The sequence below is a fragment of the Thermomonas flagellata genome, from assembly GCF_022419185.1.
GTDB classification, from domain to species: domain Bacteria; phylum Pseudomonadota; class Gammaproteobacteria; order Xanthomonadales; family Xanthomonadaceae; genus Thermomonas; species Thermomonas flagellata.
Genome location: NZ_JAJOZK010000012.1, coordinates 1 through 53270 on the forward strand (window position 1 = coordinate 1; position 53270 = coordinate 53270).

General features: G+C 74.2%; 58 protein-coding genes and 3 pseudogenes. 24 read left to right on the plus strand and 37 right to left on the minus strand.

The genetic code is table 11. The annotated features are described in order from the left end of the window. Nucleotides 1–116 precede the first annotated feature (116 nt). Both ML340_RS10870 and ML340_RS10875 read right to left on the minus strand, forming a co-directional pair. Complete coding sequence (locus tag ML340_RS10870; protein WP_240099546.1) at nucleotides 117–560, minus strand: SUF system Fe-S cluster assembly regulator; 444 nt, start codon at nucleotides 558–560, stop codon at nucleotides 117–119. Nucleotides 561–638: 78 nt separating this feature from the next. After that, complete coding sequence (locus ML340_RS10875; protein ID WP_240099548.1) at nucleotides 639–1094, minus strand: DUF3429 domain-containing protein; 456 nt, start codon at nucleotides 1092–1094, stop codon at nucleotides 639–641. 109 nt (nucleotides 1095–1203) lie between these two features. On the opposite strand from ML340_RS10875, the gene ML340_RS10880 reads away from it, so the two are divergent. Further along, nucleotides 1204–1572 (plus strand): thiol-disulfide oxidoreductase DCC family protein, encoded by a 369-nt coding sequence (locus ML340_RS10880; protein WP_240099550.1) that lies wholly within the window; start codon nucleotides 1204–1206, stop codon nucleotides 1570–1572. 19 nt (nucleotides 1573–1591) lie between these two features. On the opposite strand, the gene ML340_RS10885 is transcribed toward ML340_RS10880, so the two are convergent. Next, entirely contained in the window at nucleotides 1592–2509 is a 918-nt protein-coding gene (locus tag ML340_RS10885) for an alpha/beta hydrolase (protein WP_240099552.1), read from the minus strand. A gap of 168 nt (nucleotides 2510–2677) precedes the next feature. Here ML340_RS10885 and ML340_RS10890 point away from each other — a divergent pair, with 168 nt between their 5' ends. After that, the gene (locus ML340_RS10890) at nucleotides 2678–2959 is read left to right on the plus strand and encodes a hypothetical protein (RefSeq protein ID WP_240099554.1); all 282 of its coding nucleotides are present in this window, start codon (nucleotides 2678–2680) and stop codon (nucleotides 2957–2959) included. 13 nt (nucleotides 2960–2972) lie between these two features. Here the strand turns inward: ML340_RS10890 and ML340_RS10895 are convergent, their stop codons facing one another. Next, a complete protein-coding gene (locus ML340_RS10895) occupies nucleotides 2973–3473 on the minus strand; it encodes a cytochrome C (RefSeq protein WP_240099555.1) in 501 nt (166 codons plus the stop codon). A gap of 163 nt (nucleotides 3474–3636) precedes the next feature. On the opposite strand from ML340_RS10895, the gene ML340_RS10900 reads away from it, so the two are divergent. Continuing rightward, a complete protein-coding gene (locus ML340_RS10900; RefSeq protein WP_240099557.1) occupies nucleotides 3637–4107 on the plus strand; it encodes an SET domain-containing protein in 471 nt (156 codons plus the stop codon). A 12-nt stretch (nucleotides 4108–4119) separates the two neighbouring features. Here ML340_RS10900 and ML340_RS10905 read toward each other — a convergent pair whose 3' ends face one another. Continuing rightward, the gene (locus ML340_RS10905) at nucleotides 4120–4827 is read right to left on the minus strand and encodes a hypothetical protein (RefSeq protein WP_240099559.1); all 708 of its coding nucleotides are present in this window, start codon (nucleotides 4825–4827) and stop codon (nucleotides 4120–4122) included. A 4-nt stretch (nucleotides 4828–4831) separates the two neighbouring features. Then, a complete protein-coding gene (locus tag ML340_RS10910) occupies nucleotides 4832–5362 on the minus strand; it encodes a DUF1439 domain-containing protein (protein WP_240099561.1) in 531 nt (176 codons plus the stop codon). A gap of 147 nt (nucleotides 5363–5509) precedes the next feature. On the opposite strand from ML340_RS10910, the gene ML340_RS10915 reads away from it, so the two are divergent. Beyond that, entirely contained in the window at nucleotides 5510–6397 is an 888-nt protein-coding gene (locus ML340_RS10915; RefSeq protein ID WP_240099563.1) for a sulfite exporter TauE/SafE family protein, read from the plus strand. A gap of 13 nt (nucleotides 6398–6410) precedes the next feature. Here the strand turns inward: ML340_RS10915 and fusA are convergent, their stop codons facing one another. After that, a complete protein-coding gene (gene fusA, locus ML340_RS10920) occupies nucleotides 6411–8459 on the minus strand; it encodes an elongation factor G (protein ID WP_240099565.1) in 2049 nt (682 codons plus the stop codon). 293 nt (nucleotides 8460–8752) lie between these two features. On the opposite strand from fusA, the gene ML340_RS10925 reads away from it, so the two are divergent. Then, the gene (locus tag ML340_RS10925; RefSeq protein ID WP_240099567.1) at nucleotides 8753–9445 is read left to right on the plus strand and encodes a glycine zipper 2TM domain-containing protein; all 693 of its coding nucleotides are present in this window, start codon (nucleotides 8753–8755) and stop codon (nucleotides 9443–9445) included. 80 nt (nucleotides 9446–9525) lie between these two features. On the opposite strand, the gene ML340_RS10930 is transcribed toward ML340_RS10925, so the two are convergent. Together ML340_RS10930 and ML340_RS10935 are read right to left on the minus strand one after the other, a co-directional pair. Then, the gene (locus ML340_RS10930) at nucleotides 9526–10410 is read right to left on the minus strand and encodes a PhzF family phenazine biosynthesis protein (protein ID WP_240099569.1); all 885 of its coding nucleotides are present in this window, start codon (nucleotides 10408–10410) and stop codon (nucleotides 9526–9528) included. A gap of 32 nt (nucleotides 10411–10442) precedes the next feature. Then, nucleotides 10443–11315 (minus strand): PhzF family phenazine biosynthesis protein, encoded by an 873-nt coding sequence (locus ML340_RS10935; protein WP_240099570.1) that lies wholly within the window; start codon nucleotides 11313–11315, stop codon nucleotides 10443–10445. Between the two features lie 89 nt (nucleotides 11316–11404). On the opposite strand from ML340_RS10935, the gene ML340_RS10940 reads away from it, so the two are divergent. The 4 genes from ML340_RS10940 to ML340_RS10955 all read left to right on the plus strand — a co-directional run bounded on the left by ML340_RS10940 (nucleotide 11405) and on the right by ML340_RS10955 (nucleotide 17622). Further along, a complete protein-coding gene (locus tag ML340_RS10940; RefSeq protein ID WP_240099572.1) occupies nucleotides 11405–14014 on the plus strand; it encodes a bifunctional aspartate kinase/diaminopimelate decarboxylase in 2610 nt (869 codons plus the stop codon). Beyond that, on the plus strand, nucleotides 14011–15369 hold the full coding sequence (murL, locus tag ML340_RS10945) for a UDP-N-acetyl-alpha-D-muramoyl-L-alanyl-L-glutamate epimerase (RefSeq protein WP_240099574.1): 1359 nt from the start codon (nucleotides 14011–14013) through the stop codon (nucleotides 15367–15369). The genes ML340_RS10940 and murL overlap by 4 nt, the downstream gene beginning before the upstream one ends. Nucleotides 15370–15373: 4 nt before the next feature. After that, a complete protein-coding gene (murD, locus tag ML340_RS10950) occupies nucleotides 15374–16771 on the plus strand; it encodes a UDP-N-acetylmuramoyl-L-alanine--D-glutamate ligase (RefSeq protein ID WP_240099576.1) in 1398 nt (465 codons plus the stop codon). Between the two features lie 68 nt (nucleotides 16772–16839). Next, entirely contained in the window at nucleotides 16840–17622 is a 783-nt protein-coding gene (locus ML340_RS10955; protein WP_240099578.1) for a dienelactone hydrolase family protein, read from the plus strand. Between the two features lie 9 nt (nucleotides 17623–17631). Here ML340_RS10955 and ML340_RS10960 read toward each other — a convergent pair whose 3' ends face one another. Then, complete coding sequence (locus ML340_RS10960) at nucleotides 17632–18633, minus strand: polyprenyl synthetase family protein (protein ID WP_240099580.1); 1002 nt, start codon at nucleotides 18631–18633, stop codon at nucleotides 17632–17634. Between the two features lie 162 nt (nucleotides 18634–18795). Here ML340_RS10960 and ssb point away from each other — a divergent pair, with 162 nt between their 5' ends. Genes ssb through rfbD form a run of 5 tightly spaced genes read left to right on the plus strand, consistent with a single transcriptional unit; the run spans nucleotide 18796 to nucleotide 22718 of the window. Continuing rightward, nucleotides 18796–19287, plus strand: a complete 492-nt coding sequence (gene ssb, locus ML340_RS10965; protein WP_240099582.1) for a single-stranded DNA-binding protein — start codon at nucleotides 18796–18798, stop codon at nucleotides 19285–19287. Nucleotides 19288–19310: 23 nt separating this feature from the next. Then, entirely contained in the window at nucleotides 19311–20369 is a 1059-nt protein-coding gene (rfbB, locus tag ML340_RS10970; protein WP_240099584.1) for a dTDP-glucose 4,6-dehydratase, read from the plus strand. Between the two features lie 20 nt (nucleotides 20370–20389). Continuing rightward, the gene (gene rfbA / locus ML340_RS10975; protein WP_240099677.1) at nucleotides 20390–21274 is read left to right on the plus strand and encodes a glucose-1-phosphate thymidylyltransferase RfbA; all 885 of its coding nucleotides are present in this window, start codon (nucleotides 20390–20392) and stop codon (nucleotides 21272–21274) included. Continuing rightward, nucleotides 21271–21834 carry a dTDP-4-dehydrorhamnose 3,5-epimerase gene (rfbC, locus tag ML340_RS10980; RefSeq protein ID WP_240099586.1) on the plus strand — a complete coding sequence of 188 codons (564 nt, stop codon included), beginning with the start codon at nucleotides 21271–21273 and terminating at the stop codon, nucleotides 21832–21834. The genes rfbA and rfbC overlap by 4 nt, the downstream gene beginning before the upstream one ends. Beyond that, nucleotides 21831–22718 carry a dTDP-4-dehydrorhamnose reductase gene (gene rfbD, locus ML340_RS10985; RefSeq protein WP_240099588.1) on the plus strand — a complete coding sequence of 296 codons (888 nt, stop codon included), beginning with the start codon at nucleotides 21831–21833 and terminating at the stop codon, nucleotides 22716–22718. The genes rfbC and rfbD overlap by 4 nt, the downstream gene beginning before the upstream one ends. A 3-nt stretch (nucleotides 22719–22721) precedes the next feature. On the opposite strand, the gene ML340_RS10990 is transcribed toward rfbD, so the two are convergent. Continuing rightward, nucleotides 22722–23786 carry an acyltransferase family protein gene (locus tag ML340_RS10990; RefSeq protein ID WP_240099590.1) on the minus strand — a complete coding sequence of 355 codons (1065 nt, stop codon included), beginning with the start codon at nucleotides 23784–23786 and terminating at the stop codon, nucleotides 22722–22724. Between the two features lie 162 nt (nucleotides 23787–23948). Between ML340_RS10990 and ML340_RS10995 the strand changes: the two genes are divergently transcribed. Further along, entirely contained in the window at nucleotides 23949–24431 is a 483-nt protein-coding gene (locus ML340_RS10995) for a CZB domain-containing protein (RefSeq protein WP_240099592.1), read from the plus strand. On the opposite strand, the gene ML340_RS11000 is transcribed toward ML340_RS10995, so the two are convergent. The 6 genes from ML340_RS11000 to ML340_RS11025 form a co-directional block, all read right to left on the minus strand. Beyond that, complete coding sequence (locus tag ML340_RS11000; RefSeq protein ID WP_240099594.1) at nucleotides 24404–25234, minus strand: M15 family metallopeptidase; 831 nt, start codon at nucleotides 25232–25234, stop codon at nucleotides 24404–24406. The genes ML340_RS10995 and ML340_RS11000 overlap by 28 nt on opposite strands. Next, on the minus strand, nucleotides 25231–25791 hold the full coding sequence (locus ML340_RS11005; RefSeq protein ID WP_240099596.1) for a hypothetical protein: 561 nt from the start codon (nucleotides 25789–25791) through the stop codon (nucleotides 25231–25233). Before ML340_RS11005 ends, ML340_RS11000 begins: the two co-directional genes overlap by 4 nt. Nucleotides 25792–25846: 55 nt before the next feature. After that, nucleotides 25847–26029, minus strand: coding sequence for a type II toxin-antitoxin system antitoxin (locus tag ML340_RS11010; RefSeq protein ID WP_240099598.1), 183 nt, complete (start codon nucleotides 26027–26029; stop codon nucleotides 25847–25849). Between the two features lie 18 nt (nucleotides 26030–26047). After that, nucleotides 26048–26911 (minus strand): SPFH domain-containing protein, encoded by an 864-nt coding sequence (locus ML340_RS11015; RefSeq protein WP_240099600.1) that lies wholly within the window; start codon nucleotides 26909–26911, stop codon nucleotides 26048–26050. Nucleotides 26912–26992: 81 nt separating this feature from the next. Further along, nucleotides 26993–27928: an SdiA-regulated/phytase-like domain-containing protein gene (locus ML340_RS11020; RefSeq protein ID WP_240099602.1), complete on the minus strand. Its 936-nt coding sequence runs from the start codon at nucleotides 27926–27928 to the stop codon at nucleotides 26993–26995. 40 nt (nucleotides 27929–27968) lie between these two features. Beyond that, the gene (locus tag ML340_RS11025; RefSeq protein ID WP_240099604.1) at nucleotides 27969–28706 is read right to left on the minus strand and encodes an arginyltransferase; all 738 of its coding nucleotides are present in this window, start codon (nucleotides 28704–28706) and stop codon (nucleotides 27969–27971) included. A gap of 118 nt (nucleotides 28707–28824) precedes the next feature. Between ML340_RS11025 and ML340_RS11030 the strand changes: the two are divergent. Next, nucleotides 28825–29331: pseudogene (locus tag ML340_RS11030) on the plus strand (EF-hand domain-containing protein); the annotation flags it as partial. A gap of 108 nt (nucleotides 29332–29439) precedes the next feature. Then, a pseudogene (locus ML340_RS11035) lies at nucleotides 29440–29559 on the plus strand (hypothetical protein); the annotation flags it as partial. Between the two features lie 62 nt (nucleotides 29560–29621). Here ML340_RS11035 and ML340_RS11040 read toward each other — a convergent pair. The 4 genes from ML340_RS11040 to ML340_RS11055 form a co-directional block, all read right to left on the minus strand. Then, nucleotides 29622–30443 (minus strand): hypothetical protein, encoded by an 822-nt coding sequence (locus ML340_RS11040; protein WP_240099606.1) that lies wholly within the window; start codon nucleotides 30441–30443, stop codon nucleotides 29622–29624. A 10-nt stretch (nucleotides 30444–30453) separates the two neighbouring features. Continuing rightward, complete coding sequence (locus ML340_RS11045; RefSeq protein ID WP_240099608.1) at nucleotides 30454–31353, minus strand: acyl-CoA thioesterase; 900 nt, start codon at nucleotides 31351–31353, stop codon at nucleotides 30454–30456. Nucleotides 31354–31411: 58 nt separating this feature from the next. Next, entirely contained in the window at nucleotides 31412–31924 is a 513-nt protein-coding gene (locus ML340_RS11050) for an SCP2 sterol-binding domain-containing protein (RefSeq protein ID WP_240099610.1), read from the minus strand. Nucleotides 31925–32019: 95 nt separating this feature from the next. Next, the gene (locus tag ML340_RS11055) at nucleotides 32020–32601 is read right to left on the minus strand and encodes an N-acetylmuramoyl-L-alanine amidase (protein WP_240099612.1); all 582 of its coding nucleotides are present in this window, start codon (nucleotides 32599–32601) and stop codon (nucleotides 32020–32022) included. 22 nt (nucleotides 32602–32623) lie between these two features. Here ML340_RS11055 and ML340_RS11060 point away from each other — a divergent pair, with 22 nt between their 5' ends. From ML340_RS11060 to rlmKL, 3 genes and pseudogenes are all read left to right on the plus strand, one after another. After that, entirely contained in the window at nucleotides 32624–33118 is a 495-nt protein-coding gene (locus tag ML340_RS11060) for an MOSC domain-containing protein (protein ID WP_240099614.1), read from the plus strand. After that, nucleotides 33115–33636, plus strand: a pseudogene (locus tag ML340_RS11065) (alpha/beta family hydrolase); the annotation flags it as partial. The gene ML340_RS11060 and the pseudogene ML340_RS11065, both read left to right, overlap by 4 nt. A gap of 163 nt (nucleotides 33637–33799) precedes the next feature. Continuing rightward, entirely contained in the window at nucleotides 33800–35932 is a 2133-nt protein-coding gene (gene rlmKL / locus ML340_RS11070) for a bifunctional 23S rRNA (guanine(2069)-N(7))-methyltransferase RlmK/23S rRNA (guanine(2445)-N(2))-methyltransferase RlmL (protein ID WP_240099616.1), read from the plus strand. 21 nt (nucleotides 35933–35953) lie between these two features. Here rlmKL and ML340_RS11075 read toward each other — a convergent pair whose 3' ends face one another. The 13 genes from ML340_RS11075 to ML340_RS11135 all read right to left on the minus strand — a co-directional run bounded on the left by ML340_RS11075 (nucleotide 35954) and on the right by ML340_RS11135 (nucleotide 47993). Next, on the minus strand, nucleotides 35954–36985 hold the full coding sequence (locus tag ML340_RS11075) for a hypothetical protein (RefSeq protein WP_240099618.1): 1032 nt from the start codon (nucleotides 36983–36985) through the stop codon (nucleotides 35954–35956). Nucleotides 36986–37145: 160 nt separating this feature from the next. Then, nucleotides 37146–37805 (minus strand): HNH endonuclease, encoded by a 660-nt coding sequence (locus tag ML340_RS11080; protein WP_240099620.1) that lies wholly within the window; start codon nucleotides 37803–37805, stop codon nucleotides 37146–37148. Between the two features lie 99 nt (nucleotides 37806–37904). Beyond that, entirely contained in the window at nucleotides 37905–39698 is a 1794-nt protein-coding gene (locus ML340_RS11085) for an acyl-CoA dehydrogenase C-terminal domain-containing protein (protein WP_240099623.1), read from the minus strand. Between the two features lie 115 nt (nucleotides 39699–39813). Then, a complete protein-coding gene (locus ML340_RS11090; RefSeq protein ID WP_240099625.1) occupies nucleotides 39814–40281 on the minus strand; it encodes a hypothetical protein in 468 nt (155 codons plus the stop codon). A 2-nt stretch (nucleotides 40282–40283) separates the two neighbouring features. Further along, complete coding sequence (locus tag ML340_RS11095; RefSeq protein WP_240099627.1) at nucleotides 40284–40472, minus strand: hypothetical protein; 189 nt, start codon at nucleotides 40470–40472, stop codon at nucleotides 40284–40286. Between the two features lie 123 nt (nucleotides 40473–40595). Beyond that, the gene (locus ML340_RS11100) at nucleotides 40596–41879 is read right to left on the minus strand and encodes an APC family permease (RefSeq protein WP_240099629.1); all 1284 of its coding nucleotides are present in this window, start codon (nucleotides 41877–41879) and stop codon (nucleotides 40596–40598) included. After that, the gene (locus tag ML340_RS11105; RefSeq protein WP_240099631.1) at nucleotides 41876–42946 is read right to left on the minus strand and encodes an aromatic ring-hydroxylating oxygenase subunit alpha; all 1071 of its coding nucleotides are present in this window, start codon (nucleotides 42944–42946) and stop codon (nucleotides 41876–41878) included. Before ML340_RS11105 ends, ML340_RS11100 begins: the two co-directional genes overlap by 4 nt. A gap of 28 nt (nucleotides 42947–42974) precedes the next feature. Further along, nucleotides 42975–44966, minus strand: a complete 1992-nt coding sequence (locus ML340_RS11110) for a M2 family metallopeptidase (RefSeq protein WP_240099633.1) — start codon at nucleotides 44964–44966, stop codon at nucleotides 42975–42977. A gap of 71 nt (nucleotides 44967–45037) precedes the next feature. Then, entirely contained in the window at nucleotides 45038–45547 is a 510-nt protein-coding gene (locus tag ML340_RS11115) for a hypothetical protein (protein WP_240099635.1), read from the minus strand. Further along, nucleotides 45528–45788 carry a cell division topological specificity factor MinE gene (gene minE / locus ML340_RS11120; RefSeq protein ID WP_240099637.1) on the minus strand — a complete coding sequence of 87 codons (261 nt, stop codon included), beginning with the start codon at nucleotides 45786–45788 and terminating at the stop codon, nucleotides 45528–45530. Before minE ends, ML340_RS11115 begins: the two co-directional genes overlap by 20 nt. Nucleotides 45789–45791: 3 nt before the next feature. After that, nucleotides 45792–46604, minus strand: coding sequence for a septum site-determining protein MinD (minD, locus tag ML340_RS11125; protein ID WP_240099639.1), 813 nt, complete (start codon nucleotides 46602–46604; stop codon nucleotides 45792–45794). A gap of 28 nt (nucleotides 46605–46632) precedes the next feature. Beyond that, a complete protein-coding gene (minC, locus tag ML340_RS11130) occupies nucleotides 46633–47385 on the minus strand; it encodes a septum site-determining protein MinC (RefSeq protein WP_240099641.1) in 753 nt (250 codons plus the stop codon). Further along, nucleotides 47382–47993 carry a GNAT family N-acetyltransferase gene (locus ML340_RS11135; protein WP_240099643.1) on the minus strand — a complete coding sequence of 204 codons (612 nt, stop codon included), beginning with the start codon at nucleotides 47991–47993 and terminating at the stop codon, nucleotides 47382–47384. Before ML340_RS11135 ends, minC begins: the two co-directional genes overlap by 4 nt. Before the next feature lie 131 nt (nucleotides 47994–48124). Between ML340_RS11135 and ML340_RS11140 the strand changes: the two genes are divergently transcribed. The 4 genes from ML340_RS11140 (at nucleotide 48125) to ML340_RS11155 (ending at nucleotide 51999) form a co-directional block, all read left to right on the plus strand. Next, nucleotides 48125–49327, plus strand: a complete 1203-nt coding sequence (locus ML340_RS11140; protein ID WP_240099645.1) for a sensor histidine kinase — start codon at nucleotides 48125–48127, stop codon at nucleotides 49325–49327. Then, nucleotides 49324–49965, plus strand: coding sequence for a response regulator (locus tag ML340_RS11145; protein WP_240099647.1), 642 nt, complete (start codon nucleotides 49324–49326; stop codon nucleotides 49963–49965). The genes ML340_RS11140 and ML340_RS11145 overlap by 4 nt, the downstream gene beginning before the upstream one ends. A gap of 221 nt (nucleotides 49966–50186) precedes the next feature. Next, the gene (locus ML340_RS11150; protein ID WP_240099649.1) at nucleotides 50187–51266 is read left to right on the plus strand and encodes an SRPBCC family protein; all 1080 of its coding nucleotides are present in this window, start codon (nucleotides 50187–50189) and stop codon (nucleotides 51264–51266) included. 76 nt (nucleotides 51267–51342) lie between these two features. Then, entirely contained in the window at nucleotides 51343–51999 is a 657-nt protein-coding gene (locus tag ML340_RS11155; RefSeq protein WP_240099651.1) for a DNA-3-methyladenine glycosylase family protein, read from the plus strand. Between the two features lie 12 nt (nucleotides 52000–52011). Here ML340_RS11155 and ML340_RS11160 read toward each other — a convergent pair whose 3' ends face one another. From ML340_RS11160 to ML340_RS11170, 3 genes are read right to left on the minus strand one after another with little or no spacing between them, the layout of a single operon-like run. After that, complete coding sequence (locus tag ML340_RS11160) at nucleotides 52012–52485, minus strand: TlpA family protein disulfide reductase (protein WP_240099653.1); 474 nt, start codon at nucleotides 52483–52485, stop codon at nucleotides 52012–52014. Nucleotides 52486–52516: 31 nt separating this feature from the next. Next, nucleotides 52517–52861 carry a hypothetical protein gene (locus ML340_RS11165; RefSeq protein WP_240099655.1) on the minus strand — a complete coding sequence of 115 codons (345 nt, stop codon included), beginning with the start codon at nucleotides 52859–52861 and terminating at the stop codon, nucleotides 52517–52519. Next, the gene (locus tag ML340_RS11170) at nucleotides 52861–53217 is read right to left on the minus strand and encodes a DUF488 domain-containing protein (RefSeq protein ID WP_240099657.1); all 357 of its coding nucleotides are present in this window, start codon (nucleotides 53215–53217) and stop codon (nucleotides 52861–52863) included. Before ML340_RS11170 ends, ML340_RS11165 begins: the two co-directional genes overlap by 1 nt. Nucleotides 53218–53270 lie beyond the last annotated feature (53 nt).

Here is a 53270-nt window from a genome sequence, read left to right on the forward strand (position 1 = left end):
GAAGGTTGCCCTCGTGGCTTGCATGCGCAAGCTGCTGACCGTGCTCAATGCCATTGCAAGGCACCGCTCCAGCTGGGACTTGACTCTTCATCACGCTTGACTGCCAAGACGGTTGCTCAGGTGGTGGCCAGCTGCACCGCGATCGCGCGGCGGCCGGCGGGGGCGGGCAGCATCTGGGCGAGGGTGACCGCGCGCAGCGCGTCGGCGACCAGCGCGTTGATCCGCTGCCAGTTCGGGCGGATCCCACAGGAGTCCTCGATCCCGCACTGGCCGGCATGGATGCTGCACTCGGTCATCGCCAGCGGGCCTTCCATCGCCTCCACGATCTCGACCAGGTTGATGGCGTCCGCCGGCCGCGCCAGGCGGTAGCCGCCGTTGGCGCCGCGGAAGCTCTCCACCAGGCCGGCCGCGGCCAGCGGCTTGAGCACCTTGGCCACGGTCGGCAGCTCCAGCCGCGCCTGCTCGGCCAGCTCCGGCGCGCTGAGCACCACTTCCGGCCGCGCGGCGAGCGCGGTCAGCACCACGGTGGCGTAGTCGGTGAGCTTGGTGATGCGCAGCATGGCGGCCGTCGCGGCGACGGGGGAATGTGGACCGGAATTGTACGATTTCGGCCGAGCGCGGCCAAGCGCGGGCGCGGTTCAGCCGGCGCCGGACCAGGCCAGCGCGACCAGGCAGGCGCTGGCGACCGCAGTCAGGCGCCCGCGCAGCGGCAGGTACCAGGCCGGCAGCGGCAGCCGCGCGGCCAGCGCATGGTCGGCCACCAAATGCAGGAGGAAGCCTGCGACCAGCAGCAGCGCGGCGGGCCCCGGCGCCAGTTGCAGTGCGCCCCAGGCAACCAGGGCGGGCACCACGCTCCAGGCGTAGGCCTGCGCGCGCCGGCGCGGCGCGAGCGCATCCGCCTGCATCGCCAGGGCCCAGTGCAGGGCACCGACGAACGCGAGGATCAGCGCGCCATAGTCCAGCAGTGCGCCCGCCCAGCGGGCCTGCCGCGCCGGATCGAGCCAGGCCAGCGCGGCGAGGGCCAGGAACGGGAGCAGGCCGCCGTAGCCGAGCATGGCGACGAGGCGGGGCGGAGTGCGCGGGCGGGTGGGCATGGGGCGCTCGTGGGGACGTGGCGGGGAACCGAGATCTGGATACGGGCCGGATGCCGCCATGGTTGCGCGCCGCCCGCATCCACGCCCGCGGCGGCTGCGTATCCCGGGCATGAAACCGGCCGCGCGCCCCAAACCCACGCTCTACTACGACGGCGCCTGCCCGCTGTGTGCGCGCGAGATTGCGCTGTACCGCCGCCAGCCCGGCGCGGATGGGGTGGAATGGGTGGACGTGGCCCGGTGCGATCCCGCGCGCCTCGGCCCCGGCCTCACCCGCGAGGCCGCGCTGGCGCGCCTGCACCTGCGCCTGCCCGACGGCCGCCTGCTCGACGGCGCCGCCGCCTTCGCCGCGCTGTGGCAGGTGCTGCCGCGCTGGGCCTGGCTGGGGCGGCTGTTGGGATCGGGGCGGCGCCTGCGCCTGCTGGACGTGGCGTACCGCGGATTCCTGCGCCTGCGCCGCGGCTGGCGGCGGCCAGGTTAGCCGGCCGCCACCGCGGGCCTCAGCGCAGGCGCTGGTCGATCCAGCCGGCCACCGCATCGGTATAGGCCGAGGGCAGGCCGAGCTGGTCGTTGATCTCCGCGTGCGAGCGCGCCTCCGGCTGCACCTGCATGGCGACACCGAGCGTGCGCCCGTGCGCGGCCAGCTTGTCTGCCTCTGCGCACGGCGAGGTCGGGAACGTGCGCGTGCTGGAGCACACCAGCAGCATCGGCAGGGCGTCGCGCTGCAGCTGCTGCTGCGGCGAGACCGCCGCCCAGTACGCCGGATCGCGGCCGAAGGCATCGCGGTACAGGCGCGGCAGCCAGCGCTGCTGCATCAGCGCCGGTACGTCCAGCGCGCCGCTGTCGAGCACGACCACGCCGAGCGGGCGCTGCGCCCCGGCCTGGCGCAGCCGCGCCGGATCGCTGCCGAGCAGCGCCACCAGATGGCCGCCGGCGGAGTGGCCCATCAGCAGGGTCTTGCCCGGATCCGCCCGCCACTGGCGCGCCTGCCGCTGCACCGCGGCCACCGCGGCGGCCACGTCGCGCGCCTGCAGCGACGGGTCGGCGTCCGGCAGCAGCCGGGTGTTGAGCGAGACGAACACCCCGCCGCGCGCCAGCCACCACGCGGCCTTGTGCGCGACCACGCTGGCCAGCGCCTTGTCGCCGGTGCGCCAGCCGCCGCCATGCACCATCACCAGGATCGGCGCGTCGGTGGCCGGGCGCGCCGGCAGGTAGACGTCGTAGCGCTGCTTGGGGTCGGCTCCGTAGGCGAGGTCGCGCTCGACCCGGGCGGCGGGCGGCAGGGCCATGCGGACCTGCTGCTCGCTGCGTTCGATCAGGCGTTCGCGCAGCGCTTGCGGCGCCGGTGCGGCCTGGCCGCCAGCGGCCAGCAGGGCGGCAGCAAGCAGGGCGATCGGGGCGACGTGGCGCAGGCGCATGGTGGATGTGTCCCGTGCGGTGGTGCTCCTGCCAACGCGGCAGCCGCCACCGGGTTGACGCGCGCGGCGGATGACGGCTGTCAGCGCCGTCGGCTGCTATCCGTGGCTGGGCGCGCCGGTGCCGCCGCGGAGAATGCGCGGCGTCCATTGCGGATACGGGAGATCGCCATGCAGACCCAGCCCACGCCACAGCGCCAGGCCCGGGCAACCGATCCGCTGTTCTCCGCGCTGGCCACGCCGCTGCAGGCCAAGGTGGGCGAACTGATGGAGCGCGCGGTGGCCGCCGCGCCGGGCGCGGAGCGTTCGCGCCTGCTGCGCTGGCTGCTGGTCGCAGCCGCGGTGTTCCTGCTGTGGCGGGTGGGCCGCGGCCTGCGCAAGCTGTTCTGGGCGCTGATCGGGATCGGCATGGCGTTGTGGTGGAGCGGCGCGGCCGGGTGGCTGCACCGCTGAACGCCGCCATGCGTCAGGGTGCGGCCGGCGACGCCGGCGGCAGCACCAGCTGCAGGTAGGGCGGCGGTGGCATCCGGCCGGGCGGCAGGTAGGCGGGCGCGGCCTGGCCCGCCGGGCCCAGCGCACGGATGAAGCGGTAGATGGCGCGCCGGTCGTGGGCATCCATCGCCCGCAGGTTGAAGTCCGGCATCGGCGGGCGCGTGCGCAGACGGGCCGAGTACTGCATCCAGGTCGCCTCGTCCATGCTGGCCAGCTTCAGCCGCAGATTGGCGGCATAGGTGGTGCCCCACGGGCCGACGAAGCCGAGCGGCACGCCGACCAGCCACTCCCGCCTGGGGACGTCGCCGGCGCGCTCGGGGAAGTTCGGGGTGTGGCAGTCGTTGCAGCCGGCGATCCGGACCAGGTATTCGCCGCGCGCCAGCAGCGCCTGGTCCGCGGTGACGGCGGGGGGAGCGGAGATGGCCTGGCAGCCGGCCAGCAGCACCAGGGCGGGGAGTGCGAGCGCGGCGGACATGCGGCGCATGGGCATGGTGGCGCTCCGGCGTCGGTAGGTCCCGAGGCCAACGCGCGCGCGGGCGCCGGACGGCCACGGGACGCGCGCACCGGGCGGGATCGGAGCGGGCTGGACAAGCCCGGGTCCTCGGCGACAATGCGGCTCCCGTCCGCGCGCCCTGCCCATGCCGAGCAAGATCGTCACCCGCAAGTCCGCCATCCACGGCAACGGCGTGTTCGCCACGCGCCCGATCGCCCCGGGCGAGCGGGTGATCGAGTACAAGGGCCGCCGCCGCACCCATGCCGAGGTGGACGCCGGCGACAGCGGCGATGTCGAGAGCGGCCACACCTTCCTGTTCACCCTCGACGAGCAATGGGTGATCGACGCCAATTTCGAGGGCAATGCCGCGCGCTGGATCAACCACAGCTGCAATCCCAACTGCGAGGCGGTGCTGGTGGAGGACGCCGACGACCCCAGGCGCTCGCGCGTGTTCATCGAGGCGCTGCGGGCGATCGCACCCGGCGAGGAGCTGACCTACGACTATGGCATCACCCTGGCCCAGCGCCACACCCCGCGCCTGAAGCGCATCTGGGCCTGCCGCTGCGGCGCCGCCAACTGCACCGGCACCATGCTCAAGCCCAAGCGTCGGCGCTGAACCGCACGGGGTTCAGTGCCCTTCTTCCGGCCAGCTGATCGCGAACTCGACCACCACCAGCGCCTCGTCCAGTCCCGGCCAGCGCGGATCGTCGCTGCGGAACAGGCCGTCGCCCTGCGGCAGCGCACGCGGCGGCAGGCCGGGCCGCGGCCCCAGCACCACCCGCCGGAACAGCGGGCCGCCTTCGGCATTGGCCAGGCGGCCGCCGTGCCAGTCCTGCACGGTGCCGCCATAGTCCCAGCCGAGGCCGTAGAAGCTCACGGGCGCGCCGTTGAGGGCGACCAATGCGCGCAGCGGCAGGCCAACGCGCACGCCGCCGGCGTCGTGCCAGCGCGCGCCGGGCGTGGCCACCCGCAGTTCCTGGATCGGCGCGTCCGGATTGTCCGCGTCCAGCACCAGCTCGAGCCGCCGCGCGGGATCGTCGGGATACAGCACCAGCGCGCGCCGCCGTCCGATCCCCTCGGCGCCGTCGGTGAGTTCCTCGCGCAGGTTGGCCTTGCCATAGCGCGCCTCCAGTTCGGACTGGGGGGTCAGCGGCCCGAACCGGCCCGGCAGCCGCCAGGCGGTCTCCGCATCGGGAGCGGGAGGCGTGAGGCGGGTCGCGCTGGCATCGCTGGCGGCGGCGGTGGGCGCGGCGGCAGGAGCGGCCGGCGGTGGTGCCGGCGCGCGTCCGCACGCGGCCAGCAGCAGGCACAGCGCGGGCAGGGCGGCGCGCGGCATGGCGTCAGTCCATGCGCAACACGATCACGCCGGGATCAAGGTCCACCCGTTCGATCCGGCGCGCTGCGATCCGGCTGGCGAGGCTGTCGTCGAGGCGGTACACCGGCTCGTCGCGCGCGTACTCCAGCAGCCAGCCGTTGAGCAGGGCGCGCGCGCCGTCGTCGAGCAGCCCGCCCAGCGCCGGCACGTCGACCGCCACGATCCGCGGATCCTCGAGGAACAGCGCGCGCCGGGCCGGGTCGTAGCGCAGCCCGCTCTCCACCCGGAAATGGCCGGACGCGGCGCGCGGCGCGGCGCCGGGCCCGCCGAGCGCGAGGTCGAAGTCCAGCTGCAGGCGGCCGCCGCCCGGCAGCGCCAGCTGCGGGTGCAGCACGCTCAGCGTGACCAGGCCGCCGAGCTTGCGGTAGTCGCGCGGGAACTTGCGGTCCAGCTGCGCCTGCAGCTGCGGGGCGGTGAAGCGCACGTCGCGCCCGAGCAGGGCGGAGGCGCCGAGGCTGGAGCAGGCGGCCAGCAGCAGGCCCAGCAGCAGGGCCAAAACAGGACGCGCGCAGCGGAGCAGGGGGGCGGGGACGGGCATGGCGGAGCGCGGGAAGCGGGACCGGCCGGCAGTATGGCGCAGCGCCGCACACGCCGGGTGCACGCGCGGCGCCTACCATCGCGCAGGCACCGAGGAGGACCGTGCATGCCCGACCTGTGGAACCCGAGCCACCTGGACCCCGCCGCCGCCCTGGTCACCGCGCTGCTGCTGGGGCTGGTGCACGGCATCACCCCGGACGAACACACCTGGCCGATCACCTTCAGCTATGCGATCGGCGGCTATTCCACCCGCGCCGGGCTGCGCGCGGGGCTGCTGTTCTCGGCGAGCTTCACCGTGCAGCGCGCGCTGGCCAGCCAGCTGGCGTGGTTCGGCCTCGCCGGCTGGATGGGCCTGGCCGGGCTCGACCAGTGGCTGTACATCCTGGTCGGGCTGCTGATGGCGCTGGGCGGGCGCCTGCTCGCGCGCGGACGCGCGCTGCCGCACCTGCATCTGGGCGGACGCTGCCATGCCGACGACCCCGGCTTCCCGGCGCAGGCGGCGCATGGCCGCGCCGCGCGCTGGATGCCGGCGGTGCACGGCTTCGTCGCCGGCTGGGGCTTCGGTGGCTTCGCGCTGATCCTGTATGCCACCCTCGCGCCGGCCATGCCCTCGGCCTGGCTCGGCTGGCTGCCGGGCGCGCTGTTCGGGCTCGGCACTGCGCTGGTGCAGGTCGCGGCCGGCGGCCTGTTCGGGCGGATGGCGGCGCGCCGCCACCTGCCGCCGGAGGCGATCCGCGCGATCGCGCTGACCACCGCCTACCGCACCCTGGTCTGGGGCGGGCTGGCCTACGTGCTGGCCGGCATCGCCGGGCTGCTGTGGCCGCGCCTGGCCGAGGCCGGCCTGCACACCGGCCTGCACGTGCACAACCTGGCGACCCTCGGGCTGCCGTTCGTGCTCGCGGTCGGGGTGGTGCTCGGGGTCGGGCTCGGCAGCTTCATGCAGCAGCTGCGCGCGTGGCGGCGCCTAGCGGCGGAGGCGGCACCCTCGCGCTGAGCACGGCCCGCGATCAGTCCTCGTCGCCGCGCGGGCGGAACGCGGCGGCCAGCTTCTGCTGCACCGGCGCCGGCACCGGCTCGTAGTGGCTGAAGTCGAGCGCGTGGCGGCCGCGCCCGGCGGTGACCGACTTCAGCTCGGCGGCATAGCCTTCCAGTTCCGACAGCGGCACCTGCGCGCGCACCACGACCTCGCCGCCGCGCAGGCTGTCGCTGCCCTGGATGCGCGCGCGCTTCGCCGCCAGCCCGCCGCTGATGTCGCCCATGTGCTGCTCCGGCGCGGTGACCTCCAGGCTCACGATCGGCTCCAGCACCAGCGGCCGCGCCTTGCCGACCGCATCCAGGAAGGCCTTGCGCCCGGCGGTCACGAACGCGACCTCCTTGCTGTCGACCGGATGGTGCTTGCCGTCGTACACCGTGACCCGGATGTCCTGCATCGGGTAGCCGGCCACCGCCCCGGCCGCCATCGCCTGGCGCACGCCTTTCTCCACCGCGGGGATGAACTGGCCGGGGATGGTGCCGCCCTTGACTGCGTCCACGAACTCGAACCCGGCCCCGCGCGGCAGCGGCTCCACCCGCAGGAACACCTCGCCGAACTGGCCGGCGCCGCCGGTCTGCTTCTTGTGCCGGTGGTGGCCCTCGGCCGGCGCGCCGATCGTCTCGCGGTAGGCGATCCGCGGCGGATGGGTCTGCACCTCGACCCCGTAGCGCTCGCGCAGGCGGCGCAGCATCACCCGCAGGTGCAGGTCGGACAGCCCGCGCACCACCGTCTCGTTGGTCTCGGCGTGGTGCTCGACCGCGAACGCCGGGTCCTCCTCGGCCAGCCGCTGCAGCGCCGTGGCCAGCTTCTGCTCCTGGCCCTTGCTGGCCGCCTGCACCGCCAGCCCGAACATCGGCCGCGGGAAGTCCAGCGGCGCCAGGTGGATGTGGTCCTCGTCGTGGGAGTCGTGCAGGACCGCGTCGAAGTGCAGGTCCTCGACCTTCGCCACCGCCGCGATGTCGCCCGGGATTGCCTGCGCGATCTCGAGATGCTCGCGGCCCTGCAGGCGGTACAGGTGGGCGACCTTGAACGGCTTCTTGCCGTCGTCCACGAACAGGGTGGCATCGCGGCGCACCGTGCCCTGGTAGACGCGGAACACGCCGAGCTTGCCGACGAACGGGTCGTTGATGATCTTGAACACGTCCGCGATGACGTGCGCGGCCGGGTCCGGCCGCGCGGACACCGGCTGGGCGTCGGCGCCATGGCCCTTGCGGAACGGCGGCGGATTGGCCTCGCCCGGGTGCGGCAGCAGTCGCTCGGCGATCTCGAGCAGCTCGCGCACGCCGACGCCGGTGCGCGCGGACACGAAGCACACCGGCACCAGGTGTCCCTCGCGCAGGCACTGCTCGAAGGCATCGTGCAGTTCCTGCCCGGACAGGCCGTCCTCGCCGAGGTCGAGGTAGTGGTCCATCACCGTCTCGTTGATCTCCACCACCTGGTCGAGGATCTTCTGGTGCCAGTCCGCGACCGCGCCGAGGTCGGACTCGCCCTCGCGCCGGCCGAAGCAGTCCACCACCCGGCGGCCGCCGTCGGCCGGCAGGTTCAGCGGCAGCACCTCCGGCCCGAACTCCTCGCGCAGGCCCGCCAGCAGGCCGCCGAGGTCGTGCCCGCCGTGGTCGATCTTGTTCACCACCAGCAGCCGGCACAGCCGGCGATGGCGGGCGTGCTCCATCATGCGGCGGGTGCCGTGCGCGATCCCGGCGTCGGCCTCCACTACCACCGCCACCGTGTCCACCGCTGCCAGCGCCGCCAGCGCCTGGCCGCGGAAGTCGGGGTAGCCGGGGGTGTCGATCAGGTTGAGGTGCAGGCCGGGGCGGTCGATCGCGGCGATCGCGCTGTCGATCGAGTGCCCGCGTTCCTTCTCGATCGGGTCGAAGTCGGAGACGGTGTTCCCGCGCTCCACGCTGCCTGCCGCCTGGAGTGCGCCGCCGGCATGCAGCAGGGCTTCGAACAGGGTGGTCTTGCCGGCGCCGGGGTGGCCTGCGAGGGCCACGTTGCGGATCTGCGGGGTCGAGTAGGACATGCGCCCGGTCCTCCCATGGCGTGGATGCCCCTGGCGGGGCGGGGCGTCACGGCGGCCTGCGGCGGCTCCGGCCGGGTGCCGCGCCGCGGGCGGCCATGGCGTGCCTGCACCTTACTCCGGCGCGCGCCGGCCGGTGGTTGCGCCGCAGCATCGGCGTGCGCGCGCAGGCTGTCGCCGCGTTAAACGGAAGTTAGGCGGACGGCGGGATTCAGGTCGGCGTCAATCGCGGCTTGGCAGTGTGGCGGCGCGCCGGAACCCATGATCGATCCCTTCCCCGGCGCCGGAGCCCGACCATGAAGCGCCTCGCCCTCGCCCTCGCCCTGACCGCCGTCGCCGGCCTCGCCGTGGCCACCGGTGCCGCCGCGCAGTCGTATCCGCCGCCCGCCAGTTATCCGGACGCCAACGGCTATGCGACCTACTCCGGCGGCGACGTGTTCCACGACTATGCGCGGGTGGTGCGGGTCGACCCGGTGCTGGCCAGCGGCTACGGCAGCGGTTACGGCAGCGGCCAACGCTGCTACGAGAGCGTGACCCCCGGCGGCTATGCCGGCGATCCGGGCTACTATGGCGGCAGCGGCGGCTACTACGGCAATGGTGGCTATTACAGCGGCGATGGCGGCTATTACGGCCAGTCGCGCGGAACCCAGGCCGGGCGCAACCTCGCCACCATCGCCGGCGGCGTGGTCGGCGCAGTGCTCGGCAGCAAGGTCGGCGGCGGCAGCGGCCAGGTCGCGGCCGCGGCGGTCGGCTCCATGCTCGGCGGCATGGCCGGCCGCCAGATCTACGAGCAGAGCCAGGAGCAGCGCTATCCGCGCACCGGCACCGTGCGCGTGTGCGATCCGGTCCCGGCCAGCGGGCGCTACGGCGACGGCTATGCCACTGCCTACGACGTGACCTACGAGTACCACGGCCGCCGCTTCACCCGGCGCATGAGCTACAACCCCGGCGACCGCGTGCGGGTGCGGGTGGACGTGACCCCGGACTGAGCGGGGAGGCGGCGCGCGAGCGGCCGCGGGCGAAACCGGCAGGGGGCCGCGCGGCCCCCTGCGTCGTGTGCGGCGCAGGCTCAGGCCGGCCAGTCGAGTTCGCCGCGCACCACCTGCACCGCGCGTCCGCCCGACCACACCTCGCCGTCGGCATCCACCCGCAGTTCCAGGATCGCGTCGTGGCCGACCTCGCGCCCCTGGCTCACGCGGTAGAAGCCGCCCGGCTGCGGCGGCAGCGCGCCTTGCGCGGCCAGCCAGGCGGCCAGAGTGGCATTGGCGGCGCCGGAAGCGGCGTCCTCGAACCGCGCCGGGGCGCCGACGAACGCGCGCACGGCGTAGTGGTAGACCGGATCGGGGCTGCGCGCATACACGAACAGCCCCATGCTGTCGCTGGCCTCGGCCAGCGCGGCGATCGCGTCCCAGTCCGGCCGCAGCGCGCGCAGGTGCGCCTCGTCGGCCAGTTCCGCCAGCCACCAGCGGCGGCCGCCGTCCATCAGCACCGGCGGCAGCGCGCCCAGGCGCAGGCCGCGCAGGGCGCCGGCCAGGCGCGGATCGTCGGGCGCGGCGATCTCCTGCACCCGCGCGCGCGGCGTGCGCACCGCGACCGTGCGGGTCGGGCCGTGGCCCTGCACCTGCAGCGGCAGCAGGCCGGCCGCGCCCTGCTGCACCAGCCGACCGTCGCGCGCGGCCACCCGGCCGGCATCCAGCAGGGCATGCGCGGTGCCCACGCTGGGATGCCCGGCGAACGGCACTTCGCGGCGCGGGCTGAAGATGCGCAGGCGGTAGTCGGCGCCCGGCGTGTCCGCCGGCAGCACGAAGGTGGTCTCCGGCAGCCGCGTCCAGCGCGCGATCGCCTGCATCGCGGCATCGTCCAGGCCCTGCGCGTCGAGCACCACCGCCAGCGGGTTGCCGGCGCCGGGGCGGGAGGCGAACACGTCCAACTGTGCGAAGGGGAAGCGGGCCATCGCAAGCGTGGCGGAGGCAAAGGGCGCGCAGATTACCAGTCCAGCGTGCCTGCGATCACCGCCTGCACCGCGCCGCCGATCCAGACGTCGCCGGCATCCTCCACCTGCAGCCAGACCCGGCCGTCGCGGCCGAGCTCGCGGCCTTGGCTGGCGACGTAGCCGGCGCGCCCGCCGGGCAGGCGGCCCTCCGCGTGCAGGCGGGCGGCGATCGCGGCGTTCGCGCTGCCGGTCACCGGGTCCTCCGGCACGCCGACCGCCGCGCCGGGGCAGAACGCGCGCACGGCGAGCGCATGCGCGGCCTTGGGCTCGGCGGCATGCACGGCCAGCCCGGTCGCGCCCGAGGCATCCAGCCACTGCGCCAGCGCCGCGAAGTCCGGCCGCAGGGCGCGCAGCGCGCCGGCCGAGGCGGCCTCCAGCAGCCACCAGCGCGGCCCGTTGTCCCACAGCTGCGGCGGGCTGGCGGCCACGGCGGCCAGTCCCGGCGGCAGCGGCGCGGGCGTGAGGTCGCAGCGCCGCGGGCGCGGGCTGCGGACCCAGGCCACCATCGCCGCGCCGTCGCCGTCGCCGTCGCCGGCGATGCGCGCCGGCAGCCGCCCGGCCGCGCACTGCTGGATCAGCTCACCGCGGGTCGGTTGGGCCAGGCGGTGGCGCGCCACCGCCCATGCCGCGCCGACGCTCGGGTGCCCGGCGAAGGGCAATTCGCTGCGCGGGGTGAAGATGCGCACCCGGTAGTCCGCGCCGGGGTCGGCCGGCAGCAGGAACACCGTCTCCGACAGTCCGAGCCAGGCCGCCAGCGCCTGCATGTCCGCGGTCTCCAGCCCGGCGGCGTCGAGCACCACCGCCAGCGGATTGCCGGCGCCGGGACGCTCGGCGAACACATCCAGCTGCAGGTAGCGGCGGCGCATGGCGGGCTCCGGGAACGTGCGCGCGAGGGGCCGCTAGAATGCCGCTTCCGCCGCCATGCGCGGTACTGCCCCCGTCGCCCATGCCTCCCTTGCCCGAGTCCGATGCCCGCTGGCGGGTGTTGAAGTTCGGCGGCACCTCGGTGTCGCGGCGCGAGCGCTGGGACACCATCGGCCGGCTCGCGCAGACGGCGGCCGATGCCCACGGCGCGCGCGTGCTGGTGGTGGTCTCGGCGCTGTCGGGCACCACCAACGCGCTGCAGGCGGTGTGCGAGGGGGCCGACGCCGAGGAGGGCTTCGCCGGCATCGCCGCCCGCCACCGCGCGTTCTGCGCCGAACTGGGGCTGGACGCGGAGGCCGTGCTCGGCGCGCGCCTGGCCGCGCTGGCGGCGCTCGCCGGCGATCCGCGCGCGGCCGCGCGCGCGCTCGACTGGCAGGCCGAGGTGCTGGCCCAGGGCGAGCTGCTGTCCTCCACCCTCGGCGCGGCCTACCTGCGCGCGCAGGGGATCGACATCGGCTGGATCGACGCCCGCGACTGGCTGGCCGCGGTGCCGCCGCAGCCGCACCAGAGCGCGTGGTCGCAGCGGCTGGCGGTCAATTGCCGCTGGCAGGCGGACGCCGACTGGCGCGCGCGCTTCGCCGCCCAGCCGCAGCGCCTGCTGCTGACCCAGGGCTTCATCGCGCGGCATGCCGACGGCGGCACCGCGATCCTCGGCCGCGGCGGCTCGGACACCTCGGCGGCCTACTTCGGCGCGCTGCTCGGCGCGCAGGCGGTGGAGATCTGGACCGACGTGCCGGGCATGTTCAGCGCCAACCCGCGCGAGGTGCCGGACGCGCGCCTCTTGACCCGGCTGGACTACGCCGAGGCGCAGGAGATCGCGACCACCGGCGCCAAGGTGTTGCACCCGCGCGCGATCAAGCCCTGCCGCGATGCTGGGGTGCCGCTGGCGATCCTCGACACCGCGCGCCCGCAGCTGCCGGGCACCCGCATCGACGGCCGCGCCGCGCCGGTGCCGGGGGTGAAGGCGCTCAGCCGCCGCAACGGCATCGTGCTGGTGTCGATGGAGGGCATCGGCATGTGGCAGCAGGTCGGGTTCCTGGCCGACGTGTTCGAGCGCTTCCGCCGCCACGGGCTGTCGGTGGACCTGATCGGCTCGGCCGAGACCAACGTCACCGTCTCGCTCGACCCGTCCGAGAACCTGGTCAATTCCGACGTGCTGGCGCGGCTGTCGGCCGACCTCGCAGAGGTCTGCCGGGTCAAGGTGATCGCCCCGTGCGCGGCGATCACCCTGGTCGGGCGCGGCATGCGCTCGCTGCTGCACACCCTGCAGGACGTGTGGGCGATGTTCGGGCGCGAGCGCGTGCACCTGATCTCGCAGTCCTCCAACGACCTCAACCTGACCTTCGTGGTGGACGAGGCGGCGGCCGACGGCATGCTGCCGCGGCTGCACGCGGCGCTGATCGACTCCGGCGCGATGCCGGTGCACGAGGCGGAGGTGTTCGGCCCGCGCTGGCGCGCGCTGGAGGGCCAGCTGCGGCCGCGCCCGCCGGCGTGGTGGCGCGATCCGCCGCTGCGCGCGCGCCTGCAGGCGCTGGCGGCGTCCGGCACCCCGCGCTATGCCTACCACCTGCCGACCGTGCGCGCGCGCGCGCGCCAGCTGCGCGCGGTCGCCGCGCTCGACCTGCACTACTACGCGATCAAGGCCAACCCGCATCCGGCGATCCTGCGCGCCCTGCATGCCGAAGGCTTCGGCCTGGAATGCGTGTCGCTGGGCGAGGTCGAGCACGCCTTCGCCAGCGTGCCCGGGCTGGAGCCGGCGCGGGTGCTGTTCACCCCGAGCTTCGCGCCGATCGACGAATACGCGGCGGCGCTGGCGCGCGGGGTGCAGCTCACGGTCGACAACGTGGAGCTGCTGCGGCGCTGGCCGGAGGTGTTCCGCGGGCGCGCGCTGTGGCTGCGGATCGACCTCGGCCACGGCGACGGCCACCACGCGAAGGTCACTACCGGCGGGCGCGCCTCCAAGTTCGGCCTGGCGGCGCAGCGGGTGGACGAGTTCGTGGACGCCGCGCGCGCGCTCGGCGTGCGCATCACCGGCCTGCATGCGCACCTGGGCAGCGGGATCGAGAGCGTCGGCCACTGGCAGCAGGTGGTGGACGAGCTGGCCGGCTTCGCGCGCCGGATCGGCAGCGTGGAGGTGCTAGACATCGGCGGCGGGCTGCCGGTCGCCTACAGCGAGGACGACGAACCGTTCGACCTCGCCGCCTGGGCGGCGGGGCTGGCCGCGGTCAAGGCGGTGCACCCGGCGTTCCGGCTGGCGGCGGAGCCGGGCCGGTTCCTGGTCGCCGAGGCCGGCGTGCTGCTGGCGCACGCGACCCAGGTGGTGGAGAAGGACGGGATCTGCCGGGTCGGGCTGGACGCCGGCATGCACACCCTGCTGCGCCAGGCCCTGTACGACGCCTGGCACGACATCCACAACCTGTCGCGGCTGGACGCGCAGGAGCGGCGGGACTTCGACGTGGTCGGCCCGATCTGCGAGTCCAGCGACGTGTTCGGCCACCGCGTCAAGCTGCCCGCCGCCACCGCGCCCGGCGACCTGATGCTGATCGCCGACGCCGGCGCCTACGGCTACAGCATGGCCAGCCACTACAACCTGCGCGGGCTGCCGGCGCAGGACGTGCTCGACGACGGGACGACTGCATGACCTGGACCTTCGACCGCGACGCCATCCGCGTCTTCCGCTTCGTCCGCTGCGGCTTCGATCCGCAGACCGGGGTGGCGGAGCTGGTGTATGCCTTCGACGACGGCCCCGAACTGGTGGAGACCATCACCCTGCCGGGCGCGCCGTTCGCGCTGGAGGCGCCGCGCGCCGCCGCGGCCGCGCGCGCTCTGCGCCTGCTGCACCTGATCGCCGGCGTCAGCTACTACAAGGCGGCGGTGCCGGGCGAGATCCGGATCGAGGGCGAGCCGATCGATGCGGACACCGCCGCGCTGCTGGAGAGCGTGTACCGCAACGGGCTCGGCGAGTTCGCCCACCGCAACGGGCTGGATCTGCGCGGGCGCATCCGTTTCCCCGCGCAGGCCGCGCCCGCGCCGGCCGCCCCCGCGCTCGGGCTGCCTGCGCGCGCGCTGGTGGCGATCGGCGGCGGCAAGGATTCGCTGGTCAGCATCGAGGCGCTGCGCGCCGAGGGCGTGGAGCAGACGGTGGCCTGGATCGGCGGTTCGCAACTGATCGCCGCCTGCGCCGCGCACACCGGGCTGCCGACCCTCAACATCGGCCGCCAGCTGGCGCCGCAGCTGTTCGACTACAACCGCCAGGGCGCCTGGAACGGGCATATCCCGGTGACCGCGGTGAACTCGGCCATCCTCGCCTTCGCCGCGGTGGTGCTGGGCTTCGACCAGGTGGTGTTCTCCAACGAGCACTCGGCCAGCTACGGCTCGCAGATCCCCGGCAGCGGCGAGGTCAACCACCAGTGGTCCAAAGGCTGGGCGTTCGAATCCATGCTCGGCGACTGGCTGCAGCGCCAGGTCGCCGCCGACCTGCAGTACTACTCGCTGCTGCGCCCGCTGAGCGAGCTGGCGGTGGCCCGCCAGTTCGCGCGGCAGACCCGCTACGACGCGCACTTCTCCAGCTGCAACCGCAACTTCCACATCCTCGGCGAGCGCCCCACCAGCCGCTGGTGCGGGGTCTGCCCGAAGTGCCACTTCGTGTTCCTGGCGCTGGCGCCGTTCATGCCCAAGGCGCGCCTGGTCGGCATCTTCGGGCGCAACCTGCTGGACGATCCGGCCCAGGCCGGCGGCTACGACGCCCTGCTCGAATGGGGCGACCACAAGCCGTTCGAGTGCGTGGGCGAAGGGCGCGAGTCGCGCGCGGCGCTGGCGGCGCTGGCGGCGCGCCCGGACTGGCGCGAGGATGCGCTGGTCGCGCGCTTCGCGCGGGTGATCGCGCCGACCCTGGATCCGGCCGCGCTGGCGCTGGAGCCGCTGCTGCAGCCGCAGGGCGAGCACCGCATCCCGGCCGCACTGTGGCCGCGCCTGCGCGCGCGCTTTTTGGCCTGAGCGGATGCGGATCGCCGACCTGCAAGGGCACCGGCTGGCGCTGTGGGGCTGGGGCCGGGAGGGACGCGCCGCCCACCGCGCGCTGCGCGCGCGCCTGCCGGGGCAGCCGATCACCCTGCTGTGCGGCGCGGCGGAGGCGGCCGAGGCCGCGGCCCTGGGCGATCCGCTGCTGGCGGTCGAAGTCGCCGGCGAGGCGCCGGACCTGGCGCGTTTCGAAGTGGTGGTGAAGTCGCCGGGGATCAGCCCCTACCGGCCGGAGGCCGTGCTCGCCGCGGAGCGGGGCACCCGGTTCCTCGGCGGCACCGCGCTGTGGTTCGCCGAGCGCGCGGACGCCGACGGCGCGCTCGCCAACGTGCTGTGCGTCACCGGCACCAAGGGCAAGAGCACCACCAGCGCGCTGCTGGCGCACCTGTTGCGCGCCGCCGGGCTGCGCACCGCGCTGGCCGGCAACATCGGGCTGCCGCTGCTGGAGCTGCTGGACGCGCAGGCCGACGCCTGGGCGATCGAACTGTCCAGCTACCAGACCGGCGACGTCGCCGCCTCCGGCGCGCATCCGCAGGTCGCGATCGTCACCAACCTGCATCCGGAGCACCTGGACTGGCACGGCGGGCAGGCGCGCTACTTCGCCGACAAGCTGGCGCTGGTGACCGCGGCGCGCCCGCGGATCGCGGTGCTCAACGCCGCCGACCCGCACCTGGCGGCGCTCGACCTGCCGCACAGCCGGCTGCGCTGGTACGGCGACGCGCGCGGCTGGCACCTGCGCGGGGACGCGCTGTATCGCGGCCGGGACTGGGTGATGGACACCGCGCGCCTGCCGCTGCCGGGGCGCCACAACCGCAGCAACCTGTGCGCGGTGCTGACCGCGCTGGACGCCTACGGGCTGGACGCGGCGGCGCTGGCGTCGCACGCGGCCACGTTCCGGCCGCTGCCGCACCGCCTGCAGCCGCTGGGCGAGCGCGACGGTGTGCTGTACGTGGACGACTCGATCAGCACCACCCCGATGGCCACCCTGGCCGCGCTGGAGGTCTACGCCGACCGCCCGGTGGCGGTGCTGGTCGGCGGCCACGACCGCGGCCTGCCGTGGGACGGCTTCGCCGACGCGCTGCGCACGCGCGCGCCGCGCGCGGTGGTGACCCTGGGCCAGAACGGCCCGCGCATCCACGCCCTGCTGGCGCCGCTGGCGGCGGAGGGACGCTTCGCGCTGGCGGCGGCCGGCGACCTCGCCGAGGCGGTGGCGCGGGCGCGCGCGGCGCTGCCGGCCGGCGGCGTGGTGCTGCTCTCGCCCGGCGCGCCGAGCTTCGGTGCCTACCGCGACTATGTCGCCCGCGGCCGCCACTTCGCCGAGCTGGCCGGGTTCGATCCGGACGCGACCGCCGGCATCCCGGGGCTGGGCATCGCCTGAGGCGTGCTTCACGGCGCGCGAAGGCGCGGGCGCTATCGTGCCTCGTCCCTGCCACCGGAGGTTGCCCCATGCGCCGCCTGCTGCTCGCCCTCGCCGGGCTGTTCGCTGCCACCCCCGCCCTCGCCGCCATGCAGACCCGCCCGGTGGAATGGACCCAGGGCGAGGACCGCTTCAGCGGCTACGTGGTGTACGACGACGCCAGCCGCGCGCCGCGCCCGGGCCTGCTGATGGTGCCGGACTGGTACGGGGTCACCCCGGCCGCGCTGGACAAGGCCCGCCAGCAGGCCGGCCGCGACTACGTGGTGTTCGTGGTGGACATGTTCGGCAAGGGCGTGCGCCCGGCGAACGACCAGCAGGCGCTGGCGCAGGTGCAGGCGCTGTACCCGAAGCCGGAGCTGATGCGCGCGCGCATGCAGGCGGCGCTCGAGGCGTTCCGCGCGCAGGCCGGCAAGGTGCCGCTGGACGCCGCGAAGATCGCCGCGTTCGGCTTCTGCTTCGGCGGTTCCTCGGTGCTGGAGCTGGCGCGCAGCGGCGCCCCGCTGGCGGCCGTGGTCAGCTTCCACGGCGGGCTCAAGACCGCATCGCCGGCGGCACCGGGCGCGGTCAAGGCACCGCTGCTGGTGCTCAACGGCGCCGACGACGCCAGCCAGAAGGACGCGATCGTGCCGTTCGAGCAGGAGATGACGCGCGCCGGGGCCGACTGGACCTTCGTCAACTTCGGCGGCGCGGTGCACTGCTTCGCGCTGGAGACCGCCGACAAGCCCGGCTGCAAGTACGACCCGCGCGCGGCGCGGCGGGCCTACGCGATGATGCACACCTTCCTGCGCGAGCGCTTCGGGCCGCGCGGCTGAGCGCGGCCCTCAGTGGTCGCGGGCGACCGCGTAGCGCGCCAGTCCGCGCAGGGCGCGCACGTGCGGGTTGTCCGCGAGCGCCGCGAGCGCGTCCTCCGCGGCCTGCGCGTGTTCGCGCGCGCGGGCGCGGCTGTAGGCCAGGCTGCCGGCCCGGTCGATCGCCGCCTGCACCTGGGCCAGCGCGGCGCGCTCGCCGGCCTCGACGATCCGCCGCAGCTGGGCGCGGGTGGCCGCGTCCGCCTGCTGCATGGCGTGGATCAGCGGCAGGGTCATCTTGCCCTCGGCGAGGTCGTCGCCGAGCTGCTTGCCGAGCGCCTCGGCGTCGGCGGCGTAGTCGAGCACGTCGTCGGCGATCTGGAACGCCAACCCGAGGTGGCGGCCGTAGGCGTGCAGGGCCTGCCGCTGTGCCGGCGCGGCCCCGGCCAGCAGCGCGCCCAGCTCGGTCGCGGCGGCGAACAGGATCGCGGTCTTGCGCTCGATCACCCGCAGGTAGGCCGCCTCGTCGGTGTCCGGGTTGCGCACGTGCAGCAGCTGCAGCACCTCGCCCTCGGCGATCTGGTTGGTGGTGTCGGCGAGGATCCGCATCACTTCCGGCTGCTGCAGCTCGACCATCAGCTGGAAGCTGCGCGAATACAGGAAGTCGCCGACCAGCACCGAGGCCGCGTTGCCCCAGACCGCGTTGGCGGTGCGGCGGCCGCGGCGCAGGTCGGAGTCGTCGACCACGTCGTCGTGCAGCAGGGTGGCGGTGTGGATGAACTCGACCACCGCCGCCAGCTGGTGCGCGTCCGCGCCGCGGTGGCCGAGCGCGCCGGCGGCCAGCAGCAGCAGCAGCGGGCGCAGGCGCTTGCCGCCGGCGCCGATGATGTACTCGGCGACCTGGTTGACCAGCGCGACGTCGGACGCCAGCCGGCGCCGGATCAGCGCGTCGACCGCGGCCATGTCGGCGGCGGCCAGGGCCTGGATGGCGGCCAGGTCGGGGCGAGCGTCTGGCGCGGCGGCGGTGTCGGGCATGGGCAGGACGGGCGGCGGGACGCGGCGATTATAGGTGCAGGCCTGCGCCGCACGGGGCGTTCGTCCGACCGGCACGCGCGGCCTGCGCCGGTGGCGCGCCGGGCCGCTGGTATCATCCCATGGCGCGGCCCGGCACGGGCGGCACCCAAGGCGAGGAAGCACATGGCACGCGGCGTCAACAAGGTCATCCTGGTCGGCAACCTGGGCAACGATCCGGACGTGAAGTACACCCAGGGCGGGATGGCGATCACCACGCTCTCGCTCGCCACCACCAGCGTGCGCAAGGACCGCGACGGCAACACCCAGGAGCGCACCGAATGGCACCGGGTCAAGCTGTTCGGCAAGCTCGGCGAGATCGCCGGCGAATACCTGAAGAAGGGCCGCCAGGTCTACATCGAAGGTTCGATCCGCTACGACAAGTTCACCGGCCAGGACGGGCAGGAGCGCTACATCACCGAGATCGTCGCCGACGAGATGCAGATGCTCGGCGGCGGCGACGGCATGCGCGGCGGCGGCGAGGGCGGCGGCTATGCGGCGCGCGGCGGCGAGCGCCCATCGCGCCCGGCCCCGGCGCAGCGGCGCGAGCCCGCGCCGGCCCCGGCCAAGCCGTCCGGCTTCGACGACGTGCCGTTCGACGACGACATCCCGTTCTGATTCGCGCTGCAAGGAGGCAGGCGGTGACGACGACCTGGCTGGTCACCGGCGGCGCCGGTTTCATCGGAGGCAATTTCGTGCTCGGCGCGGTGCGGCGCGGCATCCGGGTGGTGAACCTGGACGCGCTGACCTACGCCGGCAACCGCGACACCCTCGCCGCGCTGGACGGCGATCCGCGGCATGTGTTCGTGCACGGCGACATCGGCGACCGCGCCCTGGTGGCGCGGCTGCTGGCCGAGCACCGCCCGCAGGCGATCTTGAACTTCGCCGCCGAAAGCCACGTCGACCGCTCGATCGACGGTCCGGCCGCGTTCGTGCAGACCAACGTGGTCGGCACCCTGGCCCTGCTGGAGGCCGCGCGCGACTACTGGAAGTCGCTGCAGGGCGAGGCGCGCGAGGCGTTCCGCTTCCTGCACGTGTCCACCGACGAGGTGTACGGCAGCCTCGGCGAGACCGGCGCCTTCACCGAGGACACCCCGTACGCGCCGAACTCGCCGTACGCCGCGTCCAAGGCCGCCTCCGACCACCTGGTGCGCGCGTTCCACCACACCTACGGGCTGCCGACCCTCACCACCAACTGCAGCAACAACTACGGTCCGTACCAGTTCCCGGAGAAGCTCATCCCGCTGATCATCGCGCGGGCGCTGGCCGGCGAGCCGCTGCCGGTGTACGGCGACGGCCGCCAGGTGCGCGACTGGCTGTACGTGGCCGACCACTGCGCGGCGATCGAGACGGTGCTCGCCGGCGGCCGGGTGGGCGAGACCTACAACATCGGCGGCAACGCCGAGAAGCGCAACCTCGAGGTGGTGGAGGTCCTGTGCGACCTGCTGGACGCGCGCCGCCCGCGCGCCGACGGCCGCAGCTACCGCGCGCAGATCGCGTTCGTCGCCGACCGTCCCGGGCACGACCGCCGCTATGCGATCGACGCCGGCAAGCTGCGCCGCGAGTTGGGCTGGTCGCCGGCGCACAGCTTCGAGCAGGGCATCGCACACACGGTGGATTGGTACCTCGCGCACCAGGACTGGGTGGCGCGGGTGCTGGACGGCAGCTACCGGCTGCAGCGGATCGGGACGGCGGCATGAGCAGCGGGACGGGCGAGGGCATGGCGCGCAAGGGCATCGTGCTGGCCGGCGGCTCCGGCACCCGGCTCTATCCGATCACCCAGGCGATCAGCAAGCAGCTGCTGCCGGTGTACGACAAGCCGATGGTGTACTACCCGTTGAGCGTGCTGATGCTGGCCGGCATCCGCGAGGTGCTGGTGATCAACACCCCGCACGAGCAGGCGCTGTTCCAGCGCCTGCTCGGCGATGGCAGCCAGTGGGGCATGCGCATCGAATACGCGGTGCAGCCGCGCCCGGACGGGCTGGCGCAGGCGCTGCTGATCGGCCGCGAGTTCCTCGCCGGGGCGCCGTGCTGCCTGGTGCTGGGCGACAACATCTTCCATGGCGACGGCCTGACCGCGCTGCTGCAGCAGGCGGACGCGCGCCGCCACGGCGCCACCGTGTTCGGCTACTGGGTGCGCGATCCGGAGCGCTACGGCGTGGCCGAGTTCGATGCCGAGGGGCGGGTGGTGGGCCTCGAGGAGAAACCGGCGCGCCCGAAGTCGAACTACGCCGTGACCGGGCTGTACTTCTACGACGGCCGCGCCAGCGACTTCGCCGCGCAGCTGGCGCCCTCCGCGCGCGGCGAGCTGGAGATCACCGACCTCAACCGCCGCTACCTCGAGGACGGCAGCCTGCACCTTCAGACCATGGGCCGCGGCTTCGCCTGGCTCGACACCGGCACCCACGAGTCGCTGGTGGAGGCCGCAAGCTTCATCGAGACGATCGAGAAGCGCCAGGGCCTGCGGGTGTGCTGCCCGGAGGAGATCGCCTACTTCAACGGCTGGATCGACGCCGAGCGCCTGCGCGCGCTGGCGCAGCCGCTGGCCAAGAACGGCTACGGCCAGTACCTGTTGTCGCTGCTGGAGCACGGGCGGATCGCATGAAGCTGCACGCGACCCGCCTGCCCGAGTGCGTGGTGGTCGAACCGGCCGTGCACGGGGATGACCGCGGCTGGTTCTACGAGGGCTGGAACGCAGAGCGCTTCCGTGCGCACGGCCTGCCGGGCGCCTTCGTGCAGCACAACGTCAGCCGCTCCCGCCGCGGCGTGCTGCGCGGGCTGCACTACCAGTGGCCGCAGCATCCGCAGGGCAAGCTGGTCAGCGTGCTGGAGGGCGAGGTGTACGACGTCGCGGTCGACATCCGCCGCGGCTCGCCACGCTTCGGCCAGCACGCCGCGGTGCTGCTGTCGGCGGACAACCACCGCCAGTTCTGGATCCCGCCCGGGTTCGCGCACGGGTTCCTGGTGCTGAGCGAACACGCCACCTTCAGCTACCTGTGCAGCGCGCCGTACGACCGCGCCAATGACCGCGCGCTGCGCTGGGACGATCCGCAGCTGGCGATCGACTGGCCGCTGGCCGAGGTCGCGCTGTCGGCCAAGGACGCCGCGGCGCCGGCCCTGGATGCGGTCGATCCGGGGTGGCTGCCGGATTATCCGGGCGCATGAGGCTGCTGCTGCTCGGCGGCAACGGCCAGGTGGGCCGCGAACTGCGGCGCACCCTGCCGGCGCTGGGCGAGGTGGTGGTGGCCACCCGCGACGGGCGCGAGGCCGACCATGCCGCGGACTTCACCCGGCCGCAGGCGGTGGCCGCGCTGGTGGACGCGCTGAGGCCGGACGTGGTCGTCAACGCCGCCGCCTACACCGCGGTCGACCGCGCCGAGAGCGAACCGGCGCTTGCGTTCCAGGTCAATGCCGAGACCCCGGCCGCGGTCGCCGCCGCGTGCGCGCGCCACGGCGCGTGCCTGCTGCACTACTCGACCGACTATGTGTTCGACGGCTTGGCCAGCCGGCCCTACCGCGAGGACGACCCGACCGCCCCGACCGGGGTCTACGGCGCCAGCAAGCTGGCCGGCGAGCGGGCGATCGCCGCCAGCGGCGCGCACCACTTGATCCTGCGCACGGCGTGGGTGTACGCCGCGCACGGCCACAATTTCGTGCGCACCATGTTGCGCCTGGCCGACGCGCGCGAGGAACTGCGGGTGGTGGCCGACCAGGTCGGTTGCCCCACGTCGGCGGCCTGGATCGCGCAGGCCACGGCGCAGGTGCTGCAGGCGCGGCCCGCCGAATCCGGCCTCTGGCACCTGGCCTGCGCCGGGCAGACCAGCTGGCACGGCTTCGCCAGCGCGATCGTGGCCGAGGCGCACGCGCGCGGCCTGCTGGCGCGGGCGCCGCGGGTGGTGGCCATCCCCAGCGCCGACTACCCGACCCCGGCGCGGCGTCCGCCGTGGTCGGTGCTCGATACCGGCCGCCTGCAGCGCAGCTTCGGCATCCAGCCGCCGGACTGGCGCGTCGCGCTGCGGCCGGTGCTGCGCGCGCTCGCCGCGGCCTGAGCCTCAGCCCGCCGCGGCGGCGGCCGGCGGCGCGCCGAGCAGGCGCGCCTTCAGGCGCAGTGCCGGGCGCTCCACCAGGAACCACGAACCGGTGGCCAGCCCCAGCGCCAGCAGGCTGGCCCACAGGGTGTTGTGCCACGGCCCGCCGGGGGATGCGGTCTGCACCAGCTGCGCCGCCGGCCAGCCGTACAGGTACAGCCCGTAGGACAGATCGACGTGGCGGATGCGCGGCCAGCGCGGCACCAGCGCCAGCCACAGCGTCCCGTAGCCGACCAGCGCGAAATAGACCGCGGCGAAGGCCGGGGTGCCGCGGGCGAGCGCGGCCAGCGCGAGCAGCCCCAGCAGCGGCGCGCCGCGCAGCTGCACCCGCGCGCGCAGCACCCACAGCAGGGTGCCGGTGGCGAAGAACGCGGTGCACCAGGCGTAGTTGGCCAGGTGGTCCGGCAGCGGGCGCCGCCACCAGGCGATGCCGGCCAGCGTGGCGATTCCCAGCAGCCACAGCGGCAGGTAGCGGCGCGGCGCGAGCAGCCCGGCGAGGGCGGCCAGCAGCAGGGCCAGGTACAGCCGCGCCTCGACCGGCAGCGTCCACAGCGAGCCGTTGACCGCCGGGTTCGGCAGCCCGTCGAACACCCCGGGCAGGAAGTAGCGGCTCGACCACAGGCTGGCATTGACCCACAGGTAGTCCCAGGTGCGCGGGTCGCGCCAGTAGCCCGGATCGGTGGTCAGCAGCGGGCCGAGCACCAGCACGCTGAGCGCCACGCACACCGCCAGCCCCGGCAGCAGGCGCAGCGCCCGCGCCAGCAGGTAGGCGCCGGGCCGATGGCGCTCCAGGCTGGCGGCGATCAGAAAGCCGCTGATCACGAAGAACACGTCCACCGCCAGCGCGCCGGCGAACTTGGTGCCGGTGAGCAGCGCGACCATATCCCCGCCGGGCGTGCCGGTGATCGCCCAGGCATGGCCGTGGATCACCAGCCAGGCGGCCACCAGGCGCAGCAGGTTGAAGTTGTTGCCGCCGCGCCGCCAGGCGTCGGCGAGGGTCGGGGCAGGGCGGGCGATGGCGGCGGGCATCGGCGCATTGTGCGGGCGGCGTGTGGCGCGTGCGCAGGTTGTGACCGGCAGCGCGGATTTCGCGCGGGCGCAGGGCTAGGGTCGCAGTCGCGTGCAGGCCGCAGGTGCCTGCGCACAGGGGGCGCGGCGGCGCCGGGGACGCAGGCCGGACGGGAGACGGACATGGGCATGCTGGACGTGCTGCGCGGATGGCTGGGCGGTGGGCGAGGCACCGCGCAGGCACCGCAGGTGCAAATGCTGGTGGACAACGTGGGCGAGGCGCATGCCCCGGACGAGATCGACGGGCTCGACTTCAGGAAGGCGATCGATGCCCACGTGCACTGGAAGCAGCGGTTGCAGGCCGTGATCGAGGGCCACAGCGCAGAGAGCCTGGATGTGGCCACGGTCGCGCGCGACGACCGCTGCGTGCTCGGGCAGTGGATCCACGGTGCCGGCCGCGTCAGCCACGGCCACCTGGCGCAGTTCGCGCAGCTGCGCGAGCACCATGCGGACTTCCACGTGTGCGCGGCGGCGGTGCTGGCGGAGGCGCAGGCCGGCCATGTGCAGGAAGCGCAGCGGCAACTGGGTGGGCAGTACGCGCGCGCGTCCGAGCAGGTCAAGCACGACCTGATCCGGCTCTACCTGGCGCTGACCAAGATGCCTTGAGCGGGCATCGCCGGGGGCGGCCGCCAGCACCAGTGCCAGGGCTCGTAGGCGATCCCGTGCGGATTGCCGCGCGGGTAGCTGAGGGTGAACCCGTGCGCCGGCGCATGTGCCTGCAGCCAGGCGAAGGCGGGCGTGCGCTCGAACGCCTCCTCGGCCGGGGGCGCGCCGGGCGTGCGGATGTCCAGCGCGCAGCCGGAATGGTGCTCGGAGAACCCGGGCGCGGCATTGACCGAGAGGATCGCCTCCATCGCCAGCCCGCGCGCACGCTTGCGCGCGAAGATGCCGAGTTGGACGTCGTGGCTGCGGTAGCCGGAGAGCGCCTCCAGCACGATGCCGTCGGCTAGCGCCGCGGCCTGCATCCGATGCCAGGCATGCGCTGCCTGCGGATGCAGCCACAGCGGCCGCCGCCAGCGGTCGCGTCCGGCCAGCTGCAGCCAGTCCGGTTCCGGCACGGGGGCAAGTCCGCTGCGGGCGGCATAGCTCGCGGCATCCAGCCCGAGCGCCTGCAGGCGTGCCTCAAGGCCGTCCAGCGCCAGCGGCCGCGGTGGGCCGGAGGGCGCCGCCGGCAGCCCGGTCTCCGCAATGGCGCAGCGTAGATCGGGTGCCAGCGCGGCCCGCGGGAGCAGCGGTTGCACGCGGCCCTCCCCGTCCAACAGCGCGAGATAGCGGCGGTCCGCCTTGTGCCGCAGCAGCCAGCGTGCGCCGGAAAGCAGGCGTGCATCCGCGCCGCGGCGTGCACGCAGCAGCCAGGCCGGCCACAGTTCCAGCAAGCGCGTGTTGTGCAGTTGCCGTGGCAGGCTCATGCGCGCGTCGCGCCGGGCGCCAGTGCCTGCAGGCGCGCCAGCAGCGCGCCCGGATCGCCCACTTCCAGCAGCAGCCCGGGCTGCCCGCGCACCGGCAGCCACAGCACGCGCTCGCCGCCGGCGGTGGCGACGAACGCGCGGCGGCGGTCGCGCAGCAGGAAGTGCCCGCTCTGGATGCCGGGCAGGGCATAGCCGTTGAGCTTCAGCAGCGGCTTGAACGCGGTGTGCTCCGCCAGCCGCACTACCCGCGCGTGCGCGAGGTCGAGCTGCGCCAGCGCAACCCGGCGGTGGTAGAAGGTGGTGGCGATGTCCAGCGCCTCCGGCTCCAGCCGCAGGCGGTGCCGGCGCAGCGCGCGGTCGAGCAGGCACCAGAGCAGGCCGAGCACACCGAGGCCCACGAGGAACGCGCCGCGCGATCCACCGGCGGCCCCGGGGGCGAACTGGCCCGCCAGCACGACGACCAGCAGCGGCAGCAGCATCACCCCCGCCAGCCAGCGCCGTGCGCGGGGCCCCGGCGCGACCAGCTGCAGGCGCGGATCTTCACTCTCGGTGCTCATCGTGCGACCGAGGCCGGCAGGCATTGCCGGGTTCGGTGGGGACGTGCGGGGCGGTTCATTCGGGCTCGTCCTCGGCGGGAGTGCGTGGCGACGGCAGCCGCCCGGCCTTGCGCAGCGCGTCGCGCAGCACGTATTCGATCTGCGCGTTGAGGCTGCGCAGCTCGTCGTCGGCCCAGCGCTGCATCGCCGCGAGGACCGCGGCGTTGATGCGCAGCGGATAGGCTTTCTTCTCGCTCACGGCCTGACGCCGCTGGGTTCAGTACAGGGTGCCGGCATTGACGATCGGCTGGGTGGCGCGCTCGCCGCACAGCACGACCAGCAGGTTGCTGACCATCTGCGCCTTGCGCTCCTCGTCCAGCGCGACCACGCCGTTCTTCTGCAGCTCGGCCAGCGCCATCTCGACCATGCCCACCGCGCCGGCGACGATCCGCGTGCGCGCGGCGATGATCGCGTTCGCCTGCTGCCGCTGCAGCATCGCCTGCGCGATCTCCGGGGCGTAGGCGAGGTGGCTGATGCGCGCGTCCAGCACCTGCACGCCGGCGTCGGCCAGGCGCTCGGACAGCTCCTCCTGCAGGTGCTGCGAGACTTCCGCGGCATGGCTGCGCAGGGCGATCTGGCCGTCCTCGTGCTGGTCGTAGGGGTAGCGGGTGGCCATCGCGCGCAGCGCGGCCTCGGACTGGATGTGCACGAAGCTCTCGTAGTCGTCCACGTTGTAGACCGCCTCCGAGGCGTCCACCACCTGCCACACGATCACCGCGGCGATCTCGATCGGGCTGCCGTCCAGCTCGTTGACCTTGAGCTTGCCGGACTCGAAGTTGCGCACCCGCAGCGAGACCTTCTTCTTCGCGTAGAAGGGGTTGTTCCAGCGCAGGCCGCTCTGCTTGACCGTGCCCACGTACTGCCCGAACAGGCTGAGCACCGCCGCCTGGTTGGGTTCGACCATGTACAGGCCGCCCAGGCCGAGCGCACCGCCGATGCCCAGCACCGCGCCGAGCACGGCCTGCGGCCACAGGCCCGCCTGCAGGGCGGTCACCAGCAGCCAGGCGCCGATGCCGGTGGCGAGCAGCAAGAGCAGCAGCAGCGGAATGCCGGGCAGGGAACGCAGCGGGGTCTCTTTCATGGCGGCGGACCGGGGTGGGTGTGTGGATGAAAGATATCAGATTGATATTTGATTTTGTGGGACCCAGCGCCGGGCGCCGGCTCAGGGCGCCGGGTCCGGGCTCAGGTAGTAGATCGGGGCCGGCCGGAACTCGCCGCTGGCATACAGCCCGGCGCCGCCGGGGGTCCAGGCCAGGGCCTCCGCCTGCGGCAGCAGCGGCAGGGCGTGCACCTCCGGGGCGCGCGCGACCGCGCGGCCCCAGTCCTCGCCCTCGGCGCGGCGGTAGAACAGCACGTTGGCATAGGTCAGCACCGCCAGGGTGCGCCCGTCCGGGGCGAGGTCGGCGGCGGTGACCTGCGCGTACAGCCGCGCCAGCGCCGGATCGCGCCGGCGCAGCGCGGCGTCCGCCTGCGGCACGCCGGCCAGGCGGCCGATCCGGCGTGGCTCGAGGATCTGGCCCTCGGCGGCGCGCAGCGGCAGCACGAACAGTTCCGGTGGCTGCCGCTTCTTGGAGATCAGCAGCACCTGCCCGGCGGCGGCATCCACCGCGACCGCCTCGACGTCGCGCGGGCCATCCGGCCAGCGCGCGCGCAGGGTCCAGGCCGGGCGCAGGGTGCCGCTGCGCAGGCGCGCCGGCTCCTCCACTGCATGCAGCGCGATGCCGTGGCGCAGGCCGCCGTTGTCGCCGGTGTCGGCGACCAGCAGGTAGTCGCGCCCGTCGAGGGCGAAGGCGGCCAGGTCCTCCCAATCCACGTTGGCGATGCCGGCCAGATCAAGGCGCGCCAGCACCCGGCCGCGGGTGCTGATCGCGTACAGCCGCGCCGGGTTGCCGCTGTCGTTGTGCGCCCACAGCACGCCGGGATGCCGGCGCGACGCCGCCAGCCCGCTGATCTCGTCGAGCTCGGGATCGGTCACCAGCCCGGCCAGCCGCGCGAACGGCAGCGAGGGCGGCGAGCATCCCGCCAGCGGCCATGCCAGCACGAGCGCGAGCACGGCCGTCGGCAGCAGGCGCAGGCGGCGAGGGGGGCAGGCGGGCATCCGCGCAGGATGGCATGCGCGGCGGCGCCGGCACAGCCGGTCAGGGCGCGTGCGGCGGGCCGACCTGCAGCCGCCGCCAGCCGCGGCCGTCGAACCCCTCCAGCGGCTGGAACCGGCGCTTGTAGTCCATCTTCGGGTGGCCGGCGATCCAGTAGCCCAGGTACAGGTGGGCCTGGCCCTCGCGCCGCGCCCACTCGATCTGGCGCAGGATGGCCAGGGTGCCGAGCCCGCGCGCAGCGGCCTCCGGTTCGTAGAAGGTGTAGACCGCCGAGAGCGCATCGCCCGCGCGGTCGGTCACCGCCACCGCCAGCAGCCGGTGGCTGCCGTCCTCGCGCAGTTCGAGGAAGCGGCCGTCGTGCCAGCGCCCGACCAGGTACTGCTCGAACTCGGCCGCGCCGTGGTCGTCCATGCCGCCGCCGGGATGCCGCCAGCGCAGGTAGCGGCGGTACAGCGCCAAGGCTTCCGCGGTGCGCGCCGGCGCCACGATGCGCGCGTGCACGTCCGCATTGCGCGCCAGGCAGCGGCGCTGGCTGCGGTCGGGGCGGAACTCGGCGACCGGCACCCGCACCGCCACGCAGGCGCGGCAGCCGGCGCAGGCCGGGCGGTAGAGGATCTCGCCGGAGCGGCGGAAGCCCCAGGCCAGGGCCTGCGCATACAGCGCCGGCAGGCGCGGGTCGTGCGGGTCCAGCACCAGGTCGCGCGCCTCGCGTTCGGGCCAGTAGCCGCAGGCATGGCTGCCGGTGCGGAAGATGCGCAGAGCGTCGTGGTCGCTGCCCATGGGCGCAGGATAGCGCCCGCGGTTCAGGCGCGCGCAAGCCGTGCGGTCAACCGCCGCGGCGGCCTGCCGTTTGCAGGATCAGCTCCGGCGTGGGGCCGGACGCGAGGAGACCAACGACATGAAAGCAATGCCCCTGACGACGGCCGCGCTGGCGGCCATGCTGGCCTCTGGCCTCGCGCTGGCGCAGACCGCACCCGCCAGCGGCCCGCTGGCCAAGCTGGACGCCAACGGCGACGGCGTGATCGACCGCAGCGAGGCGGCCAAGGCCCCGCGCCTGGCCGCGCGGTTCGATGCGCTCGACCGCAACCACGACGGCAAGCTGGACGCCTCCGAACTCGCTGCGGCGCGTGCCGCCGCCGGCAAGCCCGGCATGCACCGCGGCGGCATGGGCGCGCGCTGGCAGGCGCTGGACGCGAACCACGACGGCCGCATCAGCCGCAGCGAGGCGCAGGCCGACCCGGCGTTCCTGGCGCGCTTCGACGTGCTGGACGTGAACAAGGACGGCTACGTCGACCGCACCGACATGCAGCTGCGCATGCAGCAGAAGCGCGCGGAATTCTTCGCCGCGGCCGACACCAACAAGGACGGCAAGCTGAGCTTCGATGAGTTCGTGGTCGAGCAGGGCGCGCGCCGGCAGGAGCGGATGGCGCAGTGGCAGCAGCGGGCGCAGGCCGCCGGCAAGCCGGCGCGCCCGGCGCCGGACACCGCGCAGCAGGTGCAGCGCGCGCGGATGCTGTTCGACCGCATGGACGCCAACCACGACGGCGTGGTGACCCGCGCCGAGTACGACGCGTTCCGGCCGGGAATGGGCAAGCACGCGGGCAAGCCCGCGGCCGGCGCGGCTCAGGGCTGACTGCGGCAAGACGCGTGCGCAGGGCGCGGGGCCGATGCGGGGCCCCGCGCCGCATGCCGGGCTCAGGGGGCCGCGGCGGCGGCCAGGATCTGCCAGTGGGTGCCCTCGCGGCGCACCGCCAGCCGCTGCGGCGGCGCATCGCCCAACTGCAGCTGCACGGTGCCTTCGCCGCTGCCGTCGGTCACGTATTCGCGGATGGCGAGCCGGGTGCCGGCGCCCTCCGGGCAGGCCGTCGCCGGGCGCGCGTCCAGCCCGGCCGCGGCCAGCGCCTGCGCCAGCCTGGCGCTGGGCGCGGCACCGTCGACCGTGAGGCACAGCGGCGGCGGCGCGGCGGCGGCGTGCGCGCGCTCGGCTAGCAGCAAGGCGAGCGCGGTCGGCACCTCGGCGCGGTAGGGCTGCGGGGATTCGATCGCCTCCGGCACCGAGCTCGGCCGCGCGGGCGCGGCCGCGGGCGCGGCCGCCGCGCGCGCAGGGGCCGGCGCGCGCCGGGTCTCGTACACCAGCAGCGCGATCACCAGCGCGATCAGCCCGAGCAGCACCAGGCGCACGCGGAACGCGAGGCCGCGCCGCGGGCGCGCCGGATCGGCCTCGGCGCGCGCGGATCGCGGCAGGTAGCTGTCGCGCCCCTCGCCCTCGCGGGTGCTCTCCAGCAGGCCGGCGGCGCGCAGCAACTGGCGCGCGCGCGGCTGGTCCTCGGCGCGCACCACCCACACCGCCGGCTGCGGGCGGTCGCTGTCCGCGCGCTCGCGGTAGCTGAACTGGCTGCGGCGGTTGCCCCGGTAGGAGCGGCCGTCGCTGATCCGCACTTCGATGCCTTCCGCGCGCAGCAGCTCGGCCACGGCCTCGACGTTCTCCAGGCGCTGGCTGCGGAACACCTGCCTCATCGCCGCGTGCTCACGGCGCCGCCGGCAGGACCCGGATCAGGCCTTCCTGCGCGGTGCTGGCCACCAGGCGGCCGTCGCGGTCGTAGATCAGCCCGCGCGCCAGGCCGCGGCCGCCCTGCGCGCTCGGGCTGTCGATCGCATACAGCAGCCACTCGTCGGCGCGGAAGCTGCGGTGGAACCACAGCGCGTGGTCGAGCGAGGCCATCTGCACGTTCGGCTGGTAGTAGCTGATGCCGTGCGGGAAAGTGGCGGTGCCGAGCAGGTGGAAGTCGCTGGCATAGGCCAGCAGCGCGCGGTGCAGTTCCGGGGCGTCGCCGACCCGCGCCGCCAGCCGGAACCAGACCTGCTGGTAGGGCGGCCGCCGCGGCGGGTCGAGCTCGTCGCGCGGGTACACGTGGCGGAATTCGAACGGGCCCAGGCGGTCGAGCCAGCGCTGGACCTTGATCGGCAGCTGCGCCAGGCGCTCCGGCGGCAGCGCCGGGGCCGGCTGCAGGTCCTCCGGGCGCGGCACCTCCGGCATCGACAGCTGGTGCTCGGCGCCGGCCTCGGCCTGCTGGAACGAGGCGGCGCAGAAGAAGATCACCTGCCCGTGCTGGATCGCGCTGACCCGGCGCACCGAGAAGCTGCCGCCGTCGCGGGTGCGGTCCACGTCGTAGACGATCGGCGCGTCGATGTCGCCCGCGCGCAGGAAATAGGCGTGCAGCGAGTGCGCCGCGCGCACCAGCGGCGGCTCCACCGTGGCCTGGGCCGCGGTCAGGGCCTGGCCGAGCACCTGCCCGCCGAACACGTACTTGGTGCCGATGTCGCGGCTCTGGCCGCGGAATAGGTTGTCCTCCAGCCGCTCCAAGGAGAGCAGGCCGATCAGCTCGTCGGCTTCGGAGGCGGGATCGCGGGCGGGGACGGCGGGCATGCGGGCCGCAGGCGGTCGGGGCGCGCAGTATAGCCGCGCCCCGCGCGCGGCCGGGGCGTCAGCCGGCGGGGCAGGCGGCGTCCCAGGCGACCTTGCCGGGCAGGCGCAGGAAGGCCTCGAACGGTCCCATCACGCCCATCGCCTCCATCTTCGGGCCGGTGAACTGCAGGCGGCCGAACATCATCGCCTTCATCGGCCCGTACTCGCCGGCGCCCATCTCCTTCCAGCGCTGGGTGGTGGCGTGCATGGTGTAGTCCACCGCGTAGTCGAGCTTGGGGTGCTTGACCGGGCCGCCGTACTCGCAGACCGCCTTGCCGTCGCGCTTGACGATCACCAGCTCGGTGGCGGTGGCGGCGCCGCAGTCGGTGCGGTAGAGGTGGATGGCCTTGTAGCCGCGGCCCTTGTCGTTGCTGATCCACTTGCCGAGGCCGTCGGTCAGGGTCGGGGTCTGGTTCCAGGCCTCGCAGGCCTGCTGGGTCCACTCCGGCGACATCAGCGGATGCGCGGCGAAGGCGGGTGCGGCAGCGAACACGAACAGCAGGACGGTCGGGGCGAGCAGGCGTGGCGACATCGTGGCCTCCGGGATGCCATACGGGGTGTGGTATGGCAGCCTTGCACGCCGCGGCCGGCGCGGCATCTGGCGATGCAGCATCAGCGATTGCTGAATTACGGCGCGGCTACGCCAGGGGCGTCCTGCCAGCGCCGCAGGCGCACCGCGGCGAGCACCTGCGGCCACGGGAACTGCGGCCCTGGGTCGCGCTTGCGGCGCACGCGCAGGGCGGGGTCGTCGCTGGCCGGCACTTCCTCGCGGTCGAGGTCCTCGTGCCCGGCGATCCACGCCAGCGCCGGCAGCCGCGCCTGCAGGTCGGCCAAGAGCGCGAGCAGGGCCTCCATCTGCGCCGGCGGGTAGGGCTCGTCCATCGCCTGGTGGCGGCTGTCCAGCCAGTCCGGCCAGCGCCCGCGGTTGACCAGTTCGATCCCGAGGCTGCGCGCGTTCCAGCCGCGCACGTGGTGGGCGCAGCGCTCGGGCGGCACGTACTCGAGGATGCGGCCGTCGCGGTCGATGTAGTAGTGCCCGCTGTTGCCGGTGCCACTGGGGTAGAGCACGCGCTCGCCGAAGCGGCGCGCGCTGGCCAGGTCCGGCAGTTCGGTGCAGTGGATCACCACGGTGTCGATCGCCTGCGGCGCGCGCGGGGCCAGCGCGTCCACGTAGGGCAGCCAGTGGCGTTCGATCGCGGGCGGCGGCATCAGCGGATGCTAGCATCCGCAGATGCCCGATCCAGCCCGCCCACGCGCCGCCGATCCCCTGCGCGACTGCCTGCCGCGCGCCGGCGAACTGCGCTGGATCGGGCTGCGCCCGGCGCGCGACGTGCCGATGCGCGAGGTCGCCGCGGCCGCCGCCACCGCCGGCGCCGGGCTGGATGGCGACCGCTACGCCGGCGGCAGCGGCCGGCGCGGGGTGACCCTGATCCAGGCCGAGCACCTGCCGGCGATCGCCGCCCTCGCCGGGCAGGCGCAGCTCGCGCCGGCACGGTTGCGGCGCAATCTGGTGGTCGCCGGCATCCCGCTACTGGCGTTGCTCGGGCGGCGGTTCCGGATCGGCGAGGTGTTGCTGGAAGGCACCTTGCCCTGCGATCCCTGTGCGCGCATGGAGGCCGCGCTCGGGCCGGGCGGCTACAACGCGATGCTCGGCATGGGCGGGCTGTGCGCGCGGGTGCTGGAGCCGGGCGTGCTGCGGGTGGGCGACCCGGTGCAGCCGGCATGAACGGCCACTGCATCCTCTCGCACGGCTTCGAGAGCGGCCCGGATGCGGCCAAGGTCACCGCGCTGGCGGCGGTCGCCACCGGCTTGGGCTGGACCTGCGAACGCCCCGACTACACCGACCTCGACGCCCGCCGCGAGGTGTCCGCGCTCGGCGACGTGCCGGCGCGGATCGCCCGCCTGCGCACGCTCGCGCGCGCCGCCGCCGCGCGCGGGCCGGTGCTGCTGGCCGGCTCCAGCCTCGGGGCCTATATCAGCGGCGTGGTCTCGCAGGAGGTCGCGGTCGCCGGGCTGTTCCTGCTCGCGCCGCCGGTGGCGATGCCCGGCGCGCCGCCGCTGCCGGCGGCCGCGGTGCCGCTGGCGGTGGTGCACGGCTGGCGCGATGAGTTGATCCCGGCGGAAGCCGTCGTCGCGTGGGCGCGCCCGCGGCGGGCGCAGCTGTTGCTGGTGGACGATGGCCACCGCCTGGCCGCGCATGTGCAGACCATCGCCGCAGCCTTTGCGGACTTCCTGCACGGGCTCGCGCCGGAGGGGAACCCCGGCGCCTGGCCATGGTCGGAGACCGCGCCGGATGCGTCTGCGGCGGCGCCTGCATGACGGCCGCGAGGCGGGCGGCGACGGCGCGCACGCGCAGGACTTTCCCATGATCACGGCGGCACGGACACGCCCCGAGGACGGCTCGGCAATGACCTTCTTCGCCTCCTGCGGCAAGGGCCTGGAATACCTGCTGGTGGACGAACTGCAGGCGCTCGGCTGCCGCGCCGCGACCGCGGCGGTGGCCGGGGCGCAGGCCAGCGGCGGCCTGGTCGAGGCCGAGCGCGCGGTGCTGTGGTCGCGCCTGGCCAGCCGCGTGCTGTGGCCGCTGGCGCGCTTCGACTGCGCCGATGCCGATGCCCTGTACGCCGGCGCGCGCGCGCTGGACTGGGCGACGCACGTGCCGCCGGGTGCGACCATCGCGGTGGATGCGCATGTCGCCGGCAACGGCCTGACCCACGCGCGCTACGCCGCGCAGCGGGTCAAGGACGCGGTGGTGGACCAATTGCGCGAGGCGCACGGCTGGCGGCCGGACGTGGATACCGAGGCCGCCGACGTGCGCCTGCACCTGGTGGTGCGCAAGGGCGTAGCGACCCTGTCGGTCGACCTCGGCGGCGGCCCGCTGCACCGGCGCGGCTGGCGTGCGCGCCAGGGCGAGGCGCCGCTGAAGGAGACCGTGGCCGCGGCGGTGCTGCTGCGCGGCGGCTGGCCGGCGCTGTACGCGCAGGGCGGCGGGCTGCTGGATCCGATGTGCGGCAGCGGCACCCTGGTGATCGAGGCGGCGCTGTGGGCGGCGGACGTCGCCCCCGGCCTGCAGCGCGGCGGTGGCCGCCCGCCGACGCGCTGGCGCGGGTTCGACCGGGCCGCCTGGGACGCGCTGTGCGCGGAGGCGCGCGCACGGGCCGAAGCCGGCCTGGTCGCGCTGCGACCCTGCCTGCACGGCAGCGACCGCGATCCGCAGGCGATCGCGCAGGCGCGCGCCAATGCCGAGGCCGCGGGCGTGGCCGCCGCGATCGACTGGCAGGTACGTGACGTCACCGACCTCATGCCGCCGCCCGAGGCGGTCGGGCTGGCCGCCAGCAATCCCCCGTACGACATCCGCCTGGCCGCCGACCCGGTGCTGTACCGCGCGCTCGGCGATGCGTTGCGGCGCGCGGTGCCGGCCTGGCGCGCCAGCCTGCTGTGCGGCGACGATGCGCTGGCGCATGCCACCGGCCTGCGCGCGCGCAAGCGCTATGTGGTCCACAACGGCCCGCTGGCCTGCAGCCTGATCGTGTGCGATCCCGTCGCGCCGCCGGCGCGCACCGCCGCCGCGGCGGCGCGGCCGCTGCCGGACGGGGCGCAGATGGTCGCCAACCGCCTGCGCAAGAACCTCGAGCGGCTGGCGCGCTGGCGCGCGCGCGAGGGCGTGGACTGCTTCCGCGCCTACGATGCCGACATCCCCGAGTACGCCGCCGCGATCGATGTCTACACCGCCGAGGAAGGCGCGACCTGGCTGCACGTGCAGGAATACGCGGCCCCCGCGGAGATCCCGCAGGCGCTGGCCGAGCGCCGGCTGAAGGAGCTGCTGCTGGCCGCGCGCGAGGTATTCGCGCTGCCGCGTGAGCAGGTCGCGGTCAAGACCCGGCGCACCGGCAAGGGCGGCGCCAAGTACGGCCGCTTCGACCACCGCGGGCAGCGGCTGTGGGTGCGCGAGGGCGCGGCGCGGCTGCAGGTCAACCTGTTCGACTACCTCGACACCGGGCTGTTCCTCGACCACCGCCCGCTGCGCGCGCGGATCGCCGCGGAGGCGCGCGGTCTGCGCTTCCTCAACCTGTTCTGCTACACCGGCGCGGCCACCGTGCAGGCCGCCCTCGGGGGGGCGGCGCAGACCACCAGCGTGGACCTGTCCGCGACCTACCTCGAATGGCTGGCCGGCAACCTGCAGGGCAACGACCTGGCTGGCCCCGCGCACCGGCTGGTGCAGGCGGACGTGCTGGCATGGCTGGCGGCCGACCGCGGCCGCTACGACCTGATCTTCTGCGACCCGCCGACCTTCTCCAACTCCAAGCGCGCGGCCGACTTCGACGTGCAGCGCGACCACGTGCGCCTGCTGCAGGCGGCGCTGGACCGGCTCGCGCCCGGCGGGGTGCTGTACTTCTCCAACAACTTCCGCCGCTTCCGGTTGCAGGCCGACGCGCTGTCCGGCGCCGCGATCGAGGACATCAGCGCCGCCACCATCCCGCCCGACTTCGCCCGCAACCCGCGCATCCACCGCGCCTGGAGGATCCGCCGCGGCGGATGAGGCGGCGCAAGTCCCGGCGGCTCAGCGCCCGCGCAGCCGCCCCAGCAGCCCGCCGGCGGCGGGGGCGGACGGCGGCGGGGTCTCGGCGACGACCACCTCGGCATTGCCGCAGGCGCGCTGGGCATTGACGAAGTCGGCCACCTCGTCCTCGCCGGTGCTGCTGGCGGCGGCGATCTCGGCCACCCGCGCCGGCCCCTTCATCATCGCGGTGGCGATCCGGAAGTGGCGCGGGTACTCGCGCTCGGTCTGCGGCCACTTGCGCAGGCGGAACAGGGTGTCGGCCGGGTGGCCGTCGAGCAGGCGGCCGTTGCCGGCGACCAGGCCGGCGAACCAGCGCAGGCGCTGCAGCGGCTGCGGCGGGCCGAGCGCGGCGGCGGCGTCCGCCCATGCGGCATCGTCCAGCGGGACGAACGCGGCGAGGTCGGCGGTCGCGCGCAGGGCGTCGGTCATCGGTTTGAGGGCCGTCGGGCCGTGCCACTGGCCGGCGCGCAGGTCGATCAGCAGGTGCAGCCCGTCGCCCAGGCGCAGCTGCACGCGCGGCGGCAGCCGGTCGCCGAGCAGCCAGGCCCACAGCGGGCGTGGGCCGGCGTCGTGCGTCGCCGGATCGGGAGCGCGATCACCGGCCGTGGTCGGCGCGGCGTCCGCCGCAGGGGCTTCGTCAACGACGGCCGGGGGAGGCGCAGCGGGCGCGGGCTCCCGCTCGGAGGCGTTGTCGGCCGGGTCTGTACCCGCCGGCATCGCTGCGCGCTCGGTGGTGGGTGGCGCGATGCCTGGGGGTGGCGAGCCTGCGGCGATCGCATGCAGCAGTGCGGCCAGCGCCTGCGCGGTCACCGGCCGCGGCAGGTGGAAGTCGGCCTGGGTCGGCCCGCGCGCGCTCAGGCCGATCACCTGCTTGCCGGCGGCGTGCAGCTTGAGCCAGCTCATCGGCCCGTACAGGCTGTCCATGTCCACCGCGACCAGCGCGGCGTCGTCGCCGCCGAGGGTCCAGTCCGCGTGCAGCTGCGTCGCCGCGGCGAACGCAGCGCGCACTTCCTCCGCGGTCGCTCGGTCCATGCCGGTGATGCCCAATGTCGCTGCCATGCTGCGCAATCCCCCTGAGGCGGCGAGTCTTGCCAATGGCGCGGCCGCGGTCAATCCGCCGCGGCGGGATTTTCCGTGCGTGCGGTCAGGGTTTTGCCGATCCGCTGCCGCGCGGGCACCGCTGCGCAGGCGCTCAGTGCCGGCGCGGGTGGTGCGGCAGCTGCGCCTTCAGGAAGGCCATCTGGTCGGCCAGGATGTTGCGGTTGGACAGGATCAGGTGCTCCACCCAGCTCGGGCGGTAGGGCACCGCCAGCAGCGGCATCCCCGCCTGCTGCGGGGTGCGGTTGCCCTTGCGCGAGTTGCACTGGAAGCAGGCCGCGACCACGTTCTCCCACACGTCGCGCCCGCCCTTGGAGACCGGCAGCACGTGGTCGCGGGTCAGCGCATGGCGCGGGAACTCGCGCCCGCAGTACAGGCACAGGTGCTGGTCGCGCGCGAACAGGGCCGGGTTGGTCAGGGTCGGGGTCGGCGCGACCGCGGCCGGGCGCACGTGGCCGCGCGCGGCGATGATCGGATGCAACTGCAGCACGCTGCGGCGCCCGCTGCGGCGGTTGATGCCGCCGTGCACTTCCAGGCAGGGATCGCCCAGGGTCCAGGCGACCGCGCCGCGCGCGTACAGGCAGGCGGCGTCCTGCCAGCTCATCCAGTCCAGCGCACGGCCATGGGCGTCGAGGGCAAGCAGGCGCAGGCCGGGCAGGCGGCCGGGCGCGGCGATCGCGGGTAAGGCCGCCTCCGCGGCATCGGCATCGGTCCCGGAGTGGAGCGGGCGCAGCGGGGCGTTCGCGGTCTCCATCGGGACACCAGCTTATACGCCATCGATGACGGTTTGGGTAGCGCGCGGGCGCCCCGTGCGCGGGCCCCGGCGGGACGGCCCGCCGAGGGCACGCCCGGGTCAGGCGTCGAAGGCCTCGGCCGCCAGCCCCAGGAGCGGCGCCGCGCCGGCCTCGATCGCGGCCTTGTGCGCCAGCGTGCGCGGCAGCAGGCGCGCGTAGAAGAACCGGGCGGTCTCGCGCTTGGCGTCCTTGAACGCCTGCGGGCGGGCGCCGGCGGTGGCGGCGGCCACCGCGCGCGCCCACCAGTAGGCCAGTACCACGTAGCCGGAATAAAGCAGGTAGTCGGTGCTGGCCGCGCCCAGCTCTTCCGGGTTGGACGCGGCCCGCTGCAGGATGTCGCGGGTGAGCGCGCCCCATTCGGCGCACTTGGCGCGCAGCGCCGGCAGGAACTCGGCCAGCGCGGGATTGGCCTCGTGCTGGCGGGCGAAGGCCTCCACCTCGGCCAGGAACAGCTTCAGCCCGGCCCCCTGGCTGGCGGCGGTCTTGCGCCCGATCAGGTCGAGCGCCTGGATCCCGGTGGTGCCTTCGTACAGGGTGGTGATGCGGGCGTCGCGCGCCAGCTGCTCCATGCCGTGCTCGTGGATGTAGCCGTGGCCGCCGTAGCACTGCAGGGCGTGGTAGGTGTTCTCGATCGCCCATTCGGTCAGGCAGGCCTTGGTGATCGGGGTCAGCCAGCCCACCAGGGTCTCGGCGCGCTCGCGCTCGCCGGGGTCGGCCGCCTTCTCCGCCTCGTCCAGCAGCGAATAGGCGCGCAGCGCCAGCAGCCGGCCGCCCTCGACCAGCGCCTTCTGGGTCAGCAGCATGCGCCGCACGTCCGGCTGCACGATGATCGGGTCGGCCGGCTTGTCGGGGCACTTCGGGCCGGACAGCGCGCGCGACTGCAGGCGTTCGCGCGCATAGCGCAGCGCGTTCTGGAACGCGCGCTCGGACAGCGCCAGGCCCTGCACGCCGACCCCGAGGCGGGCGGAGTTCATCATCACGAACATCGCCTGCAGGCCCTTGTGCGGCTGCCCGACCAGGTAGCCCTCGGCGCCGTCGAAGTTCATCACGCAGGTGGCCGAGCCGTGGATGCCCATCTTGTGCTCGATCGACCCGCAGCGCACTGCGTTGCGCTCGCCCACCGTGCCGTCGCGGCCGACCTTGAACTTGGGCACCACGAACAGCGAGATGCCCTTGGCGCCGGGCGGCGCGTCCGGCAGCTTGGCCAGCACCAGGTGCACGATGTTGGGGACGAGGTCGTGCTCGCCGGCGGTGATGAAGATCTTGGTGCCGGTGACGGCGTACTTGCCGTCGGCGATCGGTTCGGCGCGGGTCTTGAGCAGGCCGAGGTCGGTGCCGCAGTGCGGCTCGGTCAGGCACATGGTGCCGCTCCAGGTGCCGGCGACCAGCGGCTTGAGGAACACCTCCTTCTGCCAGTCCTCGCCGTAGCGCGAGAGCGCCTCGACCGCGCCGTGCGAGAGCAGCGGGAAATTGCCCCAGGCCAGGTTGGCGCCGTCGATCAGCTCGGTCATCACCCCGCCGATCGCTTCCGGCAGGCCCATGCCGCCGTGCTCGGGTGGGTTGGTCAGCCCGGTCCAGCCGCCGGCCACGAACTGCGCGTACGCCTCGCGGAAGCCGGGCGGCGTGGCCACCGCGCCGGTCTCGGGGTCGAACCGGCAGCCGGCCTCGTCGCCGACCTGGTTGAGCGGCGCCAGCACCGTCTCCACGAAGCGCGCGGCTTCCTCGAGCACCGCGTCCACCGTCTCGCGGCTGGCGTCGGCATGGCCGAGCGCCTGCCAGCGCGGGGGCAGGTCGAGCACGTCGTAGAGGGCGAAGCGCAGATCGTCCAGCGGGGCCTTGTAGCTGCTGCTCATGGGCAAGTCCGGTCGGAGGCGCCGGCGGGCGGCCGGCATGGGCCAAGCATACTATGGCGTATGGACAGGCGTGCGACACCCGCTCCCGGCCGCGCGCGCGGGCGTGTCGCGGCGCTCAGCGCAGCACGCCGGCCAGGCCCGGCACCGGCGACAGCGCGCTGGCCAGCTTGATGTCGTAGCGGCGGCTGTCGCCGCCCTCGGCGGCCGCCTCCACCGTCCCGGTCAGGGTGTAGCTCAGGCCCTGGCCGTCGGCCAAGGCGGTCGCCAGGCGCGCGCGTCCGGCCGCGGTCGGGGTCACCGTGGCCTGGACCACGTCCGCGGACTCCGGGCCGATGGTCAGGTCCGGGCGCGGCTGCAGGCGCGCGGCGAGGCCGTTGTCGAATGCCAGGGCGAGATCGGCGGCGGCAAAGCGCATCGCCACGCTGCTGTAGTTCTGCAGGCGCAACTGCACCTCCCACTGGCCGTCGCTGCGCACGCTCAGCTGCTGCACGCTGGCCGCCGGGGCCGACACCCGCCGCACCGGTCCGCCGCAGGCGGCCAGCAGCAGGGCACCGGCGACGGCGACCCACAGGGCGCGGCGCATGCTCAGTACCCCGCCGCGAGCGGATCGACCGGCTGCTCGCGGATGTAGGCGTCCTTGGCGGCGATGAAGGCTTCGGCCAGGCGGTAGGCCTCGCGGCCGAGGGCCTGGCGGGTCTCGTCGCTGGCATTGTCGAGGTCGTGCTTGCCGACCAGGGCGACGAACAGGGCGAAGGCGGTCTGGTGGATGTCCATGGGCGATCCGGCGGGTGGATGGACGGGGCGGCGCCACCTTACACCGGCGCGATGGCGGTGCGCAGCCCGTGCCATGGGCAAATGCCGGCCCGGGCGGGCGGCGCCGGGAGGCGGCCGCCGGCGTCATCCGCGCCGCGGGCGCGCGCGCACGGCCAGGTACACCGGCACCCCGGCCAGCAGCAGCACGCCGCCCCACAGCAGCGCGCGCATCCCGGTGCCGAGCAGCGCCCACAGCGCATAGGCCAGCGCCGCCGCCACCGCGAGCCGCGCGCCGCGCCCGGCGCGCGGGGTGAGCGCGAACCAGGCCGCCGCGGTCAGCGCATAGGGCACCAGCGCCGCGGCGGTGGTCAGCAGGATCGCGAACTCGAACAGCGCGACCAGGCTGGCATCGGCATTGGCCAGCACCAGCGCGCTGGCCAGCGCGCTGCTCAGTAGCAGCCCGGTGCGCGGCGTGCCGCGCGCATCGGTGCGCGCGAACGGCGCCGGGAACAGGCCGTCGCGCGCGGCTGCCAGCGGCATCTGCGCCTGCAGCAGCACCCAGCCGTTGAGGGCGCCGAGGCAGGACACCGTCGCCAGCAGGGCGACCCCGGTGGCGGCGGGCGCACCCCACAGCTGCGCGGCGGCGTCCGCCATCGGCGCGGCGGAGGCGCGCAGCTGCGCGGCCGGCAGCACGCCGAGCACCGCGGTGCAGGCGAGCAGGGTGGCGATCCCGGCCAACGCGACCCCGAGCAGGGTCGCGCGCGGCACCGTGCGGCGCGGATCGCGCACGGCCTCCGCCGGCACCGTGGCCGCTTCCAGCCCGAGGAAGGCCCACAGGGTCAGCGCCGCGGTGGCGGTGGCGACCTGCAGCAGCGGCTGCCCGCTCGGATTGAACGGCTGCAGCGCGCCCGCCTCGACCCGGGCCAGGCCGAGCACGCCGAACAGCAGCAGCGGCAGCAGCTTGAGCAGGGTCAGCGCGATCTGCGCGGCGGCGGCCTCGCGCAGGCCGGCGAGGTTGACGGCCGTGCACAGCCACAGCGCAGCTAGCGCGACCGCGGCCCCGTGCCAGGGCGCCGCGCCGACCCAGGGCCACAGCGCGCCGAGGCTGCCGGCGAACGCCACCGCCAGCGCGGCGTTGCCGGCCCAGTTGCAGATCCAGTAGCTCCAGGCCACCGCGAACCCGACCCCGTCGCCGAAGGCCAGGCGGGCGTAGGCATAGCTGCCGCCGGCGAGCGGATGCGCCTGCGCCAGCCAGGCATAGGTCAGCGCCAGCAGCAGCGCGCCGGCCAGGCTCAGGCCCCAGCCCAGCAGGCTGGCGGCGCCGTAGGGCGCGAGGGTCGCCGGCAGCAGGAAGACCCCGCTGCCGATCATGCTGCCCACCACCAGCGCGGTCGCCGCCCACAGCCCCAGCGGGCGGCGCGGGTTCACGCCGCGGCATCCGCGCGGTAGGCCGCGCGCAGCAGTTCGTGGAAATGGTGCACGCCGGTCTCGCGCAGCGGGTTCAGGCGACCCGGCACGTAGCTGCCGGAGGCCAGCCCGCGCTGCACGTCCTCGCAGATGCCGAGGTCCTCGTGCTGCACTTCGTCGCTGAAGGCGATGTCGGCCGCGCGCCGCGCCGGCGCCGCATCGGCGGCGTAGTAGCTGTCGAACAGCACCCGGCAGCGGTCCACGCCCAGGGGGATCACGGTATTGGTCTGCAGCCGGCCGGGCAGCACGTTGAGCATGGTGTTCGGCCACAGCCAGTAGTACAGCGCATCGCCGTTGCCGTACAGCGCCGGGTCGCTCTCCAGCGGGCTCCACTGCAGGCTGTGCCAGCGCGTCAGCTCGGTGCGATAGCTGCGGTAGTCCAGCAGCCTGTTGAGCCCCGGGTGCACGTGCGGGACGTGGTAGCCCTCGAGGTAGTTGTCCACGTACACCTTCCAGTTGCAGGCGATGTCGTAGGCCACCCGGTGGTGCCCGCCGTAGCCGGCCAGATCGCGCTCCGCGCCCAGCCGCGCGTCGATGCCGGCGATGAAGGCGTCGAAATCCGGCGCGCCGCTTGCCTCGATCGCGGCGAACACCAGCCCCTGCCAGACGCGCACCGCTAGCCGCGGCAGCCGCACGTCGGCCATCTCGAAGCCTGCCGCGCCCTGCATCTCGGGGGCCGCGCGCAGACGCCCGTCGAGGGTGTAGGTCCAGCCGTGATAGCGGCAGCGCAGCGCCTTCGCGCCGCGGCCGTCGCACTGTGCGATCGGGCCGGCGCGGTGGCGGCAGACGTTGTGCAGCACGTGGATCGCGCCGTCGTGATCGCGCACCGCCAGCACCGGCAGCCCGGCCAGGTCGGCCACCACGTGATCGCCCGGCTGCGGCAGCTGGCTGACGTGCGCCACCAGCTGCCAGCTGCGGTCGAAGATGGCGCGACGGTCGCGCTGCACCATTCCGGGATCGACGTAGAAACGCGCCGGCAGCGCGGTGGCGGTGGCGGGGGCCTGCGGGGCGAGGTCGGCGGCGTGCATGCCGGCGCGGCTCGTGGGTCGCCGCGGCTCAGCCCGGCGTGGCCACGCCGGCGCCGCGTGCGGCGGTCGCCGCGCCCGGATCCCAGCCGCAGGACTGGCCCGCGTTCTGCTGCTTGAGCCAAGCCTGCAGCGGCGCGAAGTACTCCAGCAGCGGGCCGGCGTCCATGCGCGGGCTGCCGGTCAGCTCCTGCAGGGTCTGCTGCCAGGGCTGGCTGGCGCCCTTGGACAGCATCGCCCAGTACTTCTCACCGGCCGGCTTGCTGCCGTAGAAGCTGCACTCGTACAGCGGGCCCTTGTAGCCGGAGGCGTCGCACAGCGCCTTGTAGAACTGGAACTGCAGGATGTGCGAGAGGAAGTAGCGGGTGTAGGGCGTGTTGCCCGGCACGTGGTACTTGGCGCCGGGGTCGAAGAACTCCTCGCCGCGCGGGGTGGCCGGCGCCACGCCCTGGTACTTGGCTTTGAGCGCCCACCAGGCGCGGTTGTACTCCCCGGGCTTGATCGAGCCGTCGAACACGCCCCAGCGCCAGCGGTCGATCATCAGCCCGAACGGCAGGAACGCGACCTTGGCCAGCGCCATCCGCATCTGCGCGTTGATCAGCGCCTGCTGGCTCTGCTGCTGGGCGCCGACCAGCCCGACCGAATGCAGGTAGGCCGGGGTCATGGCCAGCACGATGGTGTCGCCGATCGCCTCGTGGAAGCCGTCGTGCGCGCCGGACTGGAACAGCGGCGGCTGCTTGTTGTAGGCGAGGTCGTAGTAGACGTGGCCGAGCTCGTGGTAGATGGTGGTCAGCTCCTCCTCGCTGGGCACGATGCACATCTTGGTGCGCACGTCGCCCTGCATGTTCATGTCCCAGGCGCTGGCGTGGCAGACCACCTCGCGGTCGAGCGGCTTGATGAACTGCGACTTCTCCCAGTAGCTGGCCGGCAGCTTGGGCATGCCGAGCGAGACGTAGAAGTCCTGCGCGCGCTCGGTCATGCGCTTAGCGGTGTCGAGCGCGGCGGCGCGCTCGGCCAGGAACTCGCGCGCGGCCGGGGTGCCGCCGGGGTCGGGCAGGTGCTGGCGCGCGCGCGCGAGGTCTGTCTGCGCCATCGCCTGCAGCGCCGCGTTCACGTCCAGGCTGCCGGCGCCCGGGTAGGGCTGCAGCAGGTCCCACAGGTTGCCCCAGTCCTGCTGCCACAGGTTGCCGAGCAGGTGCGCCGGCAGCATGCCGCCGGCGACCTCGCCGCGGTCCTTGCCGTAGCGCGCGTCGAGGCGGCCGCGCACGTAGCAGTGCAGCTGCTCGTACAGCGGCTTGACCTGGTCCCACAGGCGGTCGGTCTCGGCCGCCAGCTGCGCCGGCGGCATGTCGTAGCCGGCGCGCCACAGCTCGCCGGCGTCGGCATAGCCCATGTCGCGCGCGCCCTCGTTCACCAGCTCCACGAAGCGTGCGTAGTCCTTGCGCATCGGCACGCTGATGGTGTGCCAGCCCTGCCAGGCCTGCAGCTGGGCATCGTAGTCGCGGCTGCTGGCCAGCACCTGGCTGAGCTGGCCGATGTCGCGGCAGGTCTTGTTGGCGCCCTCGCCGGTGCAGTAGCTGCCGGCGCCGTACATCCCCTCCATGCGGGTGGCGATGCGGGTTAGTTCCTCCAGCTTCTTGGGGTCGCGCGGGGCCGGCATCGCGGTCATCAGCCGCAGCAGCTTGATCTGGCGCGCGGTCTGCGGCGACATCGGCTGGCCGTCGTAGCGGTGCGACTGCGCGATCCACTCGTTCAGGCGCGCCAGCCAGCGCTCGTTGGCCTTGGCCGCGACCAGCTCGCTGTCGCTGTTGATGTAGGTGCTCGACAGCCACTGCGCGGAGTTGAGCTCGGCGTACAGGGCGCGGAATTCGTCATTGACGCGCGCCACGAACTGGTCGGCGGTCTCGCCCGCGGGCGGCGCGCCGGCGGTGGCGCCGGCCGCGGGGGCGTGCTGGCGCGAGCAGGCGGCGAGGGTCAGGCCGGCGGCGACGGCGAGGGCCAGCAGGGCGGGGCGGGACGGCATGGGGTGGATCCGGTGCGGCGCGCTGGGCGCGGGACGGCAAGGCTAGACCCGGCGCGCGCGCGCCGGCAAGTTCATACCGGTAGGCAGAGCCGGCGCGCGGCGTCCACCAGGCCCTGCTGCTGCAGCCAGGCCCAGGCCGCCTCGGCGTCGTGCTCGAGGTAGGCGCGCGCCGAGCCGAGGCGGAAGGTATAGCCCCAGGCGTCCATGTCGGCCAGGATGCGCGCCGCGCCGACCCCGGGCAGGGCGTCGCCGAGCAGCACCTGCAGCACGCACACGGCGTCCTCCTCGGCCACCGAGTCGGTGGCGTCGGTGTGCACCGCGGCGCGCCGCGGCGGCGGCAGCACGATCAGGTGCGCGGCTTCGTGCAGCAGCGAGTGCAGCGGGGTGTCGGCGCGCGCGTACACCGTGCCGCCGATGATCCCGGCCTCGGGCTCGCCCCAGTAGCTGCCCGGGATCGGCGCGCCGTCGGCGACCACCGCCAGGGCCAGGCCGTAGCGCGCCAGCAGCGCCGCCACCGGCGCCGCGTCGACCGCGCCCAGCCGCAGCACCGAGGCGGCGGGCTCAGGCGCCGGGGCGGGCATCCGGCAGGGCGACCGAGATGTCGAGCACGTCGTGCTCGCCGTCCTTGACCACGTCCACCTTCACCGCCTCGGCGTCGACCGCGACGTACTTGCGGATCACCTCGAGGATCTCGCGCCGCAGCAGCGGCAGGTAGTCGGGCGCCCCGGCCGAGCTGCGTTCCTGCGCGATGATGATCTGCAGGCGGTTCTTGGCGGTCTGCGCGGTGTTCTTCTTGGGCCGGAGGAAGTCGAAGATCGGCATGGCTCAGCCCCCGAACAGCTTGCTGAAGAACCCCTTCTTCTCCAGCTGGGTGAAGCGCATCGGCCGCTCCTCGCCGAGCAGGCGCGCCACCGCGTCCTCGTAGGCCTGGCCGGCGTTCGACTCGGGGTCGAGGATCACCGGCTCGCCCTTGTTGGAGGCGTTGAGCACGTCGCCGGACTCGGGGATCACCCCGATCGTCTTCAGCCCGAGCACCTCCTCCACGTCGGCGATCGACAGCATCTCGCCGTCGGCCACCCGCTGCGGGCTGTAGCGGGTCAGCAGCAGGTGCGCGCCGACCTCGCCCTCGCCGTGCTCGGCGCGCCGGGTCTTGGACGCCAGCAGGCCGAGGATGCGGTCGGAGTCGCGCACCGAGGACACCTCCGGGTTGACCACCACGATCGCGCGGTCGGCGAAGTACATGGCGAGGAACGCGCCCTTCTCGATCCCGGCCGGGGAGTCGCACACGATGTACTCGAAGCCGTCCTCGGCGAGGTCGCGCAGGACCTTCTCCACGCCCTCGCGGGTGAGCGCGTCCTTGTCGCGGGTCTGGCTGGCGGCCAGCACGTACAGGTTCTCGAAGCGCTTGTCGCGGATCAGCGCCTGCTTGAGGGTGGCCTCGCCGTGGATGACGTTGACGAAGTCGTACACCACCCGCCGCTCGCAGCCCATGATCAGGTCGAGGTTGCGCAGGCCGACGTCGAAGTCGATGACCGCGACCTTCTTGCCGCGGCGGGCGAGCCCGGTGGCGATGCTGGCGCTGGTCGTGGTCTTGCCCACGCCGCCCTTGCCCGAGGTGACTACGATGATGTCGGCCAAGTTGGCTTCCTCCGTGTGAGGCGGCGGCTCACTCGAGCGCCGCGAGCTTGAGTTGTCCGTGTTCCAGCCAGACCTGCACGGCCTTGCCGCGCAGGTCCTTCGGGATGTCTTCCAGCACCTTGTAGTGCCCGGCGACCGCGACCAGCTCCGCGTGGAACTCGCGGCAGAAGATGCGCGCGTCCGCGTTGCCCTGGGCCCCGGCCAGCGCGCGCCCGCGCAGCGCGCCGTAGATGTGGATGCTGCCGTCGGCGATCACCTCGGCGCCGGCGCCGACCGCGGCGAGCACGGTCAGGTCGCGCTGCTCGGCGTACACCTGCTGGCCGGAGCGCACCGGGGTGCGCTGGATCAGGCCCGGCTGCACCGCCGCGGGCGGCGGCGCCGGGGCGGGGGCAGGCGCAGGCGGCGCTGCCGCGGCGGCGCGTGCGGGCTCCGCCTCGGCGCGCTCGTACTGGGCGCGGAACTTGGCCAGCAGCGGCAGCCCCAACTCGCGCGCGAGCGCGTCGATCTGGCGGGTGCCGTAGGCCAGCGCCACTGGCAGCACCCCGGCCGCGCGCAGACCGTCGAGCAGTGCGCGCGCCTCGGCGGCGCTCGGCGGCTGCGGCAGGGCGCCGAAGTCGAGCACCAGCGCCGCGCGCTCGAACAGGTTGGGCGCGCGCAGCAGGCGCTCGCGCATCTCGCCGACCAGACGCGCCGGGTCGAACCGCTGCACCCGCAGGTTGGCGATCCCGACCTGGCCGAACTTGAGCTCGCCGGCCGGGCTGAAGTCCGGGGTCGCGCTCATGCCCCGGTCCCGGTCGCGCGCACCGCCGCGGCCGGCACCCGCGGGCGCAGCAGCCACGGCTGCTCGGGCAGGGCATCGCCGTAGGTGGCGCGCACCCACGGGTAGCTGCACAGTTCCTTCATCAGCATCGCCGCGCGCAGGCCCGCGCCGGCCCCGGGGCCCGGCATCACGTGCTGGCCGACCTCGCGGAAGCCGAAGCTGCCGTGGAACAGCAGGGCATGGTCGGTGCCCGGCTGCAGGAACACTTCGCAGGCCAGCTGCGGGTAGCGCAGCTCGGCGTAGCTCTGGGCATCCGCGTACAGGGCGCGGCCGACGCCGCCGCCGCGGCGGCGGCTGGCGACCGCCACCCGGTCGATGTAGAAGAAGTCCGGGTAGTGCGCGCGGAACCAGGCGAAGTTGCTGCTGTCGTGCGCCGCGTGCGCGCCGAAGCCGATCAGGAAGCCGGCCAGGGTGCCGTCGCGCTCGGCGACCCGGAAATACTCCGCGCCGTCGTACAGCCGGCGCAGGCGGGCGGCATCAAGCGGCAGGATCGCGGGACCGGCGGCGTTGTTGAGGGCCAGCACGGCGTCGAAATCGTGCTCGCGAACGTCGCGGATGGCGATCGTCATTCCCTTGCGCTCCCGTGGCGGTGGCCGGACCGGGCATGCGGTCCCGAGCCGGGATTATCGCATGCCGCCCGCGCCCGATGGCATGACCTTCGGTGCAGGCGGCCGCATGCGCACCGGGGTATAAGGGCGGCATGCTCGCGCGCCTGTCCCACACCCGCCTGCTGCGCACGGCCGGCCTGTTCACCTGGGCGATCGTGGGCCTGCCGCTGCTGTATTCCTGGCTCGGGCCGCGCCTGGGCGGGCCGCAGGCGGACGACGTGATCCTGCCGCCGCTGCCGTGGCAGGGCTGGCTGGCCTACTTCGCCTTCGGCGCCAGCTACGCCTGGCTGACCCGCGGCCTCGGCGAGCACCGCCGCACCGCGGTCGACTACCTGCTGCTGGTGGTGCTCACCCTGGCCGCGCTGGCGGTGAGCTACTACAACGGCTCGGGGCTGGGCAGCGTGCTGCTGATGGTCGCCGCCAGCGTGCTGCCGTGGCTGCTGCCGCTGGCGCCCGGCGCGGTCTGGCTGCTGGCCAGCCAGCTCGCGGTGGCGCCGGTGTTCATGCGCTGGCTGGACTTCCCGCTGTTCGACGCGCTGATGCAGTCCCTGCTGTATGCCGGGTTCTCCGGGTTCGTGTTCGTCACCAGCCTGGTCGCGCTGCAGCAGTCGGAGGCGCGCGAGGAGCAGCGCCGGCTCAACGCGGAGCTTCGCGCGACCCGCGCGCTGCTGGCCGAGAGCGCGCGCGTCAACGAGCGCACCCGGATCGCGCGCGAGCTGCACGACCTGCTCGGCCACCACCTCACCGCGCTGAGCCTGAACCTCGAGGTCGCCGGCCACCTGTCCGAAGGCCGGGTGAAGGAGCACGTGCAGCAGGCGCACACGCTGGCGCGCCTCTTGCTGACCGACGTGCGCGAGGCGGTCAGCCAGCTGCGCGAGGGCGGCGCGATCGACCTCGCCGCCGCGCTGCGCCCGCTGGCGGAGAACGTGCCGCAGCTGGACATCCACATCGACATCGGCGCACCGCTGTGCGTGGACGACCCCGAGCGCGCGCACGTGCTGCTGCGCTGCGCGCAGGAGGCGATCACCAACGCGGTGCGCCATGCCGGCGCGCGCAACCTGTGGCTGGAGGTGCACTGCCAGGGCGATGCGGTCGAGCTGCGCGCGCGCGACGACGGCGCCGGCGCCGAGCGCCCGGTGCCCGGCAACGGCCTGCGCGGCATGCGCGAGCGCCTGCAGCAATACGGCGGCAGCCTCGAGGTGGCGACCGCTCCCGGCCAGGGCTTCGCGCTGCGCATGCGCCTGCCGCTGGCCAGCCCCCTGCATCCCGGCCCCGCCGGAGGAGTCCCCGCATGATCCGCGTGTTCCTGGTCGACGACCAGACCCTGGTGCGCCAGGGCATCCGTTCCCTGCTGTCGCTGGCCGACGGGATCGAGGTAGTGGCGGAGGCCGCCGACGGCCGCCAGGCGGTCGAGCAGATCCCGCAGCTGCGCCCGGACGTGGTGCTGATGGACATGCGCATGCCGGTGATGTCCGGGCTGGAGGCGCTGCAGGCGCTCGGCCGCGCCGGCACGCTGCCGCCGACCATCATCCTCACCACCTTCGACGACGACCAGCTGGTGCTGGCCGGGATCAAGGCCGGGGCCAAGGGCTACCTGCTCAAGGACGTGTCGCTGGAGCAACTGGTGGATGCGATCCAGACCGTGGCCCGCGGCGGCTCGCTGGTGCAGCCGGCGGTGACCCAGCGCCTGCTGTCGGGGCTGGAGCACATGCGCAACGAGTTCGTCAGCCTCGACCGCCCGGACCCGCTGACCGACCGCGAGACCGAGATCCTGCGCCTGATGGCCTCCGGCTTCTCCAACAAGGAGATCGCCAACTCGCTGGGCGTGGCCGAGGGCACGATCAAGAACCACGTCTCCAACATCCTGAGCAAGCTCGGCGTGCGCGACCGCACCCGCGCGGTGCTCAAGGCATTCGAGCTGCAGCTGGTCTGACCAGGACAGGATGCCCGGCCCGCCACGTGCGCGGCCCTCTGCCGCACGCCTGCAACCTGCATCCGCCAGGCTGGCAGGGGCGTGGGCGCACCATGCGCCGAGGTATGGCGGAGATGCCCCGGGCCGCCCGCTGGCGCCCTCGCCGCCGCGCGCGGCGGTTTGCTACCATGGCGAGTCTGCGCGGCCATGATCCCGCCACGGCCTATCCCGGAGACCGCTGAATGACCCGTCTGCTCGAGATCCTGATTTCCATCGCGATCGTCGTGGCGCTGTACCTGATCGTCGCCCTGGTCCTGCCTTCCGAGCGCCACCTGGTGGAGAAGGCCGAGACCAACCGCAAGCTCACCCTCGTGTTCGACACCCTCAACAGCTTCCGCCGGTTCAAGGACTGGAACCCGCTGGTGCTGCGCGACCCGAGCATGCAGCTGACCCTGTCCGGCCCGCCCTCCGGCGTCGGCGCGCGGCTCGACTACGACTCCAGGAACGACAAGATCGGCAAGGGTTCGTACGAGATCATCGAGAGCATCCCCAAGCAGAAGGTCGTCTACAAGATCGAGAACATCGAGCGCGGCCACGACAAGCGCACCGCGTTCGAACTGCAGCCGACCGGCCGCAACAACCGTAACGTCGAGATCACCCAGACCTACGACGTCACCTACGGCTGGGACCTGCTCGGCCGCTACGCCGGCCTGTACGTCGCCCGCCACGTCGGCGACGACATGAAGCTCGGGCTGTCGCGCCTGGTCGCCCTGCTGGCGTCGATCCCGAACGAGGACTACGCGGTCAGCGGCAGCAAGCTGGTCGGCTTCAAGCTGATCGACCGCCCGGCCGAGGACGTGCTGTACGTCAACGCCGGCAACGTCGAGCGCGGCAACGCCCAGATCCAGGCCTCGATCACCAGCAACAGCGAGTGGATCAAGCGCGTGATCGAGGCCAACGGCCTGGAGGCGGTCGGCCCGGTGCGGATCGTGACCACCGACCTCGGCCGCGAGACCTACAACTTCGACGTCGCCCAGGTGGTGCGCCGCAAGAACGGCGGCCCGATCGGCAACATCGCCCTGCAGGGCCCGGTCAAGTACGAGCACACCGAGCCGACCCAGGCGGTGATGGCGTCCTACACCGGCTACATGGCCGAGCTGGAGAAGGCCCGCAACGCCCTGCGCGCCTGGGCCGCGGTCAACGGCTACGACGTGACCGGGCGTCCGTACGAGAGCTACAAGTCGGGCATTGCCGCCTCGTTCACCCAGGACGGCCAGTTCGACATCTACTGGCCGATCAAGCCGGTCAGGAACGGACAGTAATCCCGCCCCGCCATGCCGACGGACGCCGCGCACCGCGCGGCGTCCGTGTTTGCGGGATCCGCGTTCGGAGGGACGCATGCCGCGCCATCGCCGTGGGTTCGATCTCGAGGCGGCGCACGCGCACCTGGTGCGTGCCGACCCCGCGCTCGCGCCCTGGCTGCGCCGGCACGGCCCGCTGCCGGCGCCGGCGGGCTGGCGGCGCCGGCTGCAGCCAGTGGATGCGCTGGCGCGCGCCATTTTGTACCAGCAGCTCAGCGGCAAGGCCGCGGCCACGATCGTGGCGCGGGTCGAGGCCGCCGCCGGCAGCCGCCGGCTGGATGCCGCGGCGCTCATGCGGGTGGACGACGCGCGCCTGCGCGCCTGCGGAGTCTCCGCGAACAAGCTGCGCGCGCTGCGGGATCTTGCCGCGCGCGCCGAGGCCGGACAGGTGCCGGACGCGCGCCGGCTGGCGTACATGGACGCGGAGGCGATCGTGCAGGCGCTGCTGCCGGTGCGCGGGATTGGGCGCTGGACGGTGGAGATGCTGCTGATGTTCCAGCTCGGCCGCCCCGACGTGCTGCCGCTGGACGACCTCGGCATCCGCAAGGGCGCGCAATTGCTCGACGGCCTGCCGCAGCCGCCGGACGCCGCCGGGCTGCGCGCGCGCGGCGCGGCATGGGCGCCGTACCGCACCTATGCCGCGCTGTGGCTGTGGCGGATCGTGGCGCTGGTGCGCGACGAGGCGCAGGCCTGAAGCCGCGCCGGGTCAGCGCAGGCGCGGCCCGCCGAGCGCGGCGACCCAGGCGCGCAGCCCGTCCACCGTCACATAGCCCTGGGCGTCCGCCACCTGGTTGGCATAGGTGCTGCCCAGCAGGCGGCCGTCCGCGTCCAGCAGCAGGAAGGCCGGGATGCCCTCGATGCCGAGACGCGTGTACACGTAATCGGCGCCGGGCGCGACCACCGGCCAGGTCAGGCCATGGCGGCGGCGGAACTGCGTGGCCTCGTCCGCGTCCTCCGCGCACAGCGCGAGCACCTGCAGGTCCGGGTTGGCGGCGTGCAGCGCGTTGAGCTTGGGCACCTCGCGGATGCACGGCCCGCAGCTCACGCTGAACACGTTGAGCAGCAGCGGCGCGCCGCGGAAGGCGGCCAGGTTCGGCGTCGCCGCGAAGTCCGGCAGCGGCTCGCCCGGCTCGACGCGCAGGGTGGTGATCGGGAAGTAGTGGCGGACGGCGGGGCGCACGGTGGCGATGGATGGCAGCGGCCGCTGCACCTTAGCACGCAGGCGGCGGTGCGCCGGTCGCGTCCAGCCAGGCCTGCAGCCAGGGCCGCAGGTCCGGCAGGACGTGCCGCGGGCAGCAGCCGGCGACCGCTGCCAGGCGTTCCCGCAATGCGGCAGTCGCGGGGGTCGCCGCAGCGGCCAGCAGATCGAGCACGCGTTGCAGCTCCGCCAGCTGCAGAGTGCCGGCGAGCACGCGGGCGACCGCGTTGCGGATCACCGCCTCGACCGCGGGTGCGCCTTCGGCCGCGATCGCCCGCGCCAGTCCCTGCGCGCGCGGCGCCAGCAGGCGGTCGAGGCGCGCGGAGGGATTGGCAACGGCGGCGCGGCCCGCCGGCATCAGCGGTGCCCGGCGAGCAGGTCGCGCAGCACCACCGCCTGGTTGTGGGCCTCGTCGTGGGCGGCATACAGCAGGGTCAGCGGCCGTTGGCGCGCGTGCGCACGCAGTGTCTGCAGCGCCTCCGCCGCCGCACCGGCCTGCAATTCGGCCAGGTAACGGCGGCGGAACTCGCCCCACTTGGCCGGATCGTGCGCGAACCACTGGCGCAGCGCGGTCGAAGGCGCCACTTCCTTCAGCCACAGGTCGATGTGCGCGGCCTGCTTGCGCAGCCCGCGCGGCCACAGCCGGTCGACCAGGATGCGCATGCCGTCGCCGGGCTCCGGCGGTGCATAGGCACGTTTGATCGCGACGTTCATCAGACCACCTCCTTCCGGCCGCACCATGCGCGGCTGCATGTTGCGGCCGGGTG

Bases quoted from the DNA above. Each gene is read 5' to 3' on its own strand.
- ML340_RS10870 (WP_240099546.1), bottom strand. From the start codon at position 560: ATGCTGCGCATCACCAAGCTCACCGACTACGCCACCGTGGTGCTGACC.
- ML340_RS10875 (WP_240099548.1), bottom strand. From the start codon at position 1,094: ATGCCCACCCGCCCGCGCACTCCGCCCCGCCTCGTCGCCATGCTCGGC.
- ML340_RS10880 (WP_240099550.1), top strand. From the start codon at position 1,204: ATGAAACCGGCCGCGCGCCCCAAACCCACGCTCTACTACGACGGCGCC.
- ML340_RS10885 (WP_240099552.1), bottom strand. From the start codon at position 2,509: ATGCGCCTGCGCCACGTCGCCCCGATCGCCCTGCTTGCTGCCGCCCTG.
- ML340_RS10890 (WP_240099554.1), top strand. From the start codon at position 2,678: ATGCAGACCCAGCCCACGCCACAGCGCCAGGCCCGGGCAACCGATCCG.
- ML340_RS10895 (WP_240099555.1), bottom strand. From the start codon at position 3,473: ATGTCCGCCGCGCTCGCACTCCCCGCCCTGGTGCTGCTGGCCGGCTGC.
- ML340_RS10900 (WP_240099557.1), top strand. From the start codon at position 3,637: ATGCCGAGCAAGATCGTCACCCGCAAGTCCGCCATCCACGGCAACGGC.
- ML340_RS10905 (WP_240099559.1), bottom strand. From the start codon at position 4,827: ATGCCGCGCGCCGCCCTGCCCGCGCTGTGCCTGCTGCTGGCCGCGTGC.
- ML340_RS10915 (WP_240099563.1), top strand. From the start codon at position 5,510: ATGCCCGACCTGTGGAACCCGAGCCACCTGGACCCCGCCGCCGCCCTG.
- fusA (WP_240099565.1), bottom strand. From the start codon at position 8,459: ATGTCCTACTCGACCCCGCAGATCCGCAACGTGGCCCTCGCAGGCCAC.
- ML340_RS10925 (WP_240099567.1), top strand. From the start codon at position 8,753: ATGAAGCGCCTCGCCCTCGCCCTCGCCCTGACCGCCGTCGCCGGCCTC.
- ML340_RS10930 (WP_240099569.1), bottom strand. From the start codon at position 10,410: ATGGCCCGCTTCCCCTTCGCACAGTTGGACGTGTTCGCCTCCCGCCCC.
- ML340_RS10935 (WP_240099570.1), bottom strand. From the start codon at position 11,315: ATGCGCCGCCGCTACCTGCAGCTGGATGTGTTCGCCGAGCGTCCCGGC.
- murL (WP_240099574.1), top strand. From the start codon at position 14,011: ATGACCTGGACCTTCGACCGCGACGCCATCCGCGTCTTCCGCTTCGTC.
- murD (WP_240099576.1), top strand. From the start codon at position 15,374: ATGCGGATCGCCGACCTGCAAGGGCACCGGCTGGCGCTGTGGGGCTGG.
- ML340_RS10955 (WP_240099578.1), top strand. From the start codon at position 16,840: ATGCGCCGCCTGCTGCTCGCCCTCGCCGGGCTGTTCGCTGCCACCCCC.
- ML340_RS10960 (WP_240099580.1), bottom strand. From the start codon at position 18,633: ATGCCCGACACCGCCGCCGCGCCAGACGCTCGCCCCGACCTGGCCGCC.
- ssb (WP_240099582.1), top strand. From the start codon at position 18,796: ATGGCACGCGGCGTCAACAAGGTCATCCTGGTCGGCAACCTGGGCAAC.
- rfbA (WP_240099677.1), top strand. From the start codon at position 20,390: ATGGCGCGCAAGGGCATCGTGCTGGCCGGCGGCTCCGGCACCCGGCTC.
- rfbC (WP_240099586.1), top strand. From the start codon at position 21,271: ATGAAGCTGCACGCGACCCGCCTGCCCGAGTGCGTGGTGGTCGAACCG.
- rfbD (WP_240099588.1), top strand. From the start codon at position 21,831: ATGAGGCTGCTGCTGCTCGGCGGCAACGGCCAGGTGGGCCGCGAACTG.
- ML340_RS10990 (WP_240099590.1), bottom strand. From the start codon at position 23,786: ATGCCCGCCGCCATCGCCCGCCCTGCCCCGACCCTCGCCGACGCCTGG.
- ML340_RS10995 (WP_240099592.1), top strand. From the start codon at position 23,949: ATGGGCATGCTGGACGTGCTGCGCGGATGGCTGGGCGGTGGGCGAGGC.
- ML340_RS11000 (WP_240099594.1), bottom strand. From the start codon at position 25,234: ATGAGCCTGCCACGGCAACTGCACAACACGCGCTTGCTGGAACTGTGG.
- ML340_RS11005 (WP_240099596.1), bottom strand. From the start codon at position 25,791: ATGAGCACCGAGAGTGAAGATCCGCGCCTGCAGCTGGTCGCGCCGGGG.
- ML340_RS11015 (WP_240099600.1), bottom strand. From the start codon at position 26,911: ATGAAAGAGACCCCGCTGCGTTCCCTGCCCGGCATTCCGCTGCTGCTG.
- ML340_RS11020 (WP_240099602.1), bottom strand. From the start codon at position 27,928: ATGCCCGCCTGCCCCCCTCGCCGCCTGCGCCTGCTGCCGACGGCCGTG.
- ML340_RS11025 (WP_240099604.1), bottom strand. From the start codon at position 28,706: ATGGGCAGCGACCACGACGCTCTGCGCATCTTCCGCACCGGCAGCCAT.
- ML340_RS11040 (WP_240099606.1), bottom strand. From the start codon at position 30,443: ATGAGGCAGGTGTTCCGCAGCCAGCGCCTGGAGAACGTCGAGGCCGTG.
- ML340_RS11045 (WP_240099608.1), bottom strand. From the start codon at position 31,353: ATGCCCGCCGTCCCCGCCCGCGATCCCGCCTCCGAAGCCGACGAGCTG.
- ML340_RS11050 (WP_240099610.1), bottom strand. From the start codon at position 31,924: ATGTCGCCACGCCTGCTCGCCCCGACCGTCCTGCTGTTCGTGTTCGCT.
- ML340_RS11055 (WP_240099612.1), bottom strand. From the start codon at position 32,601: ATGCCGCCGCCCGCGATCGAACGCCACTGGCTGCCCTACGTGGACGCG.
- ML340_RS11060 (WP_240099614.1), top strand. From the start codon at position 32,624: ATGCCCGATCCAGCCCGCCCACGCGCCGCCGATCCCCTGCGCGACTGC.
- rlmKL (WP_240099616.1), top strand. From the start codon at position 33,800: ATGACCTTCTTCGCCTCCTGCGGCAAGGGCCTGGAATACCTGCTGGTG.
- ML340_RS11075 (WP_240099618.1), bottom strand. From the start codon at position 36,985: ATGGACCGAGCGACCGCGGAGGAAGTGCGCGCTGCGTTCGCCGCGGCG.
- ML340_RS11080 (WP_240099620.1), bottom strand. From the start codon at position 37,805: ATGGAGACCGCGAACGCCCCGCTGCGCCCGCTCCACTCCGGGACCGAT.
- ML340_RS11085 (WP_240099623.1), bottom strand. From the start codon at position 39,698: ATGAGCAGCAGCTACAAGGCCCCGCTGGACGATCTGCGCTTCGCCCTC.
- ML340_RS11090 (WP_240099625.1), bottom strand. From the start codon at position 40,281: ATGCGCCGCGCCCTGTGGGTCGCCGTCGCCGGTGCCCTGCTGCTGGCC.
- ML340_RS11095 (WP_240099627.1), bottom strand. From the start codon at position 40,472: ATGGACATCCACCAGACCGCCTTCGCCCTGTTCGTCGCCCTGGTCGGC.
- ML340_RS11105 (WP_240099631.1), bottom strand. From the start codon at position 42,946: ATGCACGCCGCCGACCTCGCCCCGCAGGCCCCCGCCACCGCCACCGCG.
- ML340_RS11110 (WP_240099633.1), bottom strand. From the start codon at position 44,966: ATGCCGTCCCGCCCCGCCCTGCTGGCCCTCGCCGTCGCCGCCGGCCTG.
- ML340_RS11115 (WP_240099635.1), bottom strand. From the start codon at position 45,547: ATGCCCGCCCCGGCGCCTGAGCCCGCCGCCTCGGTGCTGCGGCTGGGC.
- minE (WP_240099637.1), bottom strand. From the start codon at position 45,788: ATGCCGATCTTCGACTTCCTCCGGCCCAAGAAGAACACCGCGCAGACC.
- minC (WP_240099641.1), bottom strand. From the start codon at position 47,385: ATGAGCGCGACCCCGGACTTCAGCCCGGCCGGCGAGCTCAAGTTCGGC.
- ML340_RS11135 (WP_240099643.1), bottom strand. From the start codon at position 47,993: ATGACGATCGCCATCCGCGACGTTCGCGAGCACGATTTCGACGCCGTG.
- ML340_RS11140 (WP_240099645.1), top strand. From the start codon at position 48,125: ATGCTCGCGCGCCTGTCCCACACCCGCCTGCTGCGCACGGCCGGCCTG.
- ML340_RS11145 (WP_240099647.1), top strand. From the start codon at position 49,324: ATGATCCGCGTGTTCCTGGTCGACGACCAGACCCTGGTGCGCCAGGGC.
- ML340_RS11150 (WP_240099649.1), top strand. From the start codon at position 50,187: ATGACCCGTCTGCTCGAGATCCTGATTTCCATCGCGATCGTCGTGGCG.
- ML340_RS11155 (WP_240099651.1), top strand. From the start codon at position 51,343: ATGCCGCGCCATCGCCGTGGGTTCGATCTCGAGGCGGCGCACGCGCAC.
- ML340_RS11165 (WP_240099655.1), bottom strand. From the start codon at position 52,861: ATGCCGGCGGGCCGCGCCGCCGTTGCCAATCCCTCCGCGCGCCTCGAC.
- ML340_RS11170 (WP_240099657.1), bottom strand. From the start codon at position 53,217: ATGAACGTCGCGATCAAACGTGCCTATGCACCGCCGGAGCCCGGCGAC.